Source organism: Azospirillum brasilense, from assembly GCF_003349955.1.
Taxonomy (GTDB): Bacteria; Pseudomonadota; Alphaproteobacteria; order Azospirillales; family Azospirillaceae; genus Azospirillum; species Azospirillum brasilense_B.
Genome location: NZ_QLKQ01000049.1, coordinates 1 through 55,154, shown reverse-complemented (window position 1 = coordinate 55,154; position 55,154 = coordinate 1). Strand labels below are relative to the sequence as shown.

Sequence of the window (55,154 nt, the reverse complement as noted above, 5' to 3'; positions counted from 1 at the left end):
TTCCAAGCCTCAGCGGAGGAAAAAGGCCGGAATATGTTCGTTTTTCCGCAGCCTGCTAATTCTACTGTGTCATAAAACTTGGAATGTGACAGAGGTTCGCTGTAATAAGGGGATTCATGCTTCGTTCAGAGAGGCGGTATGGATCCCCTTGGCATTGCAGAGGGTATCGAATCACGGTTCGTGGCGTATGTCGAGCGCCTGGCGCCGGCTTTGGGTCACGCTGATCGCGCGGCGCCGTTTCGGGCCTATTGCACGGGATTGATCCTTCCAGGCGAGCGCAAAAGCGTCGAGCCGATGGCCGCGCGGGTGGAGCCGGGACGTGTCGGCGCCGCGCATCAGTCCTTGCACCATTTTGTTGCCAAGGCGGCCTGGGACGATGCCGCTGTGCTGGCCGGGGTGCGCGATCTGGTGTTGCCGGCGCTGTGGAACGCGGCCCGGTCCGCGCCTGGATCATCGACGACACTGTCATGCCGAAGAAGGGGCGCCACTCCGTTGGCGTGACGCGCCAGTACTGCGGCCAGATTGGCAAGCAGGATAATTGCCAAGTCGCCGTATCGCTGTCGCTGGCCACCGACCACGCCAGCCTTCCCGTCGCCTTTCGCCTGTACCTACCGGAGACATGGGCCGGCGACGCGGAGCGCCGGGCGCGGACCGGCGTCCCGGACGGGGTCCTCTTCCAGACCAAGCCCGCCATCGCGCTGGACCAGATCCGCACGGCCATGGCGGCGGGTCTGCCGCCGGGCGTGGTCCTGATGGACGCAGGCTACGGCAACGATACCGCCCTGCGCGAAGGCGTGACCGCGCTGGGGTTGACTTACGTCGCCGGAGTCCAGTCCTCGCTGACCGTCTGGCCGCCCGGTGTGGAACCACTGCCGCCCAAGCCGTGGAGCGGCAAGGGGCGGCCGCCGAAGCTCATGCGTCGTGCCCTTGGGCATGAACCGATCTCGGTAAGGGCTCTGGCCGAAGGGTTGGCGCCGGAGGCTTGGCGCTCCGTGACGTGGCGGGAAGGCACGAACGCGCCGCTGGCCTCCCGTTTTGCCGCCGTTCGCGTTCACGCCGCGCACCTCGACGAGGAGCGGGCGGAGTGCCGCCCGGAGGAGTGGCTGCTGATCGAATGGCCCGAGGATGAAGAGAAGCCAACCAAGTCCTGGTTGTCGACGCTGCCGGAGACAATGTCGCTCGACGCCTTGGTGGAAACCGCCAAGTTGCGGTGGCGCATCGAACGCGATTACCTCGAACTCAAACAGGAACTCGGCCTCGGCCATTATGAGGGCCGGGGCTGGCGCGGATTCCACCATCACGCGACGCTATGCATCGCCGCCTACGGATTCCTCATCAGGGAACGGGCGGCGATTCCCCCCTCAGGACCACCTCGCTCCGGGCGCTTCCAAGCGCCTGACCTTCCCAAAAGCTTCCGACCCCGCGGGGCCGCCGCCGCGCCCTGAGCGCCACGTCCCAACGTCTATCGCCACCCTGCGCATCGCAATCGCCAGAATGCTCGCCAGAACCCTCCAGCGATGTCCATGCTGCCATCAATTGAGCACTTTATGGCACAGTAGAATTAGGTGGCTTCTATCAAAGGTCAGCGGGCGGTCGGTCAATCATGGAAATATTTATGCTTCACTGCATGATAGGCACAGACGCTTGACTTCTGCCAGCCAGTAGGATTATAATCTCCAAGATCAACGCCCGCCGTGCGCTCCGCGCACGGCGGGCGTTTTCGTTTCTGGCAGCAGGAGAGTCCAATGCTCGATTTTCGCACGCATGACGACAGCATGGGGCAGTCCACACCAACCATCGAGCCGTCAGACAGCCGCCATGTCATTGCCCTTGCCGCAGGCGTGCCGAAAGTGGCGACGGTGCCCACCGGGGCACGGCGGGTCCTGATAAGCGCCACGGCGGACGTCTGGCTCCAATACGGAGCGGCCGCGGCTCTGCCCACCGGCGATGTGCTGACCGGTTCTGCGCCTGAGCTGAACCCTTCCGCCCGCATGGTCAAGGGCATTCCCAGCCTGGGGCTGGTGTCCGCGACGGAGTGTCTGGTTAACCTTTGCTTCTACGGATGAGCGGAGAACAGCATGAACACGCCCTATCACGCTCCGCCGCGGTCGGTCCCGGCGAGCAACCCGCTCTTCTCAGGGGCTGTCGGAATACCATCCGGCACCGCAGTTGCTCCCGGCCTTGGTTTTGTTGGGGATATGGATACGGGTCTATATCGGCCTTCCGCCAACACTCTCTCTGTGGTAGCGGGAGGCACTCTCGCGTTGACCGTCAGTTCGATGGGGGTGGTGGCAAGCGGCCCGGTCGTTGCGCCTGTCTGGCGTACGGTCCAGGTGACCATCGGGGATGACGCGGTCTACACCCATCAGATGCCTGCCGGGAACAACTGCGCGGTGGTCCTGGTCTATGCTCTCAGCACGAATTATGGCGCTTGGCTGATCCAGGCCTTCCTGCGCGTGGTGGGCGGCAACGAGGGCATCGTGGCGATGTTTGCCGGTTCGGCGTCGTCCGTCATCCTGGGCGATGTGACCGGAACGTCGGGAACGGATGGGCACCTGATCCTGGCCGCCCCCCCCACTCCGGCGGGGGGATTCAAAATCGTGAACCGGACCGGTGCCAGCCGGATCTTCAACATCGTCGTGCTGTGAGAGGAAAACATGATCGTCCAGGAAACCGACGTGCCGAACCAGTATGCCCTGTGGCCGGATGACGACCTGACCAAGCCGCCGCACATCGTCGCCACACGGCCCGGCCAGGAGCCGGCCGACGTGTGGCGGGAGGCTCAGCAGGATTCGCACGCCCCTGCAGGATGACGCGCGCCGGGAAAGCCGAGACTGCCGGTGACCGTGGTCGAATTGTCCGAACACGAACGCCGGCAGCATTCCGGACCGGCAAACGGAGCGACGTGAGCCCGGCAAGACAGGCGCGGGTCCAATGCCGACGACATGCACGATGCCTGGGATGATGATTGGCCATTGCTCCCAAAGAGGTTGACGAGTCTGGCGGATTTGCGCACTGATGCTCGCTTTCGGCGGTGATGTGATCACTCTGCTGGAAGGCCGCTGTGTGGCCGTGGTCGCCTGCCCAGAGCGATACCGCCTGGAACGGAGCGGAGTGACAGACACAAAGGTAGGGGCGGGCATTGAGCAAAGTCGCTTTGATCACCGGCATCACGGGACAGGACGGTGCCTATCTGGCGGAGCTTCTGCTGGCGAAGGGATACATCGTCCACGGAGTCAAGCGGCGCTCGTCCTCCTTCAACACGGAACGGGTGGAGCATCTGTACCGTGACGTGCATGAGGATGATGTCCGCTTCCGCATGCATTACGGCGACCTGACCGATGCGACCAACTTGCTGCGCATCGTCCAGGAGGTCCAGCCCGACGAAATCTACAACCTCGCCGCCCAAAGCCATGTGCAGGTGAGCTTCGAAGCGCCGGAATACACGGCGAACTCCGACGGGTTGGGAACGCTGCGCCTGCTGGAGGCGATCCGCATCCTGAAGCTGGAGCGTAAGACGCGCTTCTATCAGGCTTCCACGTCGGAACTGTTCGGAAAGGCGCAAGAGACCCCCCAGCGGGAAACCACCCCTTTCTACCCGCGCAGTCCCTACGCCGTGGCCAAGCTGTACGCCTACTGGATCACGGTGAACTACCGCGAGGCGTACGGTATGCACGCCTCCAACGGCATTCTGTTCAACCATGAGGGGCCGACCCGCGGCGAGACCTTTGTCACCCGCAAGATCACCCGCGCGGTGGCTGCGATCATTCGGGGGCGGCAAAGCCGGCTTTATTTGGGCAACCTTGACGCCAAGCGCGACTGGGGCCACGCCCGTGACTATGTCGAAGGGATGTGGCGCATCGTCCAGCAGGAGCGGCCGGACGACTATGTGCTGGCCACCGGCGAGACCCACTCCATCCGCGAATTCGTGGAATTGGCCTTTGGCCATGTCGGGCGCCGGATCGAATGGCGGGGGACGGGCGTGGACGAGAAGGGGATCGACGCCGACACCGGTGATGTGCTGATCGAGATCGATCCGCGCTATTTCCGTCCCACCGAGGTGGATCTGCTGTTGGGTGACCCGTCCAAGGCGCGGGACAAGCTGGGCTGGACGCACGCCACCAGTTTTTCCGACCTCGTCCGCGAGATGATGGAGAGCGATCTGGCTCGTGTCGAGCGGGACGACCACCTCCAGGGACGGGAAGCCAGGCACCACGACTGAGGTGGGGGGCCGCTCTTGGAAATGGCCGGCGCGTTAAGCGCTGTGAAGCCACTGACGAACGGAGTATACAAACTGCCGTTCGGGTTGTTTCCTCCTGGAGTTCGCGTGGTGTTGTCCAGAGCCTTCTCGCCGTGGCGCTGCCTGTGTGCGGCCGCGGCTTGCATCCAAGGCGCCTGCAAATGACGAGTGAGAGCATGACCGTCCCCCGCTTCCGTCGGCAAAGCGCGGACGTCTACGATTCCGGCGACCGCAGCCAGGCGGAGCGGGCCTGGGAAGATCTGTTCGACGGCGGCCGGCATTGGCGGCTGTGGAGCAAGCTCGGCTGGCACGATATCCGCAAACGCTACCGCCGTTCGGTGCTCGGACCTTTCTGGCTGACGCTCAGCATGGCGGTCATGGTGGCCAGCCTCGGCCTCATCTACGGAACTCTGTTTCGTCTCGACCTGGAAAGTTACCTGCCGTTCCTCGCCATCGGCTTGGCCACCTGGACGTTCGTCGCATCCTTCCTGAATGAAGGCTGCACGAGCTTCATCGATCTCGAGCCGCTGATCAAAAACGTGCGCATCCCCATGTCGCTGCACATCCTGCGCGCGCTGTGGCGGAATCTGATCATCTACGCCCACAACATCGTCATTTTCGCGGGGGTGGCGCTGGTCTTCGGGATATGGCCGGGGATCGGGGGCATTCTGCTCGCCTTCGCGGGGCTCGGGCTCCTGCTGGTGAACGCCGGCTGGATCATGCTTCTGTGCGGCATGGTCTGCACGCGTTTCCGCGACGTGCCGCCGATCGTCGCCAGCGTGATCCAGCTCCTGTTTTTCGTGACTCCGGTCATGTGGAAGCCGGAGCTGTTGGGAGAACGGCGCTACCTGATGGCGCTCAATCCCTTGTACCACCTGATCGAGACCATCCGGGCACCGCTGCTCGGCCAACTCCCGGGCTGGGAGAACTGGGCGGTTGGCCTGCTGTTCGCCGCAGCCGGCTGGGCGCTCACCTTTGTCCTCTTCGCCCGTTTCCGCAAACGCATCGCCTACTGGCTCTGATGGCTTCGATACAGCTGAACGACGTTTCGGTCGATTTCGTCCTTTACCAGGGAAGCGCGCGCTCCCTGAAGAAGACCCTGCTGCGCTCCTCCACCAGCGGTGTGCTGAAGCACGACGCCCATCACCGCGTCACCGTGAATGCGTTGAGCAACTTCTCGCTGACCCTGGAGCACGGCGACCGGGTGGGGTTGATCGGTGGTAACGGCGCGGGCAAGACGACGCTGCTGCGCGTGCTCGCCGGCGTTTATGAACCGACGGCCGGGCGCATCCGTGTCGAAGGGCGTGTCACGCCGCTGTTCGACATCGGCCTCGGTCTCGACATGGACGCGTCGGGTTACGACAACATCCGAATGCGGGCGGCCTATTTCGGCATCGACGCCGGTGAGGTGGAGCGGAAGATGGACGACATCGCCGCCTTCACCGAACTGGGCGACTATCTCGACCTGCCGGTCCGCACCTATTCGGCGGGTATGACGCTCCGCCTCGCCTTCGCTGCGGCGACGTCGGTCGATCCGGAAATCCTGTTGATGGACGAATGGCTTGCCGTCAGCGACACGAAGTTTCTGGAGAAGGCCCAGCGCCGGGCCGAGGGATTTGTGAACCGCTCCAGCATCATGGTCGTCGCCTCCCATGTGGAGGATGTGCTGAAGCGGCTGTGCAACAAGCTGCTTTGGCTTGAACGCGGCACCATCCAGCGCTTCGGACCCGTCGAGGAAGTCCTGGCGGCCTATCACGCCCAGAACGCCGAGGCGCTTTCGTAAGAGAGCTTCGCTCGAATGGCACGGCCAGAAGGCAGGGACCATGATCATGGATGCGGATTTTTCCCTGGATGGCAAGCGCGTCTGGGTTGCGGGTCATCGCGGCATGGCGGGAGCGGCCATCGTCCGTCGGTTGGAGCGGGAGCCGTGCGACATCCTGACGGTGGGCCGGGAGAGCGTTGACCTGCGCCGTCAGGCCGAGGTCGAGGACTGGATGGCCGAAGCGCGGCCGGATGTTGTGTTTCTGGCCGCGGCGGTGGTCGGGGGCATCCATGCCAACAGCAGCCGCCCGGCCGAATTCCTTTACGAGAACCTGGCGATCGAGACCAACATCATCCACGCCGCGAAGCGGGTCGGGGTGCGCAAGCTCGTGTTCCTGGGCTCCTCCTGCATCTACCCGCGTCTGGCGCCACAGCCGATGCGCGAGGAGGCCTTGCTCACCGGTCCGCTGGAGCCGACCAACGAGTGGTACGCCGTCGCCAAGATCGCCGGCATCAAGATGTGCCAAGCCTACCGTCGGCAGTACGGCTGCGACTTCATCGCGGCGATGCCGACAAACCTCTACGGTTACGGCGACAACTTCGACGTCGCGCAGGGCCATGTCGCCGCCGCCCTGATGGTCCGCATCCACCGAGCAAAGGAAGAGGGAGCCGACAGCGTCGAACTGTGGGGCGACGGCAGCCCCTTGCGTGAGTTCCTGTTCGTCGAGGACTTGGCCGACGGGCTGGTTTTTCTGACGAAGAGATATTCGGGTGAAGCGCACGTCAACCTCGGTTCCGGCCACGAGCTGTCCATTCGCGGATTGGCTGAACTGCTGCGCGCGGTGATCGGCTATCGGGGTGATTTCCGTTTCGACCTCTCCAAACCGAACGGCGCCCCCCGCAAGATCATGGACGGCAGCCGGCTCCAGGCCATGGGCTGGAGCGCACCAACCAGCTTGAGTGACGGGTTCGAGCGCACCTACCGCTGGTATGTGGAAAATTTGGGCTCTGGAACGTTGCGCGGCCTACCCGACGGCCGTTGACGGAGGACGGTTGCGCTTGAGCCGCATGCCGCGGGTGGCGCGCCGAACGGCCGTGGGCTGCAATTTGTTCCTCGCCCAATTCAATGGAATCAACGATAAATTGGATAGTTCGGGCTGGTCGGAAGGGGTGGTCTATGCCAAGCGGCATTCTCGACAAATGGTTATAAGCGCAACTCTGGGGGCGTTGTCCTTCTGGGTTCGCTCGAATTGAGCTACACGAGCGCGACGCTTGTGCCCGATGAAGGTGGTACAGTACAGTTCCCCCTCCGGATGAGCCGCCGGTCCAGCCACCGGAACCGCGGCTGGAAACGACGAGCGACTGGAACACAGAGGCCAGATGCAGAGCAAGACCGCCATCGATCCGCAAAGCGCCTCTGCCGAGGCGCCGCGGGCCACCAGCCTCCATGCGCTCGCCATTGTTGCGCGCCATCACGGGTTGCATCTCTCGGTCGACCAGATCAAGCGCGACTACGCCATCGAGAGCGGTGAGCCGCCCACCGGGCTGCTGCTGAAGATCGCCGAGGAGAACGGCCTGACCGTCCGTTCCACGACGTTGCGCTGGAAGCATTTGGCGCGCCTGGAGAAGGCTCTGCCGGTCCTGCTCCGCCTGCGCGACGGCAGCACCATGGTCCTGGTCTCCTTCCGCAAGGACGGTGGCGCCCCGGCTGCGATGCTGCAGGACCCGTTGAGCGCCGACCAGGCCTGCATCGCCGTGGATGAACTGCGCCTCACCTCGGTGTGGGACGGCGACGCGATCTTCATCAAGCGCCGTCACCGGATCAACGACGAGGAGCGGCCGTTCGGCTTCGGCTGGATGCTCGGACAGATCCTGCGCGAGAAGCGCATCTTCCGAGACATCGGCATCGCGGCCTTCGTCCTCAGCCTGTTCGCGCTGGTCCCGCCGATGGTCTTCATGGTCATCCTGGATCGTGTTCTGGTCCATCAGCGCCTGTCCACGCTTTACGTGCTGGTGGGCATCATCCTCTTCCTGCTGACGTTCGACACCCTCTTCGGCTATCTGCGCCGTTATCTGGTGGCGATCGGCACGGCCAAGGTGGATGCGCGGCTCAGCACCTACATCTTCGACCGCATGATCGGCTTGCCGATCGACTTCTTCGAGCGCACGCCGACCGGTGTGATCTCCCACAAGCTCAACGAGGTTTGGCGCATCCGCGGCTTCATGACCGGCCAGCTGCTCGGGACGCTGCTCGACAGCATGACGCTGATCGTCCTGATCCCGGCGATGTTCATCATGAGTCCCCTTCTCGCCTTCCTGGTTCTGGGCGTGGCGTTCCTGATGTGTCTTGTGGTGATCGTCTACATCGGCCCGCTGGCCCGCGCCTACGGCGAGGTGATCAAGGCGGAACAGCGCAAGGGCTCCTTCATGATCGAGGTGCTGCACGGCGCCCGCACGGTCAAGTCGCTGGCGCTGGAAGGGCGCAAGCGTCTTGACTGGGACGTGCGCGTGGCCGACGCGGTGCGCGCCAACACGAAGATGCAGCTGCTCGCCAACCAGCCGCAAACCATCCTGCAGCCGCTGGAGAAACTGATCTACTCCGGAACGCTCGCGGTCGGCGCCTATGTGACCCTGACCGACACCGGTTCCGCCTATGGCGGCATGCTGGTCGCCTTCAGCATGATCGCCAGCCGCGCGACGCAGCCCTTTGTCCAGATCGCCTCGCTCATGCAGCAGTTCCAGGAGGTCCGCGGCGCCGTCGTCCAGGTGGCGTCGGTGGTCAACCAGCCGCAGGAGCAGGGGTTGGGACGGCAGGGCGTTCGTCCGGTAATCAAGGGCGAACTCAGCTTCTCCGAAGTGCGCTTCCGCTACCCCGGCTCGCAGAACCCGGCGCTCGACAACATTTCCTTCAGCATCCAGTCCGGTCAGGTCATCGGCATCATGGGGCGGTCCGGCTCGGGCAAGACCACCGTCACCCGTGTGCTTCAAGGCCTTCACCAGAACTACGAGGGCTTGATCAAGATCGACGGCGTCGACCTGCGCGAGATTGATCTCAACCATCTGCGCTCCAATCTGGGCGTGGTGCTGCAGGACAATTTCCTGTTCAACGGGAGCATCCGCGAGAACATCATGGCGGCCAACCGCAGCGCTTCCCTGGAGGAGGTGATGCGGGCGGCCCGGCTCGCCGGCGCGGAGGAATTCATCGAACGCCTGCCGCGCGGCTACGAGACGATGATCGAGGAGGGTTCGGCCAACCTGTCGGGCGGCCAGCGTCAGCGCCTCGCCATCGCCCGCGCGCTGCTCGTCGACCCGTCGATCCTGATCCTCGACGAGGCGACCAGCGCTCTCGACCCCGACAGCGAGGCGATCATCAACAACAACCTGACGCGCATCGCCCAGGGCCGGACGATGATCGTCATTTCCCACCGCTTGGCCTCGCTGGTGAACTGTGACCAGATCATCGTGATGGAGCGCGGCAAGCTCTATGACATGGGCAGGCACGACGAGTTGCTCCAGCGTTGCGACGTCTATCGGCATCTCTGGTTCCAGCAGAACCGCCACCTTTCCCCGGGAAGCACTCATGACCGCGCTCAGCTTACGCCGGCTGCAAACACCTGATCGGGCTGCCGAGCAGGTCATCAACGATTTCCAAGGCGAAACTGCGGAGATCACCGGACGGCCAGATCCCATCTTGGCGCGGGCGGTCGTCTGGACTCTGGCCGGGATGGTCCTGCTGTTCATCATCCTCGGGTCGGTGACCAAGCTCGACCGTGTGGTGACCTCGTCGGGGCGCATCGTGTCCCAGGCGCCGACCATCGTCGTGCAGCCGCTGGAAATCTCGATCATCCGCAGCCTGAACGTCCGTGCCGGCGAGACCGTGCGGCGCGGGCAGGTTCTGGCCACGCTCGACCCGACCTTCTCGTCGGCCGACGTCGCCCAGCTCGGGCGGCAGGTCGCCAAGCTGACGGCGGAGATCGCCCGCATGCAGGCGGAGGCCCAGAACGAGACCTTCGCGGCCGGCGGCAACGATCCGGACCGGCTGCTGCAGGAATCGATCTGGCGCTACCGTCAGGCGGAGCACACGGCCAAGCTGGCGAACTTCGAGCAGCGGATGGCCACCCTCCAGGCGACGATCAAGAGCAACCAGATGGACGCCGACCATTACCGCTCGCGCCTGAAGATCGTCGGCGAGATCGAGACGATGCGGCAGACGCTGGAGAAGAACCAGACCGGCAGCCGCCTCAACTCCCTGATCGCCAGCGACACCCGGGTGGAGACCGAGCGCAATCTCGGCAACAGCGAGAACACCATCCGCACGGCCTCCCATGACCTGGAGGCGCTGCGCGCCGAGCGGGAGGTTTACATCCAGCAGTGGCGGAGCAGCCTGCTGACCGACCTGTCGACCCGCCAGATCGACCTGGAACGTGCGCGCGAGGAGCTGTCGAAGGCCCAAAGGCGCCGGGACCTCGTCGAGCTGCGCGCGGTGGAGGACGCCGTGGTGCTGGAGGTTGGGAAGTACTCCGTCGGTTCGGTGGTCGAACAGGCCCAGCCGATCTACACTCTGATGCCGCTGAACGCGACGCTGGAGGTGGAGGTGGAAATCGCCGGCATCGACCAGGGCTTCGTCAAGCCCGGCGATCAGGTGCAGGTCAAGCTCGAGGCCTACCGCTACATCGAACACGGAATGGCCAAGGGCGTGGTGAAGACGATCAGCGAGGACTCCTTCACGAAGCGTGAGGACCAGACGCAGGCGCAACGCCCCTTCTTCCGGGCGCGGATCGAACTGACCGACGTGAAACTGCGCAACGTTCCGGAAGATTTCCGCCTGGTTCCCGGCATGCCGTTGGTGGCTGACATCGTGGTCGGCGAACGGACCATCATGTCCTATCTGGTCGAAGGCGCGATGAGGAGCAGTTTGGAAGGCATGCGCGAGCCCTGAGGGCCGTGCCGGCTGCAAGGAAAGGGTATAGAGGCCGATGCGCAAGCTCATGGAGGCCGCCGGGCGGCTGTTCGGCGCCGCTTCGCCGGACGACCAGTACGCCAGGGGTCTGAAGGCGCTGGAGCGCGAGGATTACAAGGCGGCCCTGGAAGCTTGGCTTCCGGCCGCCCGGGCCGGGCACGCCGGTGCCCAGCACCAGATCGGCCGCCTCTATGATCTTGGCAAAGGCGTGGTGCGCAACGCCGTCGACGCGGTCGGCTGGTACCGGCAGGCGGCCGACAACGGCCATGGCGACGCCCAGGCGCGGCTGGCCGAAATCTATTACTACGGCTGCGACGCGCCGAAGGGGGTCACCCCGACCGACGAGGCCCTGTCGGCCCTCTTCCCCAAGGGCTTGAAGATCGAGCAGGATTACAAGGAAGCGCTGCGCTGGGCGCGCGCCGCCGCCGATCAGGGAATCGTGGGCGCGCAGGCCATGCTCGGCTACATGAACGCCTCGGGCTTCGGCATCACCCCCGACTACGCCGAGGCGGAGCGCTGGTACCGTGTCGCCGCCGACCAGGGGAACGCGGCGGCCCAACTCGGGCTGGGGACGTTGCTGGCTGGCGGCTATGGGGGGAAATCCGACCCCGAAGCCGCGCACCAGTGGTTCCGCAAGGCGGCCGAGCAGAAGAACGTTATGGCCTGGTACTATCTCGGCACCCAGTACGCCTCCGGAATCGGGGTGGCCCAGGACCCCGCCGAGGCGGTTTCCTGGTTCCGCCGCGCTGCCGAGGCGGGTGCTGCCGCGGCGCAACGGGCGCTCGGCCTGATGTACGCCCGGGGTGTCGGCGTGGCGGCCGATCCGCAAGCGGCCGAGACCTGGCTGCGCAAAGCGGCTGTCCAGGGCGACACCGAGGCGATGCTGCAACTCGGCCACCTGAACAGCCGGGGTGCCGGGATGCAGCCCAACCTGTTCGATGCCGCGATCTGGTATCGGGCGGCGGCGGAGATGGGGCAGCGCGAGGCGCAGAAGATCATCGCGCAGATGTATTTCGCCGGGTCCGGCGTGCCGCGCGACGAGATGGAGGCGGTCCGCTGGCTGGAGCGTGCCGCCGGTCAGGGTGACCCGCAGGCGCAATTGCGCATCGGCGCGCTGTACGCCGAAGGGCGTGGGGTGGCGCGCGACTATGACCGGGCGCTCGACTGGTTCCGGCGAGCAGCCGAGCAGGGCAACAGCGACGCGGTCTACAACATCGGCACGCTGCACAGCCTCGGTCTTGGCGTGCCGCGCGACCCGGCGGGCGCCCTGACCTGGTACGAGCGGGCGGCCGAGCAGGGCAGCGTGTTGGCCCAGTTCAGGCTCGGCGCCATGTTCGCCGCCGGCGATGGGGTGCCGCAGGATTATGCCCGCGCCATCCTGTGGTCGCGCAAGGCGGCCGAACAGGGGCATGTCGGTGCCATGATCAACCTTGGCCGCTTCTGCATGCAGGGACTGGGGATGGAGCGTGACAGCGAGGAGGCGCTCCGCTGGCTGACCGCCGCCGCCGAGCAGAAGGAGCCGTCGGCCATGACGGCGCTTGGCGAACTGTATGGCCATTGGAGCGAGCGGAAGGATGTGTCCCGCGCTCGCGGCTGGCTGGAGCGCGCGGCGGCCCTCGGCGATGAGCGGGCCAAGATGCTGCTCCAGCGCCTGCCCGCCGCCGATCCGTCCGACGGTGACGGTCTGATGAATGGTCCGCTCGACGGTCAAGCCCCCGGCCAGCTCCGCGCCGCTGGCGAGGGGTGACGCCCCGAGGCCGGCTCAGCCGACCAGGGTGATCCCCCGCTTGGCGTTCCAGGCGGATCCGCAAGGCGCGGCCAGCCCGATGGCCATGCGGCGGTGAATCTCACCGGTCTCGGGCAGGGCGGCCGTTCCCAGATCGACATAGCCCAGGCCGCGGTAGAGCGCGAGGGCGCGTGCGTTGTGCGGCAGGGTGGCCAGTTCCAGGCGTGCGCAACGTCCGGAGGCCCAGCGATGCGCAGCCAACATGAGCTGCCGGCCGAGACCGAAGCCATGCACGTCCGGATGCAGCTCGATGCCGAGGGTGAGAGCCCTCGAGGTCGCTTGGGCTGGCCAGCCGGGGCCGATCCGGCAATGTCCGACGATGCGGCTTCCCCGTTCCGCGACCAGCCAGCACCGGTCGCCCCCGCCGGCCAGCCAGACCTGCAGGTCCCTCATGCCGGGAACGGCGGTGTCGGCACATCCCCCGTTCAGCCGGACCATGCCGGCCAGGAAGTCGCGCAAGCGGTCCAGGTCGGTGCCCAATGGCCGAATGGTCCGCAGTGTGACGAAACCGAGCGCGAGGATGGCCCGCCGCGGGGTGCCCCGCAGTCGAGCATTGGGAAAGTCCGGCAGGCACACGTTCACCACGGGCTCCCGTCCGATCAAGGAGGCGGGCAGCGGCACCGCGAAGCCATGGCGCCCGTCCCCCTTGCCGGCGGCTTCGAGGTCGGGACGGTGCCGGTCAGCCAAGACCTCGACTCGTATGGGGGGATCATCGAACAGGATCTCTACGCGCAGCCGACGGTCCGGCTTCGCCGGAAGCCAAGCCCAGCCTTCCACGTGATGGCCGACGAGATCGAGACAGCCTTCGGGCCCAATGGTCACGGCGTTGCCCCCGGCACCCGCGGCCGGTCCCGTCCGGCCCTCAGGGTTCCCGCGCGGCGAGCGGCTCGACCGTGCGTAGGAGGCCGAACTTCATCAGGTGGACGAGGCTGCGCAGCAGCAGAAGCTGCCGTTCCGGCGGCACCAGGGCGGTGAGTTCGCCCACCGCGCGGCCCGGCGGGTCCAGGGCGTCCAACGCCAGGACGAGATCGGCTGCCAGGGACAGGATGCTGCGCGACGGGGAGTTCAGCGGGTCGGCGTGCAGCACCGCCAGAGCGGTGCTGACGGCCGCCCGCGTGGCGCCGTCGGCGCGCACCAGCCGCATCCCTGGTTCCAGCACGCGCGTCGGGTAGGCCTGGAACATGCGCAGGGGATCGGGGCGCAGCGGGTTGCCGTCCTGCCCAGGGGGCCGCGGGGCGCGCTCCGGCGCGTGGCGGCGGATGTCGGCCAGTTGGCGCCAAACCTCGAGATATTGCGGGATGATCGCCCGCCAGTCGAACAGGGCGGCGGCGCGGGCGCGACCGGCCTCGCCCATCCGGCGGCGCAAACCCTCATCCGCGACCAGCCGTGCGTAGGCCTCGGCCGCCGCCTGCACGTCCACGGCGCTGATCTGCGAGGTGCGGCCGATGTAGTGGTCGTAATTGTCCAGGCCGGCGGCATAGCGGTCAGCCAGGTCGGCACCGGCGCCCGGGGGCGGCAGGACGGTCGGCACGCGGAAGCCGTCAACGCCGTCGCGCACCGTTTCGCGGTAGCCGTTCCAGTCGGTGACCACACAGGGCAGCCCGGTGGCCATCGCCTCCACCGGTGTGATGCCGAAGGTTTCCTGAATGTTGTCGGCCAGCGAGGTGAACAGGTCGGCCGCGGCCCAGACGCGGCTCCGCACCTCCGGCTTGCGGCCGTCCAGGAAAATCGCGTTGACGCTGGGGCAGTAGCGCCGTGCCCCCTCGGCGAAGGCGGCGGCGATGGCGTCGTTGCCGAACCAGCCGGCCTGGATCAGGTGTATCCGCTTGCCGGTGAGGCGGGCGGCCTGCTCAAGCGCCAGATACATGGGCAGCGGGTGCGCCTTGGCGTGGAAGCTGAGGCGACCCATGAACAACACGGCCACTTCGTCGGTGCCGATGCCAAGCGCCGTGCGTTCCGCCGCGCGCACCGACGGGTCGAAGCGGAAGGCGTCGGTGTCCACCCCCAGCGGGATCACCGGCAGGTTCGGCATCGGCACCTCGGCGGCGCCCAGCCGCTCGCGCAGATAGGCCGCGTAGGGATGCAGGACCGCCTCAACCGACGCGCGCGCCGCCTGGGAGGTGCAGATCACCGCGTCCCAGGGCTGCAGCGGTGCGGTCGCCAAGGCGCCCAGATGCTCCGGCGATTCCGACGTGGTGTGGGTGATGCCGCACAGGCTGTAGCCGCGCTGATCGCGGGAACGCCGACGCCAGGCGTGGTGGTCGATGCCCGGCCCCGGCAGGAACAGGCAGCCCACGCCGGCGAGCCTCGAAAGCTCGGACGTGGGGTAGAGCGCCACGGGCCGTCCCGGGGCGTGGCGGGCGGCGAGATCGGTGAACAGGCGCGCCAGCTCCGGCCGGTCGATGTGACAGGCGAAGCTGTCCAGTCCCGAATGCCGGAAGAAACCGATGAGGAAGGATTCACCGGCGACGTGGCGGCCCTTCAGGTCCGCTCGCGCGGTTTCGTAGCCTTCGGGATGGAAATAGATGGCGGCGTTGGACACGGGCGGCGGACGTCCTGGCTGATGCGGCGGGGTGGGGCAACGGGGCACGGCTGCCAGCCGGAGAGTAACGGGGCTACCCGCCCTGGGCAACGCGCCTGAACGCCGTGCCGTGTGATGAGTAAATTTTCCTCAATCTCCGGTGATCGCCGCGGGCACCGGACGCCGATGTGAGCAAACCATCGTCGTCTGGCCGTCACCCGTTCAGCCAGAGCGCGAGATAGCCATTGCCCTGAACGGTGCCGGGCATTGCCGCGACCGCTCCGACCGTCTTGCCGGTCAGCGTCAGGCTGGCGTCGATGCGCCCGTCGCCGTCGATGTCGATTTGGGCGGTGGCGCCCTTATAACCGGCGGCCCCGTTCATCTCCGACCAGGACAAGGTCGACCGTCCGTCCTGCCAACCCCAGATGGTCACCGTCTCGCCAGCCTCCAGGTCCGTCACGGTGGACCAGACCGGCGCCCGCGTGCGACCGTCGACGAAGAAGGTGTCCCGCCCCGTCCCACCGGTCAGGAAGTTCGATCCCGTGCCGCCGTCCAGAACATCGTCGCCGGCCCCGCCATCGATGGCGTCGTCGCCGGCCAAGCCGTTGATGAAGTCGTTGCCGGCGCTGCCGGCGATGGCTTCGCCGGCGGCGGTGCCGATCCACTGCCATTGCAGGGAGGACAGAGGACCGGAGTAGGACGAGGCTTCCTGAAGGATGCTCTTGCCGGTCGCGCTGTCGGCCACCGCGTAGAAGGTGCTGGGCACGGTTCCGGCCTGGGCATCGGGGTTGAGGGCCAGGGTCCTGTCGCCGAAGGACAGCCGCTCGATGCTTCGCAGGGTCGTCGTGCCCTGGGAATTGGTCACGGTCACCTCGCCGTCACCGGTGTGCAGGATGCTGTAGGCTTCGGCCGGGTTCTCGAACAGGGCGGTGTCGATCCCTTCGCCGCCGTCCAGCGTGTCGTTGCCCCCGCCGCCGATCAGCGTGTCGTTGCCGGCGCCGCCGATCAGGAGGTTGTCGCGCTCGTTGCCGATCAGCAGGTCGTTGCCCGATCCGCCCACCGCGTTCTCGATCCAGCAGTCGTAGGCGATGCCGAGGGTCCGCCTCTCCAGCAGGAAGCCCGATGACCAAGCCGGTCCCAGGTCGCTGTAATGGCCGGGGCGCAGATCGATCCGCGCGTCGGTCGTCTGGTTTGCCCAGCTGATGGTGTCGTTGCCGCCGCCGTCCCAGATGGTTTCGTAGATCGCTTGGCCCGGCGCCCAGGAATAGACGGTGTCGCCGGCGTTGGTCGCCATGTTGGCGCCGTACAGGTACTGGATCGCCTGGATGTCGTTGATCATCGGCGTGGTCGCGAAGCGGTCCTGCCAGTAGCCCATCGTCGGCGACGCCCCGGCAAAGGACTTGTAGCTCATCACGCTGTAGAGCTGGCTGTCGATGCCGGTGGGGGCCGCGGGGAAGCCGGCGCCGCCGTCCTCGTGCGTGTGCTTCAGACCGAGCGCGTGGCCGATCTCATGCATGGCGGTGAGGTAGGCATAGGAACCGCTGCTCCAGGACAGGGAAGGGTCGGCGAAGGTGGTGCCGAACCAGATGTCCCCCCCTTCGGGCAGGTCGGCCGTCGTCATGATCGTGTAGGCGACCGCGGGCGACGCGCTGCCGCCGATGCGGAGATCGCCGCAGGAGGCGGCCGTGTCGGCGACCTCGGTGCAGGTGATGTTCGCCACCGCGCTCCAGCTGCCGATCGCCTGGCGGATCGCCGCCTGCGCCGTGCCGGACAGTGTCCAGACGCTGGCCGGGTCTGGGGTCGCATAGCCGTCGCGGTAGGCGGAGAGCCCTGCAACCCCGAAGGAATAGGTCAGGGAAACGCCGGAGCCGGGCGTGCTGTCCGCCCCCCATTTGTAACCCCACAACAAGGAATCGATCGCGATGGTGCCGCTCGCGGTAATCCCGGATACGGGATGCGCGTAATCAATTGCGCTCATCACTCAATTTCCTGAAATGAAGAAGGGCCGCGCGAAGCGGATTGCTCTTCATTTCAGGATGGATGAGAGACAAACAATTATTCGATTGAGCGGCTATCCAGAAGCATTCGCCGCCATAGGGAGAGCTTTAAAACGGTATTACACTGTTTCTTTTGTGAGTTGGGGCAGCGCGAGGATGTAGCTCCGCCGGATCGTGGATACCATCGGTGTGCGCCGGGTTGTCTGTGGGCACGACCGGCCGCGCCCGGGGGCACAAAGGGGACAGCGGATCGGATGAGGCCCGCATGAAGGCGGCGCCCCTGTCGCGCCCGGGGCGTCTCCACATCGCTCATCCGCTTGGCGGCACGTCCGGGGACTCTCACCCGAATGTTCGGCGTCCGCCCGGACGCGACATCCGAACGCAATGGCCAAGCGGACGGTTCGGCTGCCCCCCGGTTTCAGGCGGCTTGCGGTCTGCGTCAGACGAAGGCGTTCTCGACCAGCTCGCACAGCATATGGCCGGCGGCGATGTGCATTTCCTGAATGCGCGGGGTGTCGGAGGAGGGAACGCACAGGCAGACGTCGCACAGCTCCTTCATCCGCCCGCCGCCGGCGCCGGTCAGGCCGACGGTGCGCAGGCCGATGGCGCGCGCCGCCTCAAGGGCGGCGACAACATTGCGGCTGTTGCCGCTGGTCGAGATGCCGACGAGCACGTCGCCCGCCCGGCCGAGCCCGCGCACTTGCCGTGCGAAGACCTCGTCGTAGGAATAATCGTTGGCGATGGCCGTCAGTGCCGAGGTGTCGACCGTCAGCGCCACCGCCGCCAGCGGCGGCCGGTCGCGCAGATAGCGCCCGGTGAGTTCCGCCGCCAGATGCTGGGAGTCGGCCGCCGAGCCGCCGTTTCCGCAGAACAGCACCTTGCCGCCGGCCTGAAGGCCGTCGATCATCAGAGCGGCCGCGGCGGCGATGGAGTCCGCCTGCTCGGCGAAGGCGACGAAGTTGCGGGACGTCTCGAGAAAGGCATCGCGGACGCGGTCAGCGGGTCGGGTCATGAGGGGTTCCTGAAAACGTCGAGAGAGCGGGGCCTTCGCCCCACACCATACGATGGGGACGCCCGGCGGCGCCATTCGGAAGGATCTCAAAGGAGTCCGGCGCGCCGCCATGCCGGCAGTTTCCGGTTCAGCAGGTCGGGCAGGACCACCGCGAGCCGGTCCCTCATGGCTTCCCGACCGGTGACCGGACTGCCATCCTCGGCCAGAACGGACCGCCCGAATCCTTCGAGTGTCCCGGCCACGAAGGCGCCGAGTGCCTGAATATCCAGCGCTTGGATGTCTGGCGGTTGGCCATCCCGTTCTCCGGTCAGCAGGCCGGCCAGGACGAGGCGGTCCAGCGAGTCCGCCGCGACCCCCAGCCCGACGACCGGCGCGGCCAGATGGAACAGCGACTCATCGAGGCCCATGCGCCGGGCCACAACCCGGTTCAACCGGCCGGCCGCCGCGCGGCCCTCCTCCGGGGCCCCCACCAGGGGATGCGCCTGGTTGGAGGAGACCAGCAGCGCCAGGAAGCGCGACAGCGTGCCGAAGTCATGCCGGGCCATCTCCGGCATTGCGGCGATCTCGCCCAGGCTCGGCGTGCCGGCGGCAAGCGCGTCGAGGATCGGCAGCCCGAGCGACGGGTCGTGGCGCAACTCGCCCAGCGGCACCGGGATCGCCAGACTGGCGTCCTCGCGCGGGACCAGCAGCGTGAAGCGCAGCCGCCGCAACGCCGCCTCCGTCTCCGCCGGCGGCATCGATTCCAGGCCGCGCACGAAGACATCGCGGCGGAACACCTGATTCACCGCGAAATCGCGCACCGTTTGGGCCAAGGTCGGGTCGGCGATCTCCGCCAGGATGGCGCGCAGCTCCGCGCGCACTGCAAGGTCGTCGAAATTCTGCGGGATGGTCGCCGAACCGGCGTAGCCGAGCTTGGCGCGGGCCAGATCCTGGGCCACCTGGGCGTGGCCCAGCGGCTCCCAATGGCTGTTCAGATACTCGTGGCTGAGGTAGCGGCGGTCCTGCCCCGCCATCATGCCGAGATGCTGCCCGGCCGCGCCGTTCACCGCGAAATAGCCGGCCCCGGCCTCGCTCAGTCGGTTGAGGAAGCCCAGCGCCGCGTCGAACTGGCGGTCGCTGCGCCCCGGGTTGGCCGCCGCGTGCGCCAGGATCAGCTTCTGCAGGGGCATCAGCGGCGCCCAGCCCGGCTGGCTGTTGTAGCTGAGATAGACCAGGCCGCCCGGCTTCAGCATCCGCTCCAGGATGTCCACCACCGCCTGGCGGTTCTCCGGGCTGATCCAGCTGTAGACGCCGTGCAGGGCGATGATGTCGAATCCGTCCCCGGCGTCTTCTGCCGGTAGGCCGTCGGCGGCGATTTGCTGGAAGCTGCGCTCATGGAAGGCAACGTTGGGAAGCTCCGCCTCCTCGGCCATCCGGCGGGCGCCCGCGATGTGCAGCGGGTTGAAGTCGATGCCGGTGAAACGGCCCTGCGGGTGGGTCGCGGCCAGGATGTTCAGGGTCATCCCCTGGCCGCAGCCCAGCTCGCAATAGCGGAAGGGCCGGTCGGTGCGCGGCGGCCGGATGCCGTTCAGCAGGCAGACGTAGGAGAGATAGCCGGGGGCCAGCTCCCGGTACGCGCCGTGGGTGTAGGCGATGTCGGCGTTGTAGCCGTCGCTCCAACCGCTCATGCCGGGGTCCTTTCGGCGAGTCTTCCGTTCGCCAGGGGTTCCTGGGATGGCGTCCGTCCGGCGATCAGGTCGTCGGTCAGGGCGAGGAAGCGGGGCAGGGTGACGGTGCGCAGGTCGTAATGCTCGACGGCGGTTCGCCGCGCCCGATCGCGCAGCGTCTGCATGCGGTCGGGGTGTTCGAACACCTCGTCGATGCGCTCGGCCAGCCCGGCACCGTCGAAGAAGTCCACCAGCAGCCCGTTCTGCCGGTCGCGCAGCACCTCCTCGACCGGGATGGTGGAGGAGCCGATGACCAGGCACCCCGCCGCCATGGCCTCCAGGAAGGACCAGGACAGAACGAAGGGGTAGGTGAGGTAGACGTGGGCCGAGGAGATCCGCAGGATGGTCAGGAAGCTGGGGTAGGGCACCTTGCCGAGGAAATGCACCCGCTCCCGGTCGATGCCGGCCCCGACCTCGTCGAGGAGGATGTCTCGGTAGCTCCGGCCGCCGGGAGCGGCATGGCCGTAGCTGACCTCATCGCCGCCGACGATCAGCACATGGGCCTTGGGTCGCCGTCTGAGGATGTCCGGCAGGGCGCGCATGAAGACGTGGAAGCCGCGGTAGGGCTCCAGGTTGCGGGCGACGTAGGTGATCACCTCGTCCTTGCGCGTCAGCGTCAGGCCTGAGGGCAGGCGCAGCCAGGCGTCCGGTTCCGGCCGCACGATGCTGGTGTCGACGCCTTCGTGGATGACGCTGATGCGGGATCGCATGTAGTCGGGGTAGAGCGACCACTGCCAGCCGGTCGGGGTGTGGCCCCAGTCGGCGGCTTCGAAGCCCAGTGTGTTGATCACGTTCTTGGTGCGCACCCGTGGGCCGTCGTTCAGGGTGACCGGCAGCGACGGGTCGAAGCCGATGTCGGCCCCGGCCAGATGGTAGAAGAACTCGAAATAGGCGAGCAGCGGCACGTCCGGCCAGACGTCCTTCATGTACAGCGTTTCGCCCCAGCCGTTGTGGCCGATCATGATGTCGGGGGTGAATCCCTCGGCCTTCAGGCGCCGGCAGACCTCGTAGACACCCTGCCCGTAGATGACCGCCAGCTCCAGTTCCTGGAGATAGTGGTGGGTCGATGGCCGCGCTGCACGGAAGGGTTGGTAGATCGCGCGCTCAACTCCGGGAATCTGCGCCGGGCTGTCATGCGAGATGAAGACCACACGGTTGCCGGGCTGCGCCGCCAGATGCTGGACGATGTGCTGGTACTGGCCCGGAAAGTTCTGGTGGACGAAGAGATAATTCATTGCGCGTCGCCGATTCCGCAGAAGGCCCCTCGTGGGCCAAGTCACGTTGCCCCGCGGCCCGTCAGGCCATCGGGAAGTCCCAGGTGCCGCCGTCCAGCGCGTCCGCCGGTGCCGGTGGCCGGTACGTCCGGACCCGCAGCTCGTAGGCCTCGTCCAGGCGCCAGATGATGACGGGCCCGAAGCCGGTGCCCAGCAACGCCTTTTCCAGTGTGCGCGGCGTGAAGCCGCTGCGATGGGCCATGGAACGGTTGCCGGCGGCAAGCGCCGGCCCGAAGCCGTAGATGGCGTCGAGAGGAAAGATCGGCCCGGCTTCGGACTGGTAGAGCGGTTCGTCGATGCGGTCCTCCACGACCCGCCGGGCGACCGCCTGGAGGTCGGGCACGGCCAGAACAAGGCACCCGCCCGGCCGCAGCACGCGCAGGAACTCCCGCAGCGCCAGGGGCACCTCGTGGGGATCAAGGTGTTCCAGGTTGTGCGACGACCAGACGGCGTCCATCGATTGATCCGGGACCGCCGTCATGTCGGTCATTGACGCGACGATGTCGGGATCGGTCTTCGGGTTGATGTCGAGCCGCAGCTCCCGCCACCCCTCCGCTGGAAAGACGGTGCCGATGATGGAGATGGCCCGCGGACCGCAGCCGACGTTGAGCACGGTCCTGGGCGCGGCCATCGCCGCCGGCGGAGTGTCGGAGAGCTCCGGATGGGGCATCGGTCTGGAACCGCTCCGGATCAGAAGGGGCGCGGCTGGGTGAAGGCGCCCTGCTTCTCGACCAGACGCAGCAGGATGGCCTCCAGCGGGTCGCCGATGGCATCCGACCGGCAGGGGCTCCCGTTCTGCCCAGCGGGCGAGCGATAGCCGCTGACGAAGGCGCCCTCATAGACGCAGTCGAACCGTTCTGCCGCGGCCCCCCGCAGGCGGATCGAGAAGCCGATCAGCGGCGTGCCGAGACCGCGGCTGCCGCACATGCCGCCACCGGTGATCCAAGGTGTTTCCCAACCGTTTGCGGTCAGGCCCTTGTACTCGATGTCCTCCGGCGCCAGCCCCTTGGCCGGGGTGATGGAGAAGGCCTCGATCCACAGCCGCTGTCCAACGGCTCCGGCCCAGTTGGAATCCGTGAAGCGCAGGTCGCCCTGGCGCTGGACATGGGCCAGGATCTCCAGCCGCGGGGTATGGACGGCCGAAGCCGGTGCAGCAACCGGGGCGGCCGCGGGGGCCGCGCCCGACGGTGGAACGGTGGCGGCCGGAACGTCGTCGATGCGGGCGAACTGGAGCGACAGCAGCGCGTTGGTGCGGTCGATGTGCTTGTAGGAGCTGAGGATAACGTTGGCGGGGCCGCCCGTGACCTTGATGATGATCGTGTCGCCCGGCTTGGTCAGCCAGTTGTCCGTGACGCTGCCGATCATCTCTACGGCGGTCCCGGCCACGCCGTTAGGGGCAACGGCCAGTTGGACGCTCGGCAGCGGAAACTCGCCCGGTGCTGCTGCGGCGCCGCCGCCGCTCGTGACGATCAGGGAATAGAAGCCCGGCGCCAGGGACAGGGTCTGCGCCGTGGCCTTGATCTGGTTGGACTGAGTGGCTTCTGCGGACGCAACACTACCGATCATCGACGACCCCCCGCGGGCGTGAATGGTTGATAAATGGTGAGCAGGCCCTTCCAAATCCGTCACCAGATCGGAAGGACTGTACTCTGGCCGAAAGGAAATAGGCCTTTCGATTGCTACGCCATGCACCGCGTGAGCGTCAAGGATACCCAGGAGCATGTCGTTGATTGTCGCAGGGGCAAGTTCCGGTGGCAGAAGATGGCCGCCACCGCCATGCCGTATCCGCTCGCCGATCGCCCCAAGGTCGAAAGCGGCGACCTCCAGCCCGGCCCGCCAAGCGGTGGACAGCGCGTAGCACCAGGTTTCCGGCGAGATGGAGGGCAGGAAGGCGAGGTGGGCCTGCTGCGCCCTCACTAGGGAGACCGCCTCTTCCTCGGCGAAGCGTCCGGTTACGAGGATGCGCCCGGTCTCGAAGAGCGGCGGGTCCTCCTCGCTGAAGCCGACGACCACGAATTCCAGCGGCAGGTCGCGGGCCGCGGCGTCCCGCGCGCAGGCGAGCAGGACCTCGTAGCCCTTCTGGATGCCGATGGCGCCGATGGTGCAAACACGCCAGCGGCCCCCTGGCGGGAGAGCCGGCCGGGAGGTGGGCCGGCGGGGCGGGGACACCGTTTCCCAGGGACGCAGCTCGATGGGGCGCGGGGCGGTGTGGCGGGCTAGGCGGTTGGCAACGTCCCGTGTCGGGACGGTCACCCGGCGGGCTCCGGCAACCAGGGCGCGCGTGCGCCGGCGCAGGGCGGTCACCGTCAGGTCCGGGTCGGCACGGTCGTCCGGGTCGGCGGTGCAGCGCTCGCAGGCGGCCAGGTCCGGCTCGCCGCAGTAGCGCCCGTTGCCGTCCACCAGATTCACACGCGGGCAAATCAGCCCATAATCGTGGACGATGAGGTCGTAGGGCACGCCGAGCCGGTTCGCGAGGTCGAGCACGGCGGGATCGTGGCCGAGCGTGTGGTGAATCTCCACCGCCGCCGTTCCGGCCTGCCGCAGCACCGCCACCAGCTCCTCGAACTCGGCGTGCGTGCGGAACACCAGATCGCGCAGCTCGGGCCGGTCCGCCACCTCGATCCGGCAGCGCCGTTCGGGCGGATCGGCCGGGGGCCGGGCCTGTCCCCCGTCGGCACCTTTTCCAACCTCATCCTCGGCGGGCGGCGCGTCCGGGTCTTCACCGGTTTCCGGGGTCAGGCGCAGGACGCGCCGGCCCTCCGCACGCAGAGCCGCGACGCGCTCGGCGACGAAACGGGTGACGCCGCCCCGGCCGGACAGGGTGATCAGCAGGACGGCCGAAGGGTGCGGTTTCGGTTCCTCGGCGGCCCAGCGGGCAAGGTCCAGGCGCCGCCGTGCCGCCAGCAGCGGGTCGGCGGCGATGAACGCCTGCACCAGCGCGTCGTAGCCGGGATGCAGGTTTTCCAGCAGGCGGCCGTTGCGCGCGGCCAGGATGACCTTCTGCCGGCCGAAGGAGCGGCCTCCGACATGCGCCACGAAGACATCGGCGGCTCCCAGATGGCGCCAGCCCAGCCTCCGGGCGCGCAGGCAGAAGTCGTTCTCCTCGCCGTAGCCGCGGCCGAACAGGCGCTCCTCGAACGGGCCGGTTTCGTCCAGGCAGTCGCGGCGGATGTACATGCAGAAGCCGACCGCCGTCGGCAGCTCGACCCGGAGGCCGGCGTTCGCCGCGCGGGCCCGCCGGTCGAATACGGCAGTTTCGGTGGGGGAGGGCGGTGGCGGACGGTCCCTTCCGGAGGGATAGCTGAGGATGGTCGCGTCGTTGGACAGGGGCGTGACCGTGCCGACGTCCTGGGATGCGTCGGCGGCGGCGCGCAGGCGGGCCAGCCAGTTTCCGGCGACCAGCGTGTCGGCGTTGAGCAGGACGACGTCGCGGTCCGGATGCAGGCGCAGGCCCCGGTTGACCGTGGCCGGGAAGCCGAGGTTGCGCTCGTTGCGCAGCAGGGTGATGCGCCCTTGCTCGGCGAGAGCCGCGAGGTCGCGGGCAAGATCCGGCTCCGGCCCGGCGTCGTCGATGACGATGACCTCGTGCGGCGTGCCGTCCTCCCCTGCGGCCGCGAAGACCGACCGCAGGCAGGCCAGCGTTTCCTCCCGGCCGCGATAGACCGGGATGATGACATCGACCATGGGGGAGGGTGGCCGTCGTCGCGGCGGGTGGACAGGGATCGGCCCGACCGGCGATGGCCGGAATGGGGGGCGGCCGGGCCCTGGCCAGTGCAGAGGACTGCCGACGAGCGCGGCCTCTCCCGGTCCCGCGGTCACCTGCAGCAGGCCGGGGGTGAGGCCGCTGCCATCCAGGTCGAGCGCGAAGGCGTAGTCTCCATTCTCAATTCCATAGGCCTCAGGGGTCTCCATCGGCTGGTCGGTGGCCAGCGTGATGGAGCGGCCGGTGGAGTCGATGACCCGCACCGCCAACCGCTGCGGCGGGTCGCCCGGGCACCAAGCCCAGCCGGACAGGCGTGTGGTGCCGCCCGGCTCGTCCTTGAGCACGGCGCTGCCTTCGATGGCGGCGTGGCGGAGCGGGTGCAGAGCCCCGCCGAGGAGGGGGGAGCCGTCCAGCGTGATGGAGAGAGTTTCACTCTCGGTCTCCGGTCCCAGGGGCAGGGTGAAGCGGACGAGGCCGGACGCCGGGTCGGGCTGGCCGTGGCGCTGCAGGAAGGACGGGCCGTCGAGGACGAGAAGCGGCCCTCGGCCAGAGTCGATGCGCAGGACGCTGCCTGTTCCCGCCCGGTCCGGGCGCAGCGCGCCGACGATCCGCAGGCCGAGGTCGGCCGACGCCCAGCCGGCGGTCCCGCCGGATCGCGCGGCGTGGTCGGCGAGGTCGGTCAGCAGCGGGGCGACGCTCACGGGAAAGCGGCACAGCAGCCGTTCGACAAGCGGGAGGAAGCGGTCCATGGCGCCGAGCCGGGCCAGAGCTTGGCCGAGCACGATCGATGCAATCGGGGTGGCTGCCCGCTCGGCCACCGCCTCCAGCAGGGGGGGCACATCGCCGGGGCGGTCTGCCGCAACCAGCAGGGCGGCGAAGAAGGCTTTGAGCGCGATGTCGTTGGGCGCGAAACGCGCGCTGCGTTCGGCCCAGCGCAGGGCCTCGCCAAGATCCCCGCGCGCGACGGCGCAGCGGGCCAGCCCGGTGGCGCCGCTGATGTGGCTGCGGTTGTCGCGCAGCAGGATGCGGGCTTCCCGTTCCGCCTCGACCCAGCGGCCGTCGGCGATGGCGCGCTCCAGCGGTCCTGGATCGGGCTTCGGCGTCTTGCGGGCGCTCATCCGATGCGCCGCGTGGCAATCTGCGCGCCGGCGGGCTGACGGGAAAACGGCTCCGCACCGGCGAAACAGAGAGGCGTCATGACGTCAGGCCCTGGCCCGTGGACAGAATGGTGAGAATGCTGCGGATGCGCCTGCCGATCGCACACGACGCCGGCGAGGCTGACGAAAAGCGTCCCGGATTGCTGTGGCTAACCCTGGTGCCCGTCGCGGCGTGCGCCATGGCGAGGCGGCCGGTCCTGGGAGGCTCCATGATGCAAGCCATTCCAGGGAAAGGCTCGGTACAAAAACGGCATAAAAATGGACCTGCCGATCGCTCGGCAGGTCCATTGGGGGCTTGCAGGGGCCCTTTTATCAGACGGCGAAGTTGCTGGCGGTCAGGTTGCTGACGCCGGCAACCGTGATCTGCGTGCCATCCGACAGGGAGATGAGCGAGTTGCCGCCCGTCACCGTGACCTTTGCCGCCACCTGCGCCGCGGTGAGGCCGTAGCCCTGGACCGCGATGAGGTCGGTGCCGGCCTTGAAGTCGCCGATGACATGCTTGCCGCCGCCGAAGACGGTGCTGAACACGAAGACGTCGTTGCCATCGCCGCCGAACAGCGTGTCGTTGCCGACGCCGCCGATCAGGGTGTCGTTGCCGGCGAAGCCGCCCAGGACGGCGTTGCCGGTCTTGGAGGTGCTGCCGATCAGCAGGTCGTTGCCGCCGCCGCCGGCGATCGTGGTGTTGCCCGAACCGCCGAACAGCGTGTTGTTGCCGGCTGCGGACGCGATGGTCGAGTTGCCCGAGCCGCCGATGACCAGATTGGAACCACCGATGACGTTGATCACGGCGTTGCCCGCGCCGGCGCCGATGGTGGCGTTGCCGCCGCCCGCGATGACGGTGTCGTTGCCGGCCGCAAAGACCTGATTGTTGCCGCCGACGAGACCGATCAGGTTGTTGCCCTCACCGGCGGTCAGCACGTTGTTGCCGGCCGCGGCCACGACGGTGTCAGCGCCCACGCCGCCGAGGATGGTGGCCGAGCCGCCGTCGACCGTCGAGGTGCCCAGCAGCTGACCGCCGGAGCCACCGACCAAGGTGTGGCCGACACCCGTACCGGCCTGCAGGATCGTGCCGGCTTGGTCGTTGGCGACGAGCAGCTGGTTGTTGCCGATGCCGCCGATCAGGGTGACCGGTGCGGTGTTGTCGGAAGCCACCACGGCGCCGCCGGAAACGGTCGACAGAGCGTAGACGCCGCCAACAGTGGCGTTGACGATGGCGTCGCCGTTGAGCTTGGTGGGATCTACAAGATCCTTGTTGTTCAGAATCGCGCCAGCCAGCGTGGACGGAGCTGCGGCATTCGAGATACCACCCGTGACCGTGGTAACTGTGGACATATCAAAGACCCCCCGCAAAAGCGAATAAAACTTATGCCTACTGGTCGGATACCATCGGTAACCCCTTTTTTCAAGCTCGGAATGGTATATGTCGTTGGAGCAAGCACCTATGGGTTACTCATGTCACAGGAGGATGACCTCCAAAGGTCATGTTACATTTCTGAAAAAATCTTGATGGGTTGTGCGGGCTCCTGTGCGAGCCGGAGATGAACGGTCTTCTCCATCATTGCTTTCGGCTTCCGGAGCCTTCCGAGGAGAATGACGCGTGTGGGTCCCGATGCCGGCTTCGGCCCCTCGCCGATCGGGGGGCCCCGTTCGCGCCGCGTCCTCGCCGGTCCAGAGCGGAGCGGCCATTCCGGTCAGGTTGACAGGTCTTTGCCCCCCACCTAGCTCCGGAGCACGCCGCCGGGAAGGCCGGCCGGCGCCGTCCGGACGACAGGGGATAAGAAAGTGCCCAGCACGCTCGACCAACCGACGATCCCGCGCCCCGTCCTGGTGACCGGAGGGGCCGGCTACATCGGCAGCCACGTTCTCCATGCCCTGACCGATGCCGGAATTCCCGCGGTGACCATCGACAATTTGTCGACCGGCCGGCGCGCCGCCGTGCCGGAGGCCGTGCCCCTGGTGGAAGGGGATGTCGGGTCGGCCGACCTGCTGGATCGGGTCATCCGCGCGCATGGCGTGGACGCGGTGATGCACTTCGCCGGGTCCATCGTTGTCCCGGAATCGGTGGAGAAGCCGCTCGCCTACTACCGCAACAACATGGTCAACAGCCTGACCCTGCTCGACGCCTGCCTGCGGTTCGGGATCGACAAGGTGGTCTTCTCCTCCACCGCGGCCGTCTACGGCGCGACGGATCGCGTGCCGATCGACGAGGAAACGCCGACCGCCCCGATCAACCCCTACGGCGCCTCCAAGCTGATGACGGAGCGGATGCTGCGCGACGCAGGACCCGCCCATGGCATGCGCAGCGTCATCCTGCGCTATTTCAACGTGGCCGGCGCCGACCCGGCGGGCCGCACCGGCCAGGCGACGCCGACCGCAACCCACCTGATCAAGGTGGCCTGCCAGGCGTTGCTCGGCCGCCGGCCGGCCCTGTCGATCTTCGGTACGGACTACCCGACTCCCGACGGCACCTGCATCCGCGACTACATCCACGTCAGCGATCTGGCCGAGGCGCACGTCCTGGCGCTGCTTCACCTGCGGGAGGGCGGTGAAAGCCTGACGTTGAACTGCGGATACGGGCGTGGCGCCTCCGTCCTGGAGGTTGTGCGCACGCTGGAGGCGGTCAGCGGCGAGACGGTTCCCGCCACCGTCGCCGACCGGCGGCCCGGCGACCCGCCCCAGCTCGTCGCCGGGGCCGACCGGATCCGCCAGCGGCTCGGCTGGGTCCCGAAGCACGACCGGCTGGACGAGATCGTGCGCAGCGCGCTCGCCTGGGAGCGTTCGCTTCCAGGCTGAGCGGCCTCAAAGCCTCCACAGCTCCACGCCGCCCGGCACCGATGCGCGGTCGAGCAGGCCCTTGACGTCCATCACCAAGCCACGGCCGTCCCTCAGCAGGCCGGACACCAGACCCCAGCCTTCGGCCCGATAGGCGGCGTGGGGGACGGCCAGCACCATGGCGTCGGCCGGCGGCAGGTCCCCGCGCGGGGTCAGGGTGAGGCCGTATTCGTGCGCGACCTCGTCCGCCGCGGCCAGCGGGTCGTGCAGGGCCACCTCGACGCCGAAGCTCCGCAGCTCTGCCACGATGTCGACGACGCGGGTGTTGCGGATGTCGGGGACATCCTCCTTGAAAGTGAGCCCCAGCACGGTGACGCACAGCGGGCCGGGCCGGCCATGCCGAGCGCGCAGCAGCCGCTTCACCGTTTCCTGCGCCACATATTGGCCCATGGTATCGTTGATGCGCCGGCCCGCCAGGATGACCTCAGGGTTGTGGCCCAGCTGTTCGGCCCGGTGGGTCAGGTAATAGGGGTCGACGCCGATGCAGTGGCCGCCAACCAGCCCCGGCTGGAACTTCAGGAAGTTCCACTTGGTGCCGGCGGCGGCCAGCACGTCGCGGGTATCGATGCCCATCCGGTGGAAGATCACCGCCAATTCGTTCATCAGCGCGATGTTGACGTCACGCTGTGTGTTCTCGATCACCTTGGCGGCCTCCGCCACGGCGATGGAGGTGGCCTCGTGCACGCCGGCCTTCACCACGCTGCCATAGACCGCGGCGACGAGTTCCCGCGTCGCCGGATCGGAGCCGGAGACGACCTTGGTGATCGTCTCGAACCGGTGCTGCTTGTCACCAGGGTTGATGCGTTCCGGCGAGTAGCCGACGGTGAAGTCCCGCCCACAGACCAGTCCCGATTCCGCCTCCAGCACCGGCACGCAGTCCATTTCCGTGGCGCCCGGATAGACGGTGGACTCGTAGACCACCACGTCGCCGCGCTTCAGATGCCGCCCGACGGTGCGGCTGGCGGCCAGCAACGGGCGCAGGTCCGGACGCTTGGCGTCGTCGATCGGGGTCGGCACGGTGACGATGTGGAAGTCTGCCTTCGCCAGATCCGTCGGGTCGTCGGTCAGATGCAGTCTAACTGCCGCCAAGTCCGCATCCGGAACCTCGCCCGTGTGGTCGTGCCCTTCCCGCAGCGCCCTGATGCGGCGCGCATCGATGTCGAAGGCGACGACGGGCACGCCCGTCCGACCGAAGGCGACGGCCACCGGCAGGCCGACGTAGCCAAGGCCGATCACCGAGATGCGGCGGGAGTGGGGCATCAAGTGGGGAAACTCCTGTCAGGGGAGCGAACGTGGAAGACCGCCCCTTATACACGCCCTGCCGGCATGGAAAAGAGAGAGGAAACGGCGGCTCTTTCCCATAACTGTTTGTCCACCATCCCGGGGCGCTCCTGTCATCGCTGTTGACCCTTAGGGGCCTTTGCTTCCATCCTCGCCGAAAGGGTTAACAGACCCATGAATATCCCAGGGTGATACACCAGCGGACAGACCGACTTGAATGAGGGGCAGATCGTCCAGCATGGTTTCAGTTCCGACCTCCTAAGCAAGCTCGGGTCTTGGCTGAACGGGGCAACGTCCATTCTCAACGCTCAGCTTTGCCGGCCGGATCCGCCGGTGCATTCCACCAGCTCACGACACAGCATTGCCCGCCCGCGCAACGGCTCGCACCGAGGACGACGAAATGACCGTAGCCGATCCCCAGGATCGATTTGCGTTTGGAAAAAACTGGCAGGGGTTCCTCGACCATCATTTCACCGAGGAGCGGGTGACCATCGCCCAGAAGCATCTTCTGGATTTTCTTCGCTTGCCCGACTTGCGAGGCAAGACCGTCTTGGACATCGGATCGGGCAGTGGCATCCATTCGCTCGGCATGTGGCGGGCCGGGGCGGAGCGGGTGATCAGCTTTGATTACGACCCGAATTCGGTGGCCGCGACACAAGCCCTGCACGCCCGGTCTGGAGCGCCCCGCAACTGGACCGTGACCCGAGGCTCCGTGCTGGACGCCAATTTCATGGCTGGCCTTCCGAAGGCCGACATCGTCTATTCCTGGGGAGTGTTGCACCATACCGGCGCGCAATGGACGGCCTTGCGCCACGCTTGCGGCCAAGTGGCGGAGGACGGCCTGCTGTACATCGCGCTGTACACGGCAGACGCTTACATCCGCCCCACACCCGAAGACTGGCTGCGCATCAAGAAAGCCTACAATGCAGGTGGCTGGCTGAAGAAGCGGTGGATGGAACTGGACTATATCTGGTTCTTTATGGCCCGCAGGTCACTATCCGGGTTGCTGAAGGTCCCTGGCATGGCCCGCTCCTACCGCCAGAGCCGGGGCATGTCGATGATGGTGGACCTGCGCGACTGGCTGGGCGGCTGGCCTATGGAGTTTTCCACCCTGCGCGAGGTGCTAAGCCTCTGTCAGGATGAACTCGGCTTCAGTCTGCGTCGCCTCGCCTCGGACGAGCCCAACAGCGAGTATCTGTTTGCCCGCCGACCCGAACCAGGGGATTTGACACCGGCCGTACGGGAGATCCGTTCGCTCGCGGAACTCTCCGAAAGCCGGCCGCTGTATGTCTATGGCGCGGGGCTGGGCGGGGACTTGCTTCTGCCCTTGCTGGAGGACGCGACCAATCAAACGGTCTCCGGCCTCATTGACAAGTTCAAATCCGGAGAGAAGCACGGCCTGCCCATCCTGAACCTCGAAGAGGCAGTCCGGACCTTGCCCAAGGACACGCCCATCGTCGTCAGCCTTGCCCAGTTCGGCGCCGTCGCCGCGGATCTGGTGAAAGCCGGCTTTACAAACGTGATCAACGCCAATCCCGTGGTCGTCGAGCAGCGGCGCCGGCTGGGCATTTAAGGACGCAGCATGGAAAGCCATTCGGGATGGAGCGAAAACTTCGCATCATCGGACAAGCCATACAGTGGCAACGGTCTTGAGGCCGTCCTGTGCTGCCCTGCTTGCCGGGCCGGAGGATTGGAGAGCCTTGCTGAAGGCCTGCGATGCCCTGGCTGCGGAATGCTGTTCCCTCGGATCGGCGAAACGCCGATCCTCGTGCCCGATGCGGAACACCATTGCGCCTCGGTCGAGCGCATGCAGAAGGAAAATCCAGCTTGGTACACGGCCGAGCAGGATCCGGAGGAAACCAGCCCCTGGCGCCATCACCTGAAGAAGCGGCGGCTCTATGTGACGGGTGTGATCCGGCGCCATCTCGAACGCCTCGGTCTGGAGCGCGCGGAGCGTCTTCTGGACCTCGGCTGTGGGGATGGCACCAATCTCCGCTGGCTGTCCGCTTTCGGGCGCGACATCCACGGCAGCGATTACAATCCGCTGCGTCTGGCCAGGGCCGAGCGGCGGCTTCCTTCGGCGAAATTCTTTCTCGCTGACATCTTGCGCTACCCTGTTCAGCCTGACAGCTATGACATCGTCTTTTGCAATCATGTCATCGAGCATGTTCCGGATGACCTGGGCGTCCTGCAAACGATCCGCCGCATCCTGAAGCCGGGAGGGTTGGCGATCCTCGGCACGCCCAATGAAGGCGCCTGGTGGTGGCAATGGGCTTATCGGCGCGCACCCGAGACGTTGCGCCAGACCGATCATGTCCACTTCTACACGGCACGCATCATCGAGGCGAAGATGCTCAAGTCCAGCCTTGATGTAACCGAAATCAAGCATCTGGGTTGGGGCCCACCGGATTGGGCGCTTGATGGCCGGATCCGGCGGTACAAGCTGGTGGACGACGGTTTCGCCCTGTTCGGCAGGGTGTTCCTGCCTCATCAGGCATCCTCGCTTTACCTGATCGCCACAAAGGGAAAGCCCGATGCCTGAGTCCGCCCGGATGCCCGCCTTCGAGAGAAGCCCGGCATGAAAGTGTTGGAACGACGGAACATTCCTCCCCAGCAGTGGGACGGCGTGGTTCTGGGATCGCCTGAAGGCTTCTTGTTCGCTTTGTCGGGATGGCAGGAGATCATACCCCCTGTCAAGCGGTGGGACCTGAGGGATCACGGCTTCGGAATCCTGCAGCGCGGCGCCCTGGCGGCGGTGGTGCCGTTGCACCAGCGCCCCGACGGTGCTCTGGCGTCCTCGGGCTGGGGCTGGAGCGGGCCGGTCATGCGCGGAGATTTATCCGCGGCCGAACGCCGGGAGGTGATGGCTGCGGCGATGGCGGAACTTCCCCGGCGGGCCCGGCGGCTGGAGGCGCGGGATTTGTCCCTGGGCATGCCCGCCATGACGGACAGCAGCATCCACGCTCCGCAGGGAGTGAACCCCTTCTTCCTCTTCGGCTGGAAGGACACCAGCCGTTACACGCGGGTGATCGATTTCACCGGGCAGGACGAGGAGAGCCTCTGGCAAGGGCTGGCTCCGGACGCCCGTCGGATCATCCGTCATTGCCGGGAGGCGGGTTTCCAGGTGGCCCAGGTGCCTTGGCCGGAGCATGTGGATTCCTATTACGCCATCCATGAGGAAACCTACACACGGACAGGGGTCCCGCCCCATCCCCGGGCCTATTTCGAAGGCATCGCCCGGTTGTCCACGCAGGGCCCCTACAGCCGGCTTTATGCCGGTTGCGATCCGGAAGGGCAGGTCGTGGCCTACCACAACGTCGCCGTCCTGAACGGTCTTTCGCTTTATCACACCGGCTGTTCGCGAACGCTCCATTTGAACAGCGGCATCAACTATTTGCTGTTGTGGGAAGCCATTCGCCAAGCCCATCTTGCGGGCGACCGGCGCTATGAGGTGGGGATCGTCGACCCATCCGAGACGGACGGAAAGATCGCCGGCCTGACCCGATTCAAGAGCAAGTTCGGGGGCATTCTTTGCCGGTCCTTTTTTGCCAGCCTGCACCTATGAGGTTCATGAGGCCCTCCGGAGGCCGACCGGCCCCTGGCTCGACAAGGACCTCGGCCACGTGGTATGCGCCTTGCTTATACCAAAAGCATAGTTTGAATCGATGGTGGGCGGGGAATGCGGAACGACAGCGAGTTGACGGCGCAGCCGGGCAGAGCCCTCGGGCTGACTGTGCATCCAAACGTCGACCGTCTGCCGACTGGACGCATTCTGCTGGTGGCCTGCGCCTATCACGGCACTGACCGCGACCCCAATCCTGACGAGGAAGGCGGCCCCGCGGGATTGTGCAAGCGATGGAACGGGCACCGGATGATGCACCGGAACTTCTACGCAAACCCCCGCCACCCAAGCTACATGGCCGCCCAGATCGACGAGTTGGCAGCTTGGCTGGCACCGGCCCATTGCGAACTGGTCATCGATTCCACGTGGAGGGACCGCTTCCATTTCACGCAGCTTGCCGTCGCGCGGCAGGATCCCGTGATCGATCCGGTTTCGTCCGGTTGGGCTCGCATGGCTGATGGGCAGCCTCCCGACGCCGTGATCCTGTGCTACCGCGACGCCCTGGGGCTTGGCTGCGCTCCCATCGAGCGGGCGGCGGCACGGCAGGTTTCCACTGTCTATGTTCTGAACGGACGCCGTCGTCTCTTCCGCCTGGATGGGGCAATGCGGCGACGCTTGGCGCTGCGCCGGTACCTGGCCGAGCGCCGCGTTATCGAGTTGCTGCTGGCCGCTGCGGTCGTCCCCGTGGCCATGCTGCTGGCCTGTTGGGATGGGATGACGGGCGACAGGAAGCGAGGCGATCATGTCTGATCCGGCCAAGACGGACATCCGGTCCTGGTGGGCCGACCACCCGATGACCTATGGGCAGGATCACGGCACCACCACCTACCGCACCGACAGCGGCGAGGAGAGAAAGGTCGAGATCGGATCGTGGGAGTTCTTTGAACAGGCGGATGCGACCTTCTATGCGTGGAATGAACCACTGCATGGCCCGGCCGGACATTTTTCCCGCATCTTCGACTATGAGCGCTACCGCGGCCGTCCCGTCCTGGAGGTCGGCTGCGGCATGGGCTGCATGGCCATGAACTGGGCCCGGCACGGCGCCCATGTCACGGCCGTGGATATCAATCCCGTTGCGGTGGAGCAGACCCGGCGCCGCTTCGCTAGCTTCGGGCTGAATGGCGACATCCGTTCCGCCGACGCGGAACAGCTTCCCTTCACAGACGAAAGTTTCGACTTCGCCTATTCCTGGGGCGTGCTGCATCACACGCCCGGCACGCGCAAGGCGCTCGCGGAACTCTGGCGAGTCCTGAAGCCCGGAGGGCGGCTCGGCATCATGCTGTACAACCGCCACTCCTTGCTGTTCCGCTTCCTGGTGCAGTTCCAGGAGGGCTTCGTCAATCTGGAAAGCCAGTTCCTGGACCCCTTGCAACTGGCCAGCCGCTATGGCGACGCTGCCCGGCAGGAAGGAAACCCGCACACGTGGCCCGTGACCATCAACGAGGTGCGCCAATCTCTTTTCCCAGCCGGCGCAAGGATAGAGGTGCGCGTCCTGGGCACCGACGTCCCGGACATCCTGGACGTTTGGTTCCCTTTCCTGGGGAAGAAGATGCCGCGTCCCTGGATCCGCGCCCTGGGCCGGCGTTGGGGATGGAGCTTGTGGATCGAAGTGGAAAAGCCCGAATGACCGGCATCGGAGACAGCAGCATGGCCACCCCGCCCAAAACCAATGCCCTTCCGCAAGGCCTGGCCCGCTATGACTCGTTGGCGCGGCAGGCTGGAATGGACCGCCTTTATCTCCTGCTGTCCTTCGATTGCGACACCGACCTTGATCCCGCCGCCGCCCTGGACCTTGAGCCCCTGCTGAAAGAGCACGGGATCCAGGCCACCTTCGCCGTGCCCGGAGCGCAACTGCTGAAGGCGGCTCCCACCTACCGCGGCCTTGCGGAACGGGGAGCGCATTTCCTCAACCATGGTGGCCTGCCCCATGCGGAATTCCGCGACGGCCGCTGGTGGGGATGCACCTTCTACGCCCGGATGCCGGAGGAGGAGGTCATGGCGGACATCCGCGATGGCCACCGCATCGTCCAGGAGGTGACGGGCCAGACTCCGCGCGGCTACCGCACGGCCCATTTCGGCGGATTCCAGGCACCAGAGCAACTGGCTCTGGTCCACGGCACGCTGGCCCAGCTGGGTTATGCGTTCAGCTCCTCCACCCTGCCGGCCCAGGCCCTGTTGCATGGCCCTTGGTACGACGCTGCGGGCATTCTGGAGATACCCACCTTTGGCACCTGGGCAGCCCCGGACACGCTGCTGGACAGCTGGTCACATCTGACCGACCGGCATAATTACGCCTTGGGCGACAGCTTTTACGACCTGTTCGCGGAAACGGTGGACCAGCTCCTGGGGGCGGGTGCCCACGGCATCCTGAACTACTACGTCGATCCCGCCCATGTGGCGGGGCAGGCTCCGTTCCAGCGCGCCCTGGAACATGCCACACGGCGGGGCCTCGCCAGCATCGGCTTCAACGACGTTCTGCGCCTCGCCGGCCGCCCGGTCTGACGCCATGTGCGGCATCGCCGGCATTCTTGATCCTCAATGTCCGCCGGAGGAGAAGCGGATATTGCTGGCCCGCATGACGGACGCGATCCGGCACCGCGGACCCGATGGAGAGGGCATCACCGCCGATGGGCTGGTCGGGCTGGGCATGAGGCGGCTGGCCATCATCGACCTTCCGGGGGGCGAACAGCCCATGGCCGACGCCGATGCGTCGGTGCAGCTGGTCTTTAACGGCGAGATCTACAATTTCGCCATCCTGCGCGAGGAGCTCGCCCATCGCGGCCACGTGTTCCGCACCCGCTCCGACACGGAAGTCGTCCTGCGGCTCTATCTGGACGGCGGACTTCCCGCGCTGGAGCGGATGAACGGCATGTTCGCCATCGCGATCTGGGATGGGCGCAGCCGCACCCTTCACCTGATGCGCGACCGGCTGGGGGTGAAGCCGCTCTACGTCGCCTGGGACGGGCAAAGGCTCCTGTTTGCGTCGGAGATCAAAGCCATCCTGGCCAGTGGCGTCTGGCAGCCTCGCGTATCCGGCCAAGCCATTTGGGATTACCTGACCTTCCGCTATGTTCCCGGCAACCGCTGCATCTGGGAGGACATCTGGAAGCTTCCCCCGGGCCACTGCCTGTCGGTGCCCGCCGGCGAGCCCCCTCCACCGTCCCGGCCCTATTGGACGTTGCCCAGACCCGCCCGGCCCGATGAGTTGTCGGGGGCCAGGCAGGACGCGGAACTCGATGCACAGTTCACCGCCCTGCTCGACGATGCGGTGCGTCTTCGGCTGATCGCCGACGTGCCGGTGGGGATCATGCTGAGCGGCGGGCTGGATAGCAGCGTGGTCGCCGCACTTGCAGCCCGCCAGGGACATCGGCCCCTGCTGACCTTCTCCGTTGCTTTTGAGGGAGCGCCGGAAATCGACGAACTTCCCTTCGCCCGGATGGTCGCGGACCATGTCGGCGCCGAACACCACGAGCTTCGCCTGACCGCGGCTGGGTTTCTGGAGCAGTTGCCGGCTTTCGTCCGTGCCACCGACGAGCCCCTGGCCGACTTGGCCAGCATTCCGTTGGGCGCGATCTCCGCTTTGGCGGCAGACCGGGTCAAGGTGGTGCTGTCCGGCGAGGGAGCAGACGAAATCCTGGCCGGCTACACCTTCGACCGGGTGGCCCGGGATTGGGCGGCGGCGCCCACGCCGGTTGATCTGCGCCGATGGCCGGTGCCGCCGCACATGACCAACTATATGACCTCGGCGGAGAAGCGAAACCTGCTGGCCCGGCCCGGCGACTGGCCCGACAGCATGGACCGGGTGCGTGGCCACATCGACCGGGCAGGGGACACCTCCGCCCTGGACCAGATTCTTTACGCCTACGGTCATGATTGGCTGGTCGAGGACCTGCTGATGAAGGCGGACAAGATGTCGATGGCTCGGTCTCTGGAACTGCGCACTCCCTTCCTGGATTACCGACTGGTCGCCTGGGCCGCCGCCGCGCCCGCCGCCGCAAAGACCGGCCCGGACTCCGATGGGGTCTTCACCACCAAGCGGTCCTTGCGGCGGCTGGCTGCGAAACTCCTGCCTCCCGCCATCGTGCAGCGGCCCAAGATGGGCTTTCCGGTGCCTGTCTATGGCTGGCTGACCGGTCCTTACCGGGATTTCGCGCACGACCGCCTCGCGGATCCGGCGGCACCGCTGCGGAATTGGTGCCAGCCGGAGGCCTTGGACAACGCCCTGAGCGCCGGGACGGCGGCCGAAACCGACCCGATGGATCGGCATCGGCTTTGGCACCTGCTGGTTCTGAATGAATGGATGCGCGAATGGCTGTGACCCGCGGTCTGATTGCCATCAGCTATTGCCTGCCGCCAATGCTGATGCCCCGGTCGATCCAAGTGTCCCGCTTGCTGGACCATACCCGTCGGTTGGGCTGGGACCCCGTGGTGGTGACTCCCGATCGGCCGCCGGCCACGCTGACCCTGGATCCGGTGCTGGATCAGCATTACCACGGCCGTTTCCGTCGGGCCGAGGTGGCGGTGCGAACCGAGCCGAAGCTGGCTTGGTGGCGCGCCCTCTATCAGCCCTGGGCCGCCGAACGGCTTGAGAATGCCTGGATAAAAGCAGCGGTGGCCCGCGCCAAAGCCCTGATTCGACAGGAAAAACCCGCCGCTCTGGTGACCTTCGGCCAGCCTTGGAGCGACCATCTTGTCGGGCTGGCGCTGAAACGCCGCTACCCGGCCCTGCCCTGGGTCGCCCATTTCAGCGATCCCTGGGTGGACAGCCCATACCACACGGCCACCCCCGTCACCCGCAAGGCCGAGGCCGACGTGACGGCTGCAGCCGATGCCCTGGTCTTCACCAACGCGGCCGTGGTGGATATGGTGATGGGAAAGTACCCCGCCGCATGGCGGGAAAAGACGCATGTCCTGCCCCACGCGCTGGAGCCTGAACTCGTACCGCCCCTGAAGCCGGCCGATGGCGAACGGGCGGGATTCCGCTTGGCCCATGTAGGCAACCTCTTCACCGGCCGACTGCCGGACCAGACCTTGTACGCCGTAGCCATGCTGCGGGACCAGGGCCGCTTGCCGCCCGGCTTCATTCTGGAATTGGTCGCCAATCAGTCCACCGGTGTGGGGCGCCTTATTCGTGAGCTGGGACTGCGGGAACAGGTGCGGGTGGGCGGCGCCATGCCTTATGGGGAAAGCCTGCGGCACATGGCGTCGGCCGACGCGTTGTTGCTGATCGACGGGGAGCATTCCGGCCGCAACGTCTTCCTGCCCAGCAAGATCATGGATTATTTGGCTGTCGGGCGCCCCATCCTGGGCGCCACTCCGGCAGACAGCCCCTCACACCAGCTCCTTGCGGATTTTGGGCAGCCCTGCGCCGCTCCCTCTGATCGGCAGGGTTTGGCCGACGCGCTGTCGCGGCTGTTGGCGGACGAGGTCCCCACCCCGGACCCGCGTGTAGCCATCGAGCGGTTCGGAGCGGACCGGGTAGCCCGGCAGTTCTGTGATATCCTGGACGGCCTCGGGTCAACTCTACGCTGACGCAAACTTCCGTTCTTTTGAATCCGAGGGGCTGGCGCTGGATTTGCCAAGAAGGCTGCCGACCTGTCACAAACAGGTTGTTGCTTGTGCCGCTTGCGCTGTTTCCAACACAGAGCGATCAGATAAATGACACTTTCAGCCAAATTCCGGATAAGAGGCACAAAGCCGACGCGAGAGCACACCCACAGCATACTGGCAACGAAGGAGGACTGATACGGCCGGGACCGGTGAACGGAAATGCCGGTTCATCAAGGGGAAGCCCCAAGGCTCGTCATCCGTGATTCCATCGTAAGATCGGCAGCTGCGAAATTATCCGCCACCAGTCGCTCTATGCCAAAGGAATCCTTCACAAAGGCGGATCCCGCCGTGCCCAGATTTCGCCGCAGGGCTTCGTCACTCAGCAAACGCTGGCCCCCTTCCACCAAAATGTCCATGGCTCCGTCCGGCACCGCATAGGCGTGCAGAGCGGGCGCCAAGGCTTCCAACACGCCGCCCACGGCGAAACCCAGCACCGGCCGGCCCAGACTCTGGGCTTCCAAATGGACGTTGGGCATGCCTTCGAAGGCCGCAGTGTGAAGCAGCAGGTCTGCCGCCGCAATCCAGGGCAGACCATCCGGCTGTGGGCCGGCCAAATGGACGCGCCCACCCAGCCCAAGCCGCTCCACCTCTGCGGCCACGGCGTCCCGCATAGGGCCGCCGCCGACCAGAACGGCCTGGAGGTTCGGGACGCTCCCGGCCAGCCGCCGCACCGCTTCCAGGAACAGGAAAGGCCGCTTCTCCGGGACCAGCCGGAACACACCCGCGACCAGGGGCTGGCCCGGCCGCAAGCCGAGTTCCTCCCGGATGCGCCGGCTTTCTGCCTTCGCCGCTTCCTGCTCGGCCGGGCTCGGGGCGGCGTTGACGATCACCCGGAACCGTTCCTCCGGGATGCCCATCCAGCGCGCGCAGGCCCTTGCCCCGGCTTGGCTGTTGGCGACAAAGCGCACCTGGGGGAAAACGGACAGCAAGGCCAGGCACCCGGCGTACCAGTCGATGCCGTTGGGGAAGTAATGGGTGAAGTGGCTGGGGTCGAGGCTGCGCAGGCACAGCAGGATGCGTGGAACCCCGGCCAGCAGGGCGGCAACCCCGGCCATCACCGATGCCCGCTCCATGTAGGCCACCACCAATGACGGAGGCCGGGCCAGCAGGGCCGCCCGCAAAGCCAGCACCCGGTGCATCATTTCCGGAGGCAGCAGTTCCACCGCCCGCATAACCGGCTCAGGGTCGGGACCGGCCAGGGCGCACGGGTCGCCGGTCCAATCGTCGCGCGGTTGCGGCAGATGGTTTACCGGCACCCCGCCCGTCCGCAAGAGCCGGTGCAACCCCTCCAGATCGGGCTGCGGTGGGCCCAGCACCAACAGCCGTGGACCAAGGCCCGCCTGTCCCAGCCCCGCGGCCAGACGGCAGATCTGCCGCTCCGACCCGCCCAACGTCAGATATTCGCTGACGAGGGCGACCCCCTCCCGCTCCGGTACGGGGGACGCCGCCACCGCGCGCATGCGCCGTCCCAGGGCCGCCACGGGATCGTCCGACAGGTCACGAAGCCGCCGCACCCAGGGCGTGTTGGGGATACCGGCGCCGAACGGCCGATCGCACTCGATCCGGAACGGCGGCATTACCGGAAAGTCGCCCAGAGCGCGAATGGTGTCCAGGATTGCCGGCAAGGCCGCGGACTGGTGGGGAAAGACCATCACCGCCGCGCCGGCGGGGTCCTCCCCGGCCAGACGCTCCGGGGGGGCGATCTCCACGCCCTGGACGCGGCACCCCCACTTCGCCGGGTCGGCATCGACCACGTAAGCCACAGGATGGGGAGCAAGCTGGAACAGGGCATGGCGCAGGTCCCCCGTCGCGCCCCAGCCGACCAGACGCCGCCGGCCGGCCGCAATGTCCCGGTAGAGCGCAGCCAGTTCCGGCCCTTCGTTCAGCACGGGGAATCCTCTGCGGCGTCGCGGCCGATCCGGACGGGATGGGTGCGCATCCAGGTTTCCAGCACCATCAGCGCCCAGAGTTGGTAGAGCGAGGCTTGCTCCGCCTGCCGTTTCATGAATCCAGCCAGCCGACGCGCGCCCAGCCAGCCAGCCAAGCGGTTGTCCGGCTCGGCCAGAATAACGCGCAGATGCTCCAGCACATGCCGCTTGGTCCAATCCTGGAAGACGGGCAGGCCAAACCCCGTCTTGGGCCGCTCAAGCCAATTCCTCGGCAGATAGCGGGCAGCCAACTGCTTCAAGACCAGCTTGCCCCGGAATCCATCGTGAATGTGTGCCTCGGGCAGACCGGCGGCAAAGCGCGCCACCTCCACCGACAGGTAAGGCGTGCGGCACTCCAGGCTGTTCAGCATGCTCATCCGGTCCACCTTGCCCAACACCACCGGCAAATAGTAGCGGGCGTCCATCTCCCGCAGCCGATGCACCAGGGGACGGGGATCCAAGTCCACCCGGCGCCGCAGCGACAGGATCAGATCGGCAGTGGCCGGCGGAACCCGGCCCAGAAGGGGGGGGAGTTCCGTATCGTGATAGACCAGCATGCGGCCGGAATAGTAATCCTTGCCCACATGCCAGCGTCGGGCCGCGATGTCGGCCTCGCGGCCGTGCGTGGCCGCCAAGCACTCGAAATAGCGCCCGTAACCACCGAACAGCTCGTCCCCGCCGTCGCCGGTCAGGGCGACCGTGACGCTGCGCCGCGCCCATTCGGAAACTAGGTAGGTGGGCAGGCAAGAGCTGTCCACGTTGGGCTCGTCCAGCCGGCGGGCCAAGTCGGTACCGAGCGCGATCACGTCCGGGGTCAACAGCCGGGCACGGTGGTCCACCCCCAGATGCCGGGCCATCTCCTCCGCCTGGAGGTGCTCGGTGTCGGGCGTGTTCTCGTAGCCGATGGTGAAGGTCTGGACTGACCGGTTGAGCCGTTTCGCAACCAGCGCCACGGCGGTGGAGGAATCCACCCCGCCCGATAGAAAAGCGCCTAGGGGCACGTCGCTGATGAGGCGCCGGCGCAAGGAGCGCAGCAAAAGCTCCTCCAGGGCGTCGGCCTGCTCGTCCAGGGACCGGCCGGCCTCGCGCTGACCGTCCACGATGAAGTCGAAATAACGCACCGGCTCGCCCGGCCCCTGCGGACCGACCCGGAGATAGCAACCGGCGGGCAACTTGCGGCAGGAGCGGTAGATCGTCCCCGGAGCGGGGATCAACTGCATCGTCAAATAGGTGGCGATGGCGTCAAGCGTGATCTCGGCGTCGAAGTCCGGCAGCGCGGTCAACGTGCTCAACTCCGAGGCGAACGCAAACAAGCCGTTCTGGTGGGTGTAGTAGAGGGGCTTCTCGCCGAAGGCGTCCCGGCTCAGCAAAAGCTCCCCACTGGCGTCGTCGTACAGGCCCAGGGCGAACATGGCGTCCACCCGGGTGAGGAACCAGGGACCCTGGCGTTGCAGGCCGGCCAGGAAGACCTCCGTGTCGGTGCGGCCTGCGAAGGTCTCCCCCTGGGCGGCCATTTCCGCCCTCAGCTCCTCGAAATTGTACAGTTCACCATTGTAGGTGAGTTGCAGCCGCCCGCCATCGCGGCTCATGGGCTGGTGCCCGGCCGGCGAAGTGTCGATGATGCTGAGGCGACGGTGGACCAGGATGCATCGGTTGTCTGGAGCGTGCCAGATGCCCATGTCGTCCGGCCCGCGGTGGCCTAGCCGGCGGGCCATCTCCAGAGCGGTTGCCCGCATGCGTTCGGGAGAAAGACGCCCGTCGGGATTGAGAATTCCTGCGATACCGCACATGCCGTTTCCCCCGGATACCCCGGACCGGAACCGCCCGAAGTGGAGGCGGAGTATATATCTTGAGCCCGCGCGGAGTACACATTGGGGGTAGAATGGACAGCCGTGCCGGCTTTCGGGCCTGCCCCGGCCAACCTTGACCCAGGATGCCGTTCCTTCTATAGGCTGGGCAACCTCGGGACCGTGTTCAGGACGTTTCGCTTCATGGCAACAGTGCTCCGGAAAATCCGGATAGCAACGAAATCCGTTTTTTCCGCGCTGTCCGGGAGCCTGCCATGATCTTGTCCAGCACAGCGGCCATACCCGTGTATCATGACCTGCTAGCCGGCCGCCGACAGGCCGTCGCCTGGGGCGTGACCGGGGCGATGCCCTATCTCCTGCTGCAATCGCCCCACCCGTTCCTGTTCATCGTCGATCAAAATCCCGAACTTTGGGGGCGCCGCATCCTCGGTATACCGGTCCGCCCGCCAGAACACCTTGCCGAGCTGGACCCGGAGGTCACAGCTGTGGTGATAACGGCTGACTTCGACCGGTTTGGTAACGCCATCGCCGCGCAGATCGCCGAACTGGGCAATCATCCTGCCGTGCGGTGGATGGAGCCGGAGATGTTGTCCAGCCTTCTCGGGCCGATTGTTCCACCGTCCACGGAATGGTTGAGCGGCTGGCCGGGCCCGTTGAACACGGCTTTCTGGAGCGATCCAGTGCGGTTCTGCAGCGAAGCTCTGCAGAGGCATGCCCGTCCACCTCGGGTGGAGTTCGGGGTCCCCCCCCATGCTTGCCTTTGGGTGGGAGGGCTCGCCACCGGCGGGGCTGAACGCCAATTGGTCTATCTGGCCCTGGGGTTGAGAGCTTGCGGCTGGCGCGTCACGCTCGTCACCCAGTTTCCTCCCGGCCCCGCAGCGGACAACTACGTGCGCAGGGTGGACGAGGCCGGCGTGGACCGGTTTGAAATGCCCTTCCCTCGCGAATTCTGGGGCGGGATGGAGAACGGGCTTCTGGAACGGCATCGTCCCGCCCTGGAATGCAGCGCCGCCTTCCTGCGTCACGTAACCCACGCCGTGGCGACCAGCGTCGAAACCCTGGACACCCTGACTCCTGACCTGCTGGTGGGCTTCCTGGACATTGGCTGCATGGCGTCGGGCATTGCCGGCCTGCTGACGGGAGTCCCGCATATTTTGATGTGCGGACGCAGCGTCAACCCGACCCACTTTCCCGAACTTGCACCGCTCTGTCGGGAACCGGAGATGTTGCCGGCCTTGTATCGTCTCCTTCTGGAGCATCGGTCGGTGCGTCTGGCCAACAACAGCACGGCCGGTGCTGCATCCTATGCCGAATGGATCGGCATGCCTGCCGCCGGCATCGGGGTGGTGCCGAACGCCGTCGATCTCGAAGCCCTGTCCCAGGTTCCTGCCGACGCTGGCATCCGTTGGCGGGCGCGTCTGAACATTTCTCCTGAAACGCCGGTAATCGTCGGCGTCTTTCGTCTGACGGAGGAAAAGGAACCCTTCGTCTTTCTGGACGTGGTGGAGCGGGTGCACCGGCACAACCCCAAGGTCCAGGCCTTGCTGGTCGGCGACGGCCCCCTACGCGCGACACTCGCTGAGCGGATCCGGGAGCGCGGGCTCTCGGAAGTCTTGCGTCCGTTGGGCAGGCAAGCCGATGTGTTCGGGATTTTGAAAGCGGGCGACCTGCTGCTCCAGACATCCCGCATGGAAGGGATGCCAAACGTGGTGATGGAAGCGCAGGCGCTTGGCCTGCCGGTGGTCGCCACCAGTGTGGGCGGCACACGGGAATGCTTGGCGCCCATGCTCCACGACTTCACCGCCGACGCCGGAGACGCGAACGCTCTGGCCACCCACTGTCTGACACTGCTGGCTTCTCGGGAGCGAACCGAGTTGGGAAAGGAAGCGGCGGCACACATTGCCCGGAAAGCTTCGATTCCAGCGATGACGCAGCGCATGCTGCGCGCAGCTGGCTGGCCTGGCCCGGATACCGGCAGTTTTGAATTTACCGGCGTTTAACGCGGCATAAGCGACCCTTCCTCCATCCGGGGCAGATCCAGACAAGAAGGCGGAAGAACATGACTCCCCCCCGTACATCGGCAAACATCGACACCGAGGCTTGGCGTTCCGCGATCAAGGCCGATGCCTTCGCCAGCTATCACGCCGAGATGGGCAGGGCCGTGCTGAAGGAAGGAAACATCCCTGCCGCAGTTGAGCATTTCCGCCAAGCCTTGGGCCACGATCCGCGCCATCGCGTCGCCCAGGTCCGGCTGGTGGCCACGTTGTGCCAGCACAGTGAGAACGCCACCGCCGCCCAGCAAGCCCATGCGGCGGCAATAGCCGTCGACCCGCTGTACGAGCCGCGTGGACACTGCCTGATTGCGCTGGAAGCCATGGAGGCGAAGCAATGGGAGGCGTCCGAACAAGCCCTTTCCGAAGCGGAGCGCTTGGCGCCTGGGTTGCCGGAAGCCGCCTTCTGCCGCCGCCTTCTGGCCATTGCCCGCGGGCGAGGGGAGGGCCCGGACGCGCCCCCTCCCTCCACGACCGGAGTCAGCCCTGACATCGCTTGGAACATCGTCGAGGAGGCGCTGTCCCTTTCCTTCGCCGCCTTCGTGGAAAACCGCTTTTCGGCTATGGTGGAGGTCTGCCGGCTGGCCCTGGCCCTGGATCCGGACTGTTCGCGAGCCGACGCGCAACTTGGCCGGGGCTTGACCCGCCTGGGACGGCAGGAGGAAGCCGCCGCAGCCTTCGAACGGGCGGTCGCCCGGGAAGGTGAGCAGGCCGATCTGCTCTGGTGGTTCGCGGAATGCCTGATGCGCCTGCCGGAGGGGGTTGATCGAGCGGCCAGCCTGTTTGAACGCGCTGCGGCGCTCAATCCGGATTCGCCGCTGATCCACGCCAGCCGAATCCATTATCTGCTGCAGCGGGGGCGCTTCGCTGAGGCGATCCGTCTGGACCAGTCGCGGCTTGAGCGGAACCCCACCGATATGGTCACCCGTGGACGTCTTGCCGTCGGCTTGCTCAGGGCCGGGCAAGCCAACGAGGCCGTCACTGAGTTCCGCCATTGCCTGAAAAGCGTCTCCAATCCCTTTCTTAACGCTTATCTTGGCTTGGCACTCCTGGCTGCCGGCGACGTGTCCGCCGCCGTCACCACCCTTGAGCAGGCGTTGCAGCAGAAAGCAGGCGACGCCTGGATTTCCAGTTGCCTTGGCTTAGCCCGGCAGGCAGATGGCGCACCCGACCAGGCCTTGACCCTGCAACGCCACGCCGCGCAAACCGATGGTTCGGCCTGGGTGCAGATCACTCTGGGGCTGGCCCTCGCCGCCACGGGAAACCGAGAGGGCGCATTGGCGGCTTGGCGGAGCGCGGCAGAACAAGAACCTTGGAACCTGTTCTACTATTTCAGCCTAGTTCCGACTTTTCGGACCGAACTGCTGCAAGGTTTCGAAGAAATCGGGTTCACGACATCCTCACCTTTCTGGCCGGACGGACAATGGACCGGGATAGCGACCTGAGCGCCGCCGGCGCCCTGAAGATCGAAACCTGTTTCATATCTAGCGACTTGTGGATATCCCCCGTGATGTCAGACAGAAATTCCGCGATGCCGACAAGCCCCCCTGATCCCGCACCTAATGCCCCGAAGCCCTCGCCTCCGAACGACCTGACATCCAGCATCGCAGGCGTTCTAGCGGTATTGCGCGCCGGTTCATTGGCCGATGCGGAAAAGTTGTACCGCATCGGCATCGAGCGGTTTCCCAACCAGCGGTTTCCCGATCTTGCGCCTGGAATGCAACTGCTTCAGGCAGGGCTGGCTTGGGCAGCACTGGATTTCGTCGTCCACCGAACCAGCGTGACCGGCCCCGAAGCGGAAGGGTTGCGCGGTCGTGCTCTCCTGGCCCTGGACCGCCCGGCGGAAGCGGAAGCTTTCCTACGCGCGGCCTTGGCTCCTCGGCGAGTTTTCCAAGAGTCTGTGGAGTTGCAGGAGGCTCTGGCGGAAGTCTGCGACCGATTGGGCCAAGCCACAGAGGCGAGGTTCTGGCGCCGCCGGGCGCGCATCATGGCAGAAAACTTTTGCGCCCCGGCGATAGCGGATTACGACCGGGCTTTCGCCTTGCGTCGAAACACCCGCAATCCCCTGCGAGAGCGCGCCACCTTCTGGCCCCTGGCTTTTGCCGCTGATGGCAACCTCACCCTGAAGCGGGCAGATCTGCGCACCTTCATGGAGCGCCATATCGTCGCCGGCCTACCCCGGCCGACACGCTTTATCCGGGCCGAGGACCGAATCTTCAGCTTCGGATCCTGTTTTGCCCGCAACATCGCCGCCGCCTTGCTGGACTTTAACGTTGTTCCGTTCAACGCGACTTTCTTCGAGGACATCAACACCCCCATTGCCAACCAGCTTTTCTTCGAATGGCTGTTGGGCAAGCGCCAAGCCGACGCGGACGAGAACACCCGCCGGATGGAGATCCTGTACGGTACCGAACGGGATCGGGTGATCCGCAACTTGGCCGCCGCCGACGCGTTGATCATGACCGTCGGAGTTGGCGCCGTGCCGTTCGATACTGCCACCGGCCAGTTCGTATTCGCACCGGTGTTCGAGGATGGCGCCTTCGATCGGATCGAAATGCGCACGCTGTCGGTGGCCGAGCATACGGCCTGCCTTCAGGCGACGGTGGACAGCATCCGTGCGTTCAACCCAACCGCGCCGCTCTACGTCACATTGTCCCCTGTTCCGCTGAACGGGACGACGGAGTTCCCCTCGACCATCATCGCCGACTGCGTCTCTAAATCGACGTTGCGCATAGCCTTGGCCGAACTGCTGCGGACGTCGGGGGACAACACGTTCTACTGGCCAGCCTTCGAGATCATTCGCTGGCTTGGCTCGCACCTGGAATTCGCTGTTTTCAACAATCTGGACAGCCGCCACCCCGATCGGGAAATCATCGCCGAAATCACCGACCTTTTCGTCCAGACTTTCGGGGACAGTTCGCTGGTCCGGCTTCGTCCCGCCATCGACACGCCACGGACGCCCTGATGGCAAACCATTCCGCCCCCGCGCGCATCCTCTGCATCGCCGGTGCCCGGCCGAATTTCATGAAGGTGGCAGCGGTGCTGGCGGCGTTGCGCCGGCGGGACGGGCTGATGCCGATCCTGGTGCACACGGGCCAGCATTATGACCCGCAGATGAGCGGGCAATTCTTCGAGGAGTTGGGCCTGCCCGCCCCCGACGTGAACCTGGAGGTGGGATCGGGCAGCCATGCGACGCAGACAGCCGAAATCATGGCACGCTTCGACCCGGTGCTGGAGCGGGTAGCGCCGGCCTGTGTGCTGGTGGTGGGGGATGTCAACTCCACCCTGGCCTGCGCCTTGGTGGCGGCCAAGCGGGGTGTTCCCCTGGCTCATGTCGAGGCCGGCCTGCGCAGCTACGACCGCACGATGCCGGAGGAAATCAATCGGGTGGTGACCGACCAGTTGGCGGACCTGCTCTTCACCTCCGAAACCGGCGCTCTGGCCAACCTGCAGCGCGAAGGCATTCCGGCCGAACGGGTGCATTTCGTCGGCAATGTCATGGTGGACACGCTGCTGGCCAATGCGGAACGGGCAATACCGGTGGCACACACCCTGGCGACGTCCGGGGTGGAGCCGGCCCGTGCAGCGCCCTTCTTGGAGGCCGGGCACCCTCTTCTGGTGACGCTGCACCGTCCGTCGAACGTGGACGACCCCTCCACGCTTCAGGGACTGGTGGCTGGGCTGTGCGATCTGGCGCGGCTTCGCCCCATGCTCTTCGTCCTGCATCCGCGCAGCCGGGCTCGGCTGGAGCAGGCCGGCCTCGGAGAGCAGCTGGAAGCCGCCGGTTGCGTTCTGCTCCCGCCCCAAGGCTATCTGGCCATGCTGGGGTTGCAGCGGCATGTCAGCTTGGTACTGACGGATTCAGGGGGCATCCAGGAGGAAACAACGGCCCTGGGCATCCCCTGCTTCACCCTTCGGACCACGACAGAACGGCCGGTCACGGTGGAAGAGGGAACCAACCAGCTCGTACCGCCCGAACCCGACGCCATCAGGACCGCGTTCGGCACCTTTCTGAAAAACGGCGGCAAAGGCGCCAAGCGCCGGCCTGCCCTTTGGGACGGCATGGCGGCCGAGCGCATCGCCACCGTCCTGGACCACAGGTTTGCGGGTGCTCGTTGCCCTTCCACCGATGTAAGCTCTTTCAAGGGGACCCCGGAACCATGAGCCGCCCAAACCGCCCCCTGACCACGCGCATCGCCGAAGCCGTTTCCACCCGCATCATGGAAACCTTGAGCCCTGACTATACCGAAGAAACGTTCCGCCAGTTCGCCCCACGCATGAAGGTCGAAACGGTTCGCCGACGCCTTCGCGCGCGGGACAGGGTTCTTGAAGTGGGGTGCGGCAATGGGCTCTACATGCGGGTTCTATCGGGCCTGTGCCGTGAAATCGTTGGTGTCGACATCACCGATTCCCTGCTATCTGCAGCACAATCGGCGTTTCGGGACAGGGCGATCGACAACTGTCTGCTAGCCAAGGGCAGCGCGACTGCGCTTCCGTTCGGTCCCGACCAGTTCGACCTCGTCTATTCCTTTTCCACGCTGGTGATGGTGCCTGATATCGAAGCGGCCGCTGCGGAAATGACAAGGGTCCTGAGACCTGGCGGCGTCGGTATTTTTGACATCATGAACGTCGGCACACCCACCTATCGGCACTGGAATGACTGGTACCTGGCACAAGGACATCCGGGATTGGCAGCGCTCAGCTGGACCGAGACACAGCGCCTTTTGTCCAGGCTTGGCATGCAAATTCTCGATCAGCCCGCGTTCGGACTGGTGGATCACCTCAAATACTGGCGGCCCGCACTGAACCGGCCGTGGCTGGAGCGGACATCTCACCATCCCAGCTTCGATCTGGACCACTGGCTGTCCAACCTGTGGCCTTTCCGCCGTTTGCCCAACAAATGGTACGTCGTGGCCCGAAAGGAGCATGACGAGCGCCCGCATCTCACAGGCTGGACAGGAAGAGCCTGCACCGGACAGGCCCAGCCATGACGTCCGAACTTGCGCACGACAGCCTTTCAACTTGGCCCGAACAGAAGCGTGCGGAGCTGCTTGCCTATCTTCACGGTCTCTACAAAGGGGTCTTCACCGAGGAGGCGATCCAGTTCCACCTCGACGTCCATGTCGGCTTCGATTTCGCCGACCACGCCTTGAGCAGGATACTGCCCACGGCCCGCCCCGGTGAACGTCTGTTCGACATCGGCAGCGGCTTTGGCAGCTTTGTCCTTGCGGCACGCGCCGGGGGACTGGACGCCCGGGGCATCGAAATCTCGGAGTTTGAAACGGGCATCGCCCGCTGGCGGCTGCGCCGACTGCGTCCCCAGGACGACGCCGACTTCGTATTCCGGACGGACGATGCCCGAAGCCTGGATCTCCCCCCGGCAAGCGTCGACATCGTCACCCTCTGGAATGTGCTGGAGCATGTGGACGCTTACGACACCGTTCTCGCGGCGGTCCACAGGCTGCTGCGGCCGGGGGGGCGGGTGTTCGTGATCTGCCCCAATTACTGCGCGTGGCGTCTTGAGGCCCATTATCACGTTCCGTGGACACCTTGGCTGGCCCTGCTGCCCCGATCTGCGGTGGCGCGGCATATTCGCGACAAAGGGCTGGATCCGTGCTTTTTTCAGACCAGCATTTTCCGCCGCACCAACTGGGGGGTCCTGTCAGCCCTGAAGCGGCTTGGATTCCAACTTTTCAACTTGGACAACAATTGGCCCATGGATGTCGGCCAAGGCGGTTTCAGAACCTTCCGCAAACGCCCTCGCCGTTTTCTGAATTTCTGGAATCCGTTCCGGCCCACGGTAGAATTGGCGGCCCGCAAAATCTGAAATCTCGCGCCGCCCGCCGTGCCGGTCGGGACGCACGTCATTAAAGAGGTCAGAATGTCTCGTCTGATGGTCATCGTTCCCGATCGGTTAACGGACATCATCAAGAAAGGAGAGTTTCAGCCCTGCTATTACAATCCGGGCAACCTCTTTGACGAGGTGCATCTGTGCAGCACGACGCCCGATAAGCCGGATCTTGCCGCCTTGCAGCACACGGTCGGGACGGCGCGGCTGCACTTCCATGTCATTCCGGAAGACCTCGACCTGTGCCAGCGGGACTGGCGCCGGGACAATTATGCCCCACTGCGTCAATGGGCTCGCCCCGGCGTGGAGTTGGCCGCCCGGATCCAGCCCAACCTGATCCGGCTTCACGGTGCCGATTGGAACATCTGGGTGGCGAAGTGCATCCGCGAGGAGCTCGGCATTCCCTTCGTCGTTTCCCTGCATATCAACCCGGACATCAACCAGCCTCGCCAGTATCCTGGGCCGAACTTGGAGCCGCACCAGATTCGGCACAACGAGTTCTTTGCCTATATCCAGGACGAAGGGCTGCGCGCCGCGGATCTCGTGATGCCTGTTTACGAGCCGATCATTCCGTTTCTGGAACGGGTCGGCGTCGTGAGCTACAAGGTTTGCTACAATATCTTGGACGGGCAGAATTTGCGGCCAAAGGAGCGGTACGATCTGGCCGCCCCGCCCCGGCTGCTCTACGTCGGCCGTGTGTTCGGCGACAAAAACCCGGAACCCATCATCCTCGCCTTGGAGCAAATCCCGGACGCGACCCTGACCATCGTCGGGGACGGCCCCTTGCGTGTTCCCCTGGAGATGATGGTGCAAGAGCGCAACCTGCAGGAGCGGGTGCATTTCCGCCCGGCGGTCCACAACGCGGAACTGTGCCGGATGCTGGGCGAGTTCGACCTGTTCACGATCCACACCGAGTATTTCGAATTGAACAAGTCGCTGCTCGAAGCGCTGCTCACCGGATTGCCCGCCGTCCTGAACCGTCGGCGCGGCACACCGGTACCGGAGTTGGCGGAAGCCAACATTGTGCGCTTCGTCGATCCCACCCCGGACAGCTACGCCGACGCGATCCGGGAACTGCTGGCCAATCATGCCGGTCGCGCGGCTTTGGGTCGGCGCGCCGCGGCACATGCCCAGACCCGCTGGGCACCGGCCCTGACCGAGGCGAAGGTGGTCAGCATCTATCGACGCTTCATGCGCTGAGCCGGAAGGGGGCCTCCCACCCCGACACCGGTCACGACATGGTCAGGTCATAAGGAAAATCGAACAATGCAGCGCCAAGAGGATCGCCCAGCCGCATGGCCCGAAGCGGACACATGGCCCCAGGCGGACAGGGACGATTCGTGGCGGTGGGATTCCGCCTTGGCGGCCATCGCCCCGGACGAATTCGACCTCTTCTGCATCGACATTTTCGACACGCTCATCTTGCGCCGGTGGGGTCCTCCCGAGACCGTCTTCGAACGTGTGGCACAGGACGCGCGCACCGCCGGCCTGCTCGACCCGTCCATGACCGACGATGCCTTCGTCATCGTCCGCCGTCAGGCGGAGGCACGGGCCCGAGCCTGGGCCCGGACGCAGGGCCATTCCGAAACCGGACTGGCGGACATCTACCGCGCCCTGGAGGTGCCCGGCATCGACGCCGCGGCCCTGGAGCGGCTGGAGCGCACGGTCGAGCGCAGGGCGGCGGTCGCCAACCCCAACCTCGTCGCGCTCCTGTGCGACCTGCGCCGCCGGCGGAAGCCCGTCGCCCTGGTGTCCGACATGTACCTGGGCGGGACGGAACTGGAGGATTTGCTGGGGTCCGTCGGCATCCTGCCCGGGCGGGATTACGACCGGCTTTACGTCTCTTGTGACCACGGCGCCTCGAAGGCCGGCGGCGCGCTGTTCCGGGTCGTGCTGGCGGACCATCCCGGTGTGCCGCCTTCGCGGATACTCCACATTGGGGATGACCCGGTCACTGACAAGGCAGGAGCCTTGGCCGCGGGTATCCACAGCGTGCATTACACCCAGCCTGGCCGTTCGAAGGAGATGCTGCGGCGCGAGTCCCTGCTGGGCAACGCCTCACGGGGGCCGTTGACGCTGCTGCGCACGCTCGCCGGGCGCCGCAGGACGGAGCAGGAGGACGATGCGTTCTGGCACCACTACGGCGCGTCCGTCCTGGGGCCCATCGCCGTACATTACGCCAATTGGGTGCTGCGCCACGCGGCGGCGCGCGGCATCCGGCGCATCGCTCCCCTGATGCGCGAAGGGGAATTGCTGGGTCAGCTCATCGCCCGCGAGGCGGAACGGCTCGGCATGGATGTTGACGCAAGGCCCCTGGCGGTGTCCCGCGCAGCGCTCTACCTGCCGTCGCTGACGCGCTTCGACGAGGCGGAGTTCCGCTCTCTGGGCTCTGAAATCTACCTGACGCTTCGGGATGTCATGGTCATGTTTGGCCTGGACGATTTGCCACACGCGCTCACGGGCCACGCCGACCGTCCCCTGGTAGATCTGCTGGGCGCCGAATTCGGCGAAGGTGCCGACGCATATCAAGCCGCGCGCTCCTATCTGCTGGCCGAAGGGACGAAGGATCGCATCCTCGCCAAGGCGCGGCAGGCGCGCCGCAATCTCGTTTCCTATGTCGAGACGGAGCTTGCGGATGCCGGCCCCGTAGCGCTGGTGGACATCGGCGCGAAGGGGTCAATGTTCGAGCGGCTTTCCCGCATGCCCGAACTGGGCGAGCGGTACGATTTCCACGGCTATCTCTTCTACGCCACGCCGGACGCCCTTCACCGGATGGCCAACGGCCTGCGCGTCCAAGTTCACATGCCCCTGGCCGCCGCGGCGCTGGAACGGGCGAAAGTCGTCTACCGCAGCCCGCAGTTTTTCGAACTGCTTCTGAACGGCGAGGCCGCGACGACTGCAGGGTACCGCCGCGATGCCGAAGGCCGCGCTGTCCCGGTGTTCCTGCACATGGACATCGACGCGGCCCAACAGCGCGCCCTACGGGCCTGCCATGCCGGCATCTTCTCCTACTACGATCAGTGGGCCGCCCTAGCGGAGCGGAATGATGACGGATCGGGCGGGGCGTGGGAGGTCGATCCGGCCGTGCTTCTCGGCATCCTTCATCGGGCCGTCCATCTGCCGACGCACGAGGAGGCGTCGCGGATCGGACGCCTCGTCTTCGACGTCAACAACGGCTCTCCGGTGCGACTGCCCCTGTGCAACAACGATGCCCGGCGGGTTCTGGCGGAACTGTGCGCAGCAGCCCCTCCACCCCTGTGGCTGAGCTTGGCCCTGCAGACACGGCCATCCGAACTGCCCTGGCCACAGGGAACGATGGCCTTGGAGCAGCCCGGGCACATCGAGGAGATGATCGAGGGCGCGCAAGGTGGTTTCGGCCACAGGACCATCAGCCGGCAGCTCGTCCATATGGCGCGACGCGCCAGGGTGAGCCGCTTCATCCTCTGCGCGGCCGGCGGCATGGGCGGTATGGGGCCAACGCTCCTCGACGTGGCCCACGAAGCTGGGCTTGAATGCGTCGGCTACGCCGATCTTCTGGTCGTGGGCGACGGCGTCTTCCGGCAGGCGGAGCTGGGACTGGCGGACGCCGCGAGGCAGAGTTGCCGGGATATCATCGTTGTCAGCGTCGGCTACGGCCCCGCCATCATTGACGCCCTGAAAACGAACGGCAAAGGCGACGGCCGACCGCTGCGCTGCTGGTGGTACGACGGAACACGTTTCCGGACCACGCGGCTTCTGCACGGCACGGAAGAGGACATCGCCTGAACACGCGCCGGGGGCGCCGGCGCTGGATGAACTGTGCAACGACAATTTCGGCGTCCGGCCGTATTGCCGCACTAAGAACTGCTACTTGGCGCCCATTGCCGCCCAGCCGTAACTGGCAGGGGCGACGTGCCCCCGAACGAACCTGTCCCTACAAACTTCCAGCCCCCTCATACCGCGCCATTGGGGCCACCCATCGACGCACCTTCGGGCAGCCGTCCCAAAACGCTGATGAATGATGGGGGTCGAGTAGCAACGGTACGGGAAACCTAGGTAAGGCCCCCTGACTGTCTCG

At 66.2% G+C, this 55,154-nt stretch carries 39 protein-coding genes and 1 pseudogene; 28 read left to right on the top strand and 12 right to left on the bottom strand.

The window, feature by feature from the left end; translation table 11 throughout:
• The first annotated feature begins 138 nt into the window (after positions 1-138).
• From DXK32_RS20585 to DXK32_RS20535, 11 genes and pseudogenes are all read left to right on the top strand, one after another.
• Positions 139-1,445, top strand: a pseudogene (locus DXK32_RS20585) (IS701 family transposase).
• A 300-nt stretch (positions 1,446-1,745) separates the two neighbouring features.
• Positions 1,746-2,066, top strand: coding sequence for an NAD/NADP transhydrogenase alpha subunit-like protein (locus tag DXK32_RS20575; protein WP_114860210.1), 321 nt, complete (start codon positions 1,746-1,748; stop codon positions 2,064-2,066).
• A 198-nt stretch (positions 2,067-2,264) separates the two neighbouring features.
• Entirely contained in the window at positions 2,265-2,648 is a 384-nt protein-coding gene (locus DXK32_RS20570) for a hypothetical protein (protein ID WP_162801286.1), read from the top strand.
• Positions 2,649-2,657: 9 nt separating this feature from the next.
• Entirely contained in the window at positions 2,658-2,813 is a 156-nt protein-coding gene (locus DXK32_RS32290; RefSeq protein WP_162801285.1) for a hypothetical protein, read from the top strand.
• A 329-nt stretch (positions 2,814-3,142) separates the two neighbouring features.
• On the top strand, positions 3,143-4,222 hold the full coding sequence (gene gmd / locus DXK32_RS20565) for a GDP-mannose 4,6-dehydratase (protein ID WP_114860208.1): 1,080 nt from the start codon (positions 3,143-3,145) through the stop codon (positions 4,220-4,222).
• Positions 4,223-4,416: 194 nt separating this feature from the next.
• Entirely contained in the window at positions 4,417-5,262 is an 846-nt protein-coding gene (locus tag DXK32_RS20560) for an ABC transporter permease (RefSeq protein ID WP_114860207.1), read from the top strand.
• Positions 5,262-6,023, top strand: coding sequence for an ABC transporter ATP-binding protein (locus DXK32_RS20555; RefSeq protein ID WP_114860206.1), 762 nt, complete (start codon positions 5,262-5,264; stop codon positions 6,021-6,023). The genes DXK32_RS20560 and DXK32_RS20555 overlap by 1 nt, the downstream gene beginning before the upstream one ends.
• Before the next feature lie 46 nt (positions 6,024-6,069).
• Positions 6,070-7,044: a GDP-L-fucose synthase family protein gene (locus DXK32_RS20550; protein WP_114860214.1), complete on the top strand. Its 975-nt coding sequence runs from the start codon at positions 6,070-6,072 to the stop codon at positions 7,042-7,044.
• A 337-nt stretch (positions 7,045-7,381) separates the two neighbouring features.
• On the top strand, positions 7,382-9,619 hold the full coding sequence (locus DXK32_RS20545; protein WP_114860205.1) for a peptidase domain-containing ABC transporter: 2,238 nt from the start codon (positions 7,382-7,384) through the stop codon (positions 9,617-9,619).
• Positions 9,582-10,940 (top strand): HlyD family type I secretion periplasmic adaptor subunit, encoded by a 1,359-nt coding sequence (locus DXK32_RS20540; RefSeq protein WP_114860204.1) that lies wholly within the window; start codon positions 9,582-9,584, stop codon positions 10,938-10,940. Before DXK32_RS20545 ends, DXK32_RS20540 begins: the two co-directional genes overlap by 38 nt.
• Positions 10,941-10,977: 37 nt before the next feature.
• On the top strand, positions 10,978-12,708 hold the full coding sequence (locus DXK32_RS20535; protein ID WP_114860203.1) for a tetratricopeptide repeat protein: 1,731 nt from the start codon (positions 10,978-10,980) through the stop codon (positions 12,706-12,708).
• Between the two features lie 15 nt (positions 12,709-12,723).
• Here the strand turns inward: DXK32_RS20535 and DXK32_RS20530 are convergent, their stop codons facing one another.
• The 9 genes from DXK32_RS20530 to DXK32_RS20490 all read right to left on the bottom strand — a co-directional run bounded on the left by DXK32_RS20530 (position 12,724) and on the right by DXK32_RS20490 (position 27,449).
• The gene (locus tag DXK32_RS20530; RefSeq protein ID WP_114860202.1) at positions 12,724-13,569 is read right to left on the bottom strand and encodes a GNAT family N-acetyltransferase; all 846 of its coding nucleotides are present in this window, start codon (positions 13,567-13,569) and stop codon (positions 12,724-12,726) included.
• 40 nt (positions 13,570-13,609) lie between these two features.
• Positions 13,610-15,289 (bottom strand): glycosyltransferase family 4 protein, encoded by a 1,680-nt coding sequence (locus DXK32_RS20525; protein ID WP_114860201.1) that lies wholly within the window; start codon positions 15,287-15,289, stop codon positions 13,610-13,612.
• Positions 15,290-15,482: 193 nt separating this feature from the next.
• Positions 15,483-17,246 carry a M10 family metallopeptidase gene (locus DXK32_RS20520; protein WP_205215779.1) on the bottom strand — a complete coding sequence of 588 codons (1,764 nt, stop codon included), beginning with the start codon at positions 17,244-17,246 and terminating at the stop codon, positions 15,483-15,485.
• 458 nt (positions 17,247-17,704) lie between these two features.
• Positions 17,705-18,277, bottom strand: a complete 573-nt coding sequence (gmhA, locus tag DXK32_RS20515; RefSeq protein WP_114860200.1) for a D-sedoheptulose 7-phosphate isomerase — start codon at positions 18,275-18,277, stop codon at positions 17,705-17,707.
• Positions 18,278-18,363: 86 nt separating this feature from the next.
• Positions 18,364-19,944: a class I SAM-dependent methyltransferase gene (locus DXK32_RS20510; protein ID WP_114860199.1), complete on the bottom strand. Its 1,581-nt coding sequence runs from the start codon at positions 19,942-19,944 to the stop codon at positions 18,364-18,366.
• Positions 19,941-21,218 carry a glycosyltransferase family 4 protein gene (locus DXK32_RS20505; protein ID WP_114860198.1) on the bottom strand — a complete coding sequence of 426 codons (1,278 nt, stop codon included), beginning with the start codon at positions 21,216-21,218 and terminating at the stop codon, positions 19,941-19,943. Before DXK32_RS20505 ends, DXK32_RS20510 begins: the two co-directional genes overlap by 4 nt.
• 61 nt (positions 21,219-21,279) lie before the next feature.
• Positions 21,280-21,927: a class I SAM-dependent methyltransferase gene (locus DXK32_RS20500; protein ID WP_247877254.1), complete on the bottom strand. Its 648-nt coding sequence runs from the start codon at positions 21,925-21,927 to the stop codon at positions 21,280-21,282.
• Positions 21,928-21,947: 20 nt separating this feature from the next.
• Positions 21,948-26,078 (bottom strand): glycosyltransferase, encoded by a 4,131-nt coding sequence (locus tag DXK32_RS20495; RefSeq protein WP_114860197.1) that lies wholly within the window; start codon positions 26,076-26,078, stop codon positions 21,948-21,950.
• A 351-nt stretch (positions 26,079-26,429) separates the two neighbouring features.
• Complete coding sequence (locus tag DXK32_RS20490) at positions 26,430-27,449, bottom strand: calcium-binding protein (RefSeq protein ID WP_114860196.1); 1,020 nt, start codon at positions 27,447-27,449, stop codon at positions 26,430-26,432.
• A gap of 450 nt (positions 27,450-27,899) precedes the next feature.
• Between DXK32_RS20490 and galE the strand changes: the two genes are divergently transcribed.
• Positions 27,900-28,910, top strand: a complete 1,011-nt coding sequence (galE, locus tag DXK32_RS20485) for a UDP-glucose 4-epimerase GalE (protein WP_247877253.1) — start codon at positions 27,900-27,902, stop codon at positions 28,908-28,910.
• 6 nt (positions 28,911-28,916) lie between these two features.
• Here galE and DXK32_RS20480 read toward each other — a convergent pair whose 3' ends face one another.
• Positions 28,917-30,209, bottom strand: a complete 1,293-nt coding sequence (locus tag DXK32_RS20480) for a nucleotide sugar dehydrogenase (protein WP_114860195.1) — start codon at positions 30,207-30,209, stop codon at positions 28,917-28,919.
• Between the two features lie 421 nt (positions 30,210-30,630).
• Between DXK32_RS20480 and DXK32_RS20475 the strand changes: the two genes are divergently transcribed.
• From DXK32_RS20475 to DXK32_RS20440, 8 genes are all read left to right on the top strand, one after another.
• Positions 30,631-31,803 carry a class I SAM-dependent methyltransferase gene (locus tag DXK32_RS20475; RefSeq protein WP_114860194.1) on the top strand — a complete coding sequence of 391 codons (1,173 nt, stop codon included), beginning with the start codon at positions 30,631-30,633 and terminating at the stop codon, positions 31,801-31,803.
• Positions 31,804-31,812: 9 nt separating this feature from the next.
• Positions 31,813-32,772, top strand: coding sequence for a methyltransferase domain-containing protein (locus DXK32_RS20470; protein ID WP_114860193.1), 960 nt, complete (start codon positions 31,813-31,815; stop codon positions 32,770-32,772).
• A gap of 36 nt (positions 32,773-32,808) precedes the next feature.
• Positions 32,809-33,795 carry a lipid II:glycine glycyltransferase FemX gene (locus DXK32_RS20465; protein ID WP_114860192.1) on the top strand — a complete coding sequence of 329 codons (987 nt, stop codon included), beginning with the start codon at positions 32,809-32,811 and terminating at the stop codon, positions 33,793-33,795.
• Positions 33,796-33,909: 114 nt separating this feature from the next.
• Positions 33,910-34,602 (top strand): hypothetical protein, encoded by a 693-nt coding sequence (locus tag DXK32_RS20460; protein ID WP_162801284.1) that lies wholly within the window; start codon positions 33,910-33,912, stop codon positions 34,600-34,602.
• Positions 34,595-35,479 carry a class I SAM-dependent methyltransferase gene (locus DXK32_RS20455; protein WP_114860190.1) on the top strand — a complete coding sequence of 295 codons (885 nt, stop codon included), beginning with the start codon at positions 34,595-34,597 and terminating at the stop codon, positions 35,477-35,479. Before DXK32_RS20460 ends, DXK32_RS20455 begins: the two co-directional genes overlap by 8 nt.
• 95 nt (positions 35,480-35,574) lie before the next feature.
• The gene (locus DXK32_RS20450; protein ID WP_162801282.1) at positions 35,575-36,354 is read left to right on the top strand and encodes a polysaccharide deacetylase family protein; all 780 of its coding nucleotides are present in this window, start codon (positions 35,575-35,577) and stop codon (positions 36,352-36,354) included.
• Between the two features lie 4 nt (positions 36,355-36,358).
• Complete coding sequence (gene asnB / locus DXK32_RS20445; RefSeq protein ID WP_162801281.1) at positions 36,359-38,170, top strand: asparagine synthase (glutamine-hydrolyzing); 1,812 nt, start codon at positions 36,359-36,361, stop codon at positions 38,168-38,170.
• Complete coding sequence (locus DXK32_RS20440; RefSeq protein ID WP_114860187.1) at positions 38,161-39,384, top strand: glycosyltransferase; 1,224 nt, start codon at positions 38,161-38,163, stop codon at positions 39,382-39,384. The genes asnB (DXK32_RS20445) and DXK32_RS20440 overlap by 10 nt, the downstream gene beginning before the upstream one ends.
• Before the next feature lie 248 nt (positions 39,385-39,632).
• On the opposite strand, the gene DXK32_RS20435 is transcribed toward DXK32_RS20440, so the two are convergent.
• Together DXK32_RS20435 and asnB (DXK32_RS20430) are read right to left on the bottom strand one after the other, a co-directional pair.
• Positions 39,633-41,351, bottom strand: coding sequence for a glycosyltransferase (locus DXK32_RS20435; protein ID WP_114860186.1), 1,719 nt, complete (start codon positions 41,349-41,351; stop codon positions 39,633-39,635).
• Complete coding sequence (gene asnB, locus DXK32_RS20430; protein WP_114860185.1) at positions 41,345-43,180, bottom strand: asparagine synthase (glutamine-hydrolyzing); 1,836 nt, start codon at positions 43,178-43,180, stop codon at positions 41,345-41,347. The genes DXK32_RS20435 and asnB (DXK32_RS20430) overlap by 7 nt, the downstream gene beginning before the upstream one ends.
• A 272-nt stretch (positions 43,181-43,452) precedes the next feature.
• Here asnB (DXK32_RS20430) and DXK32_RS20425 point away from each other — a divergent pair, with 272 nt between their 5' ends.
• The 8 genes from DXK32_RS20425 (at position 43,453) to DXK32_RS20390 (ending at position 54,862) form a co-directional block, all read left to right on the top strand.
• The gene (locus DXK32_RS20425) at positions 43,453-45,198 is read left to right on the top strand and encodes a glycosyltransferase (protein WP_114860184.1); all 1,746 of its coding nucleotides are present in this window, start codon (positions 43,453-43,455) and stop codon (positions 45,196-45,198) included.
• A 59-nt stretch (positions 45,199-45,257) separates the two neighbouring features.
• A complete protein-coding gene (locus DXK32_RS20420; protein WP_114860183.1) occupies positions 45,258-46,694 on the top strand; it encodes a tetratricopeptide repeat protein in 1,437 nt (478 codons plus the stop codon).
• On the top strand, positions 46,673-48,214 hold the full coding sequence (locus DXK32_RS20415) for a GSCFA domain-containing protein (RefSeq protein WP_114860182.1): 1,542 nt from the start codon (positions 46,673-46,675) through the stop codon (positions 48,212-48,214). Before DXK32_RS20420 ends, DXK32_RS20415 begins: the two co-directional genes overlap by 22 nt.
• Positions 48,214-49,413: a non-hydrolyzing UDP-N-acetylglucosamine 2-epimerase gene (gene wecB / locus DXK32_RS20410; RefSeq protein ID WP_114860181.1), complete on the top strand. Its 1,200-nt coding sequence runs from the start codon at positions 48,214-48,216 to the stop codon at positions 49,411-49,413. Before DXK32_RS20415 ends, wecB begins: the two co-directional genes overlap by 1 nt.
• Positions 49,410-50,240 (top strand): class I SAM-dependent methyltransferase, encoded by an 831-nt coding sequence (locus tag DXK32_RS20405; RefSeq protein WP_114860180.1) that lies wholly within the window; start codon positions 49,410-49,412, stop codon positions 50,238-50,240. Before wecB ends, DXK32_RS20405 begins: the two co-directional genes overlap by 4 nt.
• Complete coding sequence (locus DXK32_RS20400) at positions 50,237-51,076, top strand: class I SAM-dependent methyltransferase (protein ID WP_114860179.1); 840 nt, start codon at positions 50,237-50,239, stop codon at positions 51,074-51,076. Before DXK32_RS20405 ends, DXK32_RS20400 begins: the two co-directional genes overlap by 4 nt.
• A 54-nt stretch (positions 51,077-51,130) precedes the next feature.
• The gene (locus DXK32_RS20395) at positions 51,131-52,297 is read left to right on the top strand and encodes a glycosyltransferase (RefSeq protein WP_114860178.1); all 1,167 of its coding nucleotides are present in this window, start codon (positions 51,131-51,133) and stop codon (positions 52,295-52,297) included.
• Between the two features lie 159 nt (positions 52,298-52,456).
• Positions 52,457-54,862, top strand: coding sequence for an HAD family hydrolase (locus DXK32_RS20390; RefSeq protein ID WP_162801280.1), 2,406 nt, complete (start codon positions 52,457-52,459; stop codon positions 54,860-54,862).
• Positions 54,863-55,154 lie beyond the last annotated feature (292 nt).

Bases quoted from the DNA above. Each gene is read 5' to 3' on its own strand.
- DXK32_RS20575 (WP_114860210.1), top strand. From the start codon at position 1,746: ATGCTCGATTTTCGCACGCATGACGACAGCATGGGGCAGTCCACACCA.
- DXK32_RS32290 (WP_162801285.1), top strand. From the start codon at position 2,658: ATGATCGTCCAGGAAACCGACGTGCCGAACCAGTATGCCCTGTGGCCG.
- DXK32_RS20560 (WP_114860207.1), top strand. From the start codon at position 4,417: ATGACCGTCCCCCGCTTCCGTCGGCAAAGCGCGGACGTCTACGATTCC.
- DXK32_RS20555 (WP_114860206.1), top strand. From the start codon at position 5,262: ATGGCTTCGATACAGCTGAACGACGTTTCGGTCGATTTCGTCCTTTAC.
- DXK32_RS20550 (WP_114860214.1), top strand. From the start codon at position 6,070: ATGGATGCGGATTTTTCCCTGGATGGCAAGCGCGTCTGGGTTGCGGGT.
- DXK32_RS20545 (WP_114860205.1), top strand. From the start codon at position 7,382: ATGCAGAGCAAGACCGCCATCGATCCGCAAAGCGCCTCTGCCGAGGCG.
- DXK32_RS20540 (WP_114860204.1), top strand. From the start codon at position 9,582: ATGACCGCGCTCAGCTTACGCCGGCTGCAAACACCTGATCGGGCTGCC.
- DXK32_RS20535 (WP_114860203.1), top strand. From the start codon at position 10,978: ATGCGCAAGCTCATGGAGGCCGCCGGGCGGCTGTTCGGCGCCGCTTCG.
- DXK32_RS20520 (WP_205215779.1), bottom strand. From the start codon at position 17,246: ATGAGCGCAATTGATTACGCGCATCCCGTATCCGGGATTACCGCGAGC.
- gmhA (WP_114860200.1), bottom strand. From the start codon at position 18,277: ATGACCCGACCCGCTGACCGCGTCCGCGATGCCTTTCTCGAGACGTCC.
- DXK32_RS20510 (WP_114860199.1), bottom strand. From the start codon at position 19,944: ATGAGCGGTTGGAGCGACGGCTACAACGCCGACATCGCCTACACCCAC.
- DXK32_RS20505 (WP_114860198.1), bottom strand. From the start codon at position 21,218: ATGAATTATCTCTTCGTCCACCAGAACTTTCCGGGCCAGTACCAGCAC.
- DXK32_RS20500 (WP_247877254.1), bottom strand. From the start codon at position 21,927: ATGCCCCATCCGGAGCTCTCCGACACTCCGCCGGCGGCGATGGCCGCG.
- DXK32_RS20495 (WP_114860197.1), bottom strand. From the start codon at position 26,078: ATGAGCGCCCGCAAGACGCCGAAGCCCGATCCAGGACCGCTGGAGCGC.
- DXK32_RS20490 (WP_114860196.1), bottom strand. From the start codon at position 27,449: ATGTCCACAGTTACCACGGTCACGGGTGGTATCTCGAATGCCGCAGCT.
- DXK32_RS20480 (WP_114860195.1), bottom strand. From the start codon at position 30,209: ATGCCCCACTCCCGCCGCATCTCGGTGATCGGCCTTGGCTACGTCGGC.
- DXK32_RS20475 (WP_114860194.1), top strand. From the start codon at position 30,631: ATGACCGTAGCCGATCCCCAGGATCGATTTGCGTTTGGAAAAAACTGG.
- DXK32_RS20470 (WP_114860193.1), top strand. From the start codon at position 31,813: ATGGAAAGCCATTCGGGATGGAGCGAAAACTTCGCATCATCGGACAAG.
- DXK32_RS20465 (WP_114860192.1), top strand. From the start codon at position 32,809: ATGAAAGTGTTGGAACGACGGAACATTCCTCCCCAGCAGTGGGACGGC.
- DXK32_RS20460 (WP_162801284.1), top strand. From the start codon at position 33,910: ATGCGGAACGACAGCGAGTTGACGGCGCAGCCGGGCAGAGCCCTCGGG.
- DXK32_RS20455 (WP_114860190.1), top strand. From the start codon at position 34,595: ATGTCTGATCCGGCCAAGACGGACATCCGGTCCTGGTGGGCCGACCAC.
- DXK32_RS20450 (WP_162801282.1), top strand. From the start codon at position 35,575: ATGGACCGCCTTTATCTCCTGCTGTCCTTCGATTGCGACACCGACCTT.
- asnB (WP_162801281.1), top strand. From the start codon at position 36,359: ATGTGCGGCATCGCCGGCATTCTTGATCCTCAATGTCCGCCGGAGGAG.
- DXK32_RS20440 (WP_114860187.1), top strand. From the start codon at position 38,161: ATGGCTGTGACCCGCGGTCTGATTGCCATCAGCTATTGCCTGCCGCCA.
- asnB (WP_114860185.1), bottom strand. From the start codon at position 43,180: ATGTGCGGTATCGCAGGAATTCTCAATCCCGACGGGCGTCTTTCTCCC.
- DXK32_RS20425 (WP_114860184.1), top strand. From the start codon at position 43,453: ATGATCTTGTCCAGCACAGCGGCCATACCCGTGTATCATGACCTGCTA.
- DXK32_RS20420 (WP_114860183.1), top strand. From the start codon at position 45,258: ATGACTCCCCCCCGTACATCGGCAAACATCGACACCGAGGCTTGGCGT.
- DXK32_RS20415 (WP_114860182.1), top strand. From the start codon at position 46,673: ATGGACCGGGATAGCGACCTGAGCGCCGCCGGCGCCCTGAAGATCGAA.
- wecB (WP_114860181.1), top strand. From the start codon at position 48,214: ATGGCAAACCATTCCGCCCCCGCGCGCATCCTCTGCATCGCCGGTGCC.
- DXK32_RS20405 (WP_114860180.1), top strand. From the start codon at position 49,410: ATGAGCCGCCCAAACCGCCCCCTGACCACGCGCATCGCCGAAGCCGTT.
- DXK32_RS20400 (WP_114860179.1), top strand. From the start codon at position 50,237: ATGACGTCCGAACTTGCGCACGACAGCCTTTCAACTTGGCCCGAACAG.
- DXK32_RS20395 (WP_114860178.1), top strand. From the start codon at position 51,131: ATGTCTCGTCTGATGGTCATCGTTCCCGATCGGTTAACGGACATCATC.